At 38.9% G+C, this 57,088-nt stretch carries 61 protein-coding genes, 2 pseudogenes and 3 riboswitches (2 of these 66 only partly in view); of the genes and pseudogenes, 45 read left to right on the top strand and 18 right to left on the bottom strand.

The window, feature by feature from the left end; all coding sequences use genetic code 11:
- Window positions 1–503, top strand: the 3' portion of a protein-coding gene (locus AC1TO4_RS09745; RefSeq protein WP_482105146.1) for a PP2C family serine/threonine-protein phosphatase. Its footprint begins 331 nt before the window's first position; only the last 503 of its 834 coding nucleotides appear in the window; its start codon lies off the left edge, out of view; its stop codon occupies window positions 501–503.
- Between the two features lie 60 nt (window positions 504–563).
- On the opposite strand, the gene AC1TO4_RS09740 is transcribed toward AC1TO4_RS09745, so the two are convergent.
- Entirely contained in the window at window positions 564–743 is a 180-nt protein-coding gene (locus AC1TO4_RS09740) for a hypothetical protein (RefSeq protein ID WP_482099939.1), read from the bottom strand.
- A gap of 138 nt (window positions 744–881) precedes the next feature.
- Window positions 882–988: riboswitch (SAM riboswitch) on the top strand.
- A gap of 169 nt (window positions 989–1,157) precedes the next feature.
- Here AC1TO4_RS09740 and metA point away from each other — a divergent pair.
- The 3 genes and pseudogenes from metA (at window position 1,158) to AC1TO4_RS09725 (ending at window position 3,773) form a co-directional block, all read left to right on the top strand.
- Window positions 1,158–2,066 carry a homoserine O-acetyltransferase MetA gene (gene metA, locus AC1TO4_RS09735; protein ID WP_482105145.1) on the top strand — a complete coding sequence of 303 codons (909 nt, stop codon included), beginning with the start codon at window positions 1,158–1,160 and terminating at the stop codon, window positions 2,064–2,066.
- Between the two features lie 60 nt (window positions 2,067–2,126).
- Complete coding sequence (locus tag AC1TO4_RS09730; RefSeq protein ID WP_482105144.1) at window positions 2,127–2,885, top strand: hypothetical protein; 759 nt, start codon at window positions 2,127–2,129, stop codon at window positions 2,883–2,885.
- Between the two features lie 179 nt (window positions 2,886–3,064).
- Window positions 3,065–3,773 (top strand): annotated as a pseudogene (locus tag AC1TO4_RS09725) (YetF domain-containing protein).
- Window positions 3,774–3,832: 59 nt separating this feature from the next.
- Here the strand turns inward: AC1TO4_RS09725 and AC1TO4_RS09720 are convergent.
- Entirely contained in the window at window positions 3,833–5,026 is a 1,194-nt protein-coding gene (locus AC1TO4_RS09720; protein WP_482105143.1) for an NAD(P)-dependent malic enzyme, read from the bottom strand.
- Window positions 5,027–5,286: 260 nt separating this feature from the next.
- On the opposite strand from AC1TO4_RS09720, the gene AC1TO4_RS09715 reads away from it, so the two are divergent.
- Entirely contained in the window at window positions 5,287–5,949 is a 663-nt protein-coding gene (locus tag AC1TO4_RS09715) for a YczE/YyaS/YitT family protein (protein ID WP_482099934.1), read from the top strand.
- Window positions 5,950–6,028: 79 nt separating this feature from the next.
- Here AC1TO4_RS09715 and AC1TO4_RS09710 read toward each other — a convergent pair whose 3' ends face one another.
- Window positions 6,029–6,688 carry an HAD family hydrolase gene (locus tag AC1TO4_RS09710; RefSeq protein WP_482099933.1) on the bottom strand — a complete coding sequence of 220 codons (660 nt, stop codon included), beginning with the start codon at window positions 6,686–6,688 and terminating at the stop codon, window positions 6,029–6,031.
- A 114-nt stretch (window positions 6,689–6,802) separates the two neighbouring features.
- Here AC1TO4_RS09710 and AC1TO4_RS09705 point away from each other — a divergent pair, with 114 nt between their 5' ends.
- Window positions 6,803–7,711, top strand: a complete 909-nt coding sequence (locus AC1TO4_RS09705) for an RluA family pseudouridine synthase (protein WP_482105142.1) — start codon at window positions 6,803–6,805, stop codon at window positions 7,709–7,711.
- Window positions 7,712–7,804: 93 nt separating this feature from the next.
- On the opposite strand, the gene AC1TO4_RS09700 is transcribed toward AC1TO4_RS09705, so the two are convergent.
- Entirely contained in the window at window positions 7,805–8,449 is a 645-nt protein-coding gene (locus AC1TO4_RS09700; RefSeq protein ID WP_482105141.1) for a spore coat protein, read from the bottom strand.
- Window positions 8,450–8,617: 168 nt separating this feature from the next.
- Here AC1TO4_RS09700 and AC1TO4_RS09695 point away from each other — a divergent pair, with 168 nt between their 5' ends.
- On the top strand, window positions 8,618–9,904 hold the full coding sequence (locus AC1TO4_RS09695; protein ID WP_482105140.1) for a LysM peptidoglycan-binding domain-containing protein: 1,287 nt from the start codon (window positions 8,618–8,620) through the stop codon (window positions 9,902–9,904).
- 78 nt (window positions 9,905–9,982) lie between these two features.
- Here the strand turns inward: AC1TO4_RS09695 and AC1TO4_RS09690 are convergent, their stop codons facing one another.
- Complete coding sequence (locus AC1TO4_RS09690) at window positions 9,983–10,123, bottom strand: hypothetical protein (RefSeq protein WP_482099930.1); 141 nt, start codon at window positions 10,121–10,123, stop codon at window positions 9,983–9,985.
- A gap of 323 nt (window positions 10,124–10,446) precedes the next feature.
- On the opposite strand from AC1TO4_RS09690, the gene gdhA reads away from it, so the two are divergent.
- The 3 genes from gdhA (at window position 10,447) to AC1TO4_RS09675 (ending at window position 15,153) form a co-directional block, all read left to right on the top strand.
- Window positions 10,447–11,829, top strand: a complete 1,383-nt coding sequence (gene gdhA / locus AC1TO4_RS09685; RefSeq protein WP_482105139.1) for an NADP-specific glutamate dehydrogenase — start codon at window positions 10,447–10,449, stop codon at window positions 11,827–11,829.
- Between the two features lie 165 nt (window positions 11,830–11,994).
- Entirely contained in the window at window positions 11,995–13,203 is a 1,209-nt protein-coding gene (locus AC1TO4_RS09680) for an argininosuccinate synthase (protein ID WP_482105138.1), read from the top strand.
- Between the two features lie 294 nt (window positions 13,204–13,497).
- Window positions 13,498–15,153 carry an S-layer homology domain-containing protein gene (locus AC1TO4_RS09675; protein ID WP_482105137.1) on the top strand — a complete coding sequence of 552 codons (1,656 nt, stop codon included), beginning with the start codon at window positions 13,498–13,500 and terminating at the stop codon, window positions 15,151–15,153.
- Between the two features lie 60 nt (window positions 15,154–15,213).
- Here the strand turns inward: AC1TO4_RS09675 and AC1TO4_RS09670 are convergent, their stop codons facing one another.
- Complete coding sequence (locus AC1TO4_RS09670) at window positions 15,214–16,011, bottom strand: histidinol-phosphatase HisJ family protein (RefSeq protein WP_482105136.1); 798 nt, start codon at window positions 16,009–16,011, stop codon at window positions 15,214–15,216.
- Window positions 16,012–16,106: 95 nt separating this feature from the next.
- Between AC1TO4_RS09670 and hisZ the strand changes: the two genes are divergently transcribed.
- The 11 genes from hisZ (at window position 16,107) to rlmN (ending at window position 25,658) form a co-directional block, all read left to right on the top strand.
- The gene (hisZ, locus tag AC1TO4_RS09665) at window positions 16,107–17,339 is read left to right on the top strand and encodes an ATP phosphoribosyltransferase regulatory subunit (RefSeq protein WP_482099925.1); all 1,233 of its coding nucleotides are present in this window, start codon (window positions 16,107–16,109) and stop codon (window positions 17,337–17,339) included.
- A gap of 1 nt (window position 17,340) precedes the next feature.
- Window positions 17,341–17,967, top strand: a complete 627-nt coding sequence (gene hisG, locus AC1TO4_RS09660) for an ATP phosphoribosyltransferase (protein WP_482105135.1) — start codon at window positions 17,341–17,343, stop codon at window positions 17,965–17,967.
- A gap of 6 nt (window positions 17,968–17,973) precedes the next feature.
- Window positions 17,974–19,260, top strand: a complete 1,287-nt coding sequence (hisD, locus tag AC1TO4_RS09655; RefSeq protein ID WP_482105134.1) for a histidinol dehydrogenase — start codon at window positions 17,974–17,976, stop codon at window positions 19,258–19,260.
- Entirely contained in the window at window positions 19,253–19,837 is a 585-nt protein-coding gene (gene hisB, locus AC1TO4_RS09650) for an imidazoleglycerol-phosphate dehydratase HisB (RefSeq protein ID WP_482099922.1), read from the top strand. The genes hisD and hisB overlap by 8 nt, the downstream gene beginning before the upstream one ends.
- A gap of 53 nt (window positions 19,838–19,890) precedes the next feature.
- Complete coding sequence (gene hisA / locus AC1TO4_RS09645; RefSeq protein ID WP_482105133.1) at window positions 19,891–20,607, top strand: 1-(5-phosphoribosyl)-5-[(5-phosphoribosylamino)methylideneamino]imidazole-4-carboxamide isomerase; 717 nt, start codon at window positions 19,891–19,893, stop codon at window positions 20,605–20,607.
- Window positions 20,604–21,365, top strand: coding sequence for an imidazole glycerol phosphate synthase subunit HisF (gene hisF, locus AC1TO4_RS09640; RefSeq protein ID WP_482105132.1), 762 nt, complete (start codon window positions 20,604–20,606; stop codon window positions 21,363–21,365). Before hisA ends, hisF begins: the two co-directional genes overlap by 4 nt.
- 2 nt (window positions 21,366–21,367) lie before the next feature.
- The gene (hisIE, locus tag AC1TO4_RS09635) at window positions 21,368–22,009 is read left to right on the top strand and encodes a bifunctional phosphoribosyl-AMP cyclohydrolase/phosphoribosyl-ATP diphosphatase HisIE (protein ID WP_482105131.1); all 642 of its coding nucleotides are present in this window, start codon (window positions 21,368–21,370) and stop codon (window positions 22,007–22,009) included.
- Window positions 22,002–23,066 (top strand): histidinol-phosphate transaminase, encoded by a 1,065-nt coding sequence (hisC, locus tag AC1TO4_RS09630; RefSeq protein WP_482105130.1) that lies wholly within the window; start codon window positions 22,002–22,004, stop codon window positions 23,064–23,066. Before hisIE ends, hisC begins: the two co-directional genes overlap by 8 nt.
- An 81-nt stretch (window positions 23,067–23,147) precedes the next feature.
- Complete coding sequence (locus tag AC1TO4_RS09625; protein ID WP_482105129.1) at window positions 23,148–23,327, top strand: hypothetical protein; 180 nt, start codon at window positions 23,148–23,150, stop codon at window positions 23,325–23,327.
- Between the two features lie 733 nt (window positions 23,328–24,060).
- On the top strand, window positions 24,061–24,438 hold the full coding sequence (locus tag AC1TO4_RS09620) for a cytochrome-c oxidase (RefSeq protein ID WP_482105128.1): 378 nt from the start codon (window positions 24,061–24,063) through the stop codon (window positions 24,436–24,438).
- A gap of 155 nt (window positions 24,439–24,593) precedes the next feature.
- Entirely contained in the window at window positions 24,594–25,658 is a 1,065-nt protein-coding gene (gene rlmN / locus AC1TO4_RS09615) for a dual-specificity RNA methyltransferase RlmN (protein ID WP_482105127.1), read from the top strand.
- Window positions 25,659–25,749: 91 nt separating this feature from the next.
- Here rlmN and AC1TO4_RS09610 read toward each other — a convergent pair whose 3' ends face one another.
- The 3 genes from AC1TO4_RS09610 to AC1TO4_RS09600 form a co-directional block, all read right to left on the bottom strand.
- Entirely contained in the window at window positions 25,750–26,118 is a 369-nt protein-coding gene (locus AC1TO4_RS09610; RefSeq protein WP_482099914.1) for a hypothetical protein, read from the bottom strand.
- Between the two features lie 143 nt (window positions 26,119–26,261).
- Complete coding sequence (locus AC1TO4_RS09605) at window positions 26,262–26,582, bottom strand: YflT domain-containing protein (protein ID WP_482105126.1); 321 nt, start codon at window positions 26,580–26,582, stop codon at window positions 26,262–26,264.
- 84 nt (window positions 26,583–26,666) lie between these two features.
- A complete protein-coding gene (locus AC1TO4_RS09600; protein WP_482099912.1) occupies window positions 26,667–26,963 on the bottom strand; it encodes a hypothetical protein in 297 nt (98 codons plus the stop codon).
- A 229-nt stretch (window positions 26,964–27,192) separates the two neighbouring features.
- Here AC1TO4_RS09600 and AC1TO4_RS09595 point away from each other — a divergent pair, with 229 nt between their 5' ends.
- From AC1TO4_RS09595 to AC1TO4_RS09540, 12 genes are all read left to right on the top strand, one after another.
- Window positions 27,193–27,840: a DedA family protein gene (locus tag AC1TO4_RS09595; RefSeq protein ID WP_482105125.1), complete on the top strand. Its 648-nt coding sequence runs from the start codon at window positions 27,193–27,195 to the stop codon at window positions 27,838–27,840.
- Window positions 27,841–28,213: 373 nt separating this feature from the next.
- Window positions 28,214–28,960, top strand: coding sequence for a FixH family protein (locus AC1TO4_RS09590; protein WP_482105124.1), 747 nt, complete (start codon window positions 28,214–28,216; stop codon window positions 28,958–28,960).
- A 223-nt stretch (window positions 28,961–29,183) separates the two neighbouring features.
- A complete protein-coding gene (locus AC1TO4_RS09585; protein ID WP_482105123.1) occupies window positions 29,184–29,645 on the top strand; it encodes an S-ribosylhomocysteine lyase in 462 nt (153 codons plus the stop codon).
- Window positions 29,646–30,536: 891 nt separating this feature from the next.
- A complete protein-coding gene (locus tag AC1TO4_RS09580) occupies window positions 30,537–32,300 on the top strand; it encodes a methyl-accepting chemotaxis protein (protein WP_482105122.1) in 1,764 nt (587 codons plus the stop codon).
- A gap of 65 nt (window positions 32,301–32,365) precedes the next feature.
- Window positions 32,366–32,809 carry an OsmC family protein gene (locus AC1TO4_RS09575; protein ID WP_482105121.1) on the top strand — a complete coding sequence of 148 codons (444 nt, stop codon included), beginning with the start codon at window positions 32,366–32,368 and terminating at the stop codon, window positions 32,807–32,809.
- 297 nt (window positions 32,810–33,106) lie between these two features.
- Window positions 33,107–33,254, top strand: a riboswitch (FMN riboswitch).
- A gap of 59 nt (window positions 33,255–33,313) precedes the next feature.
- Entirely contained in the window at window positions 33,314–33,859 is a 546-nt protein-coding gene (gene ribD / locus AC1TO4_RS09570) for a bifunctional diaminohydroxyphosphoribosylaminopyrimidine deaminase/5-amino-6-(5-phosphoribosylamino)uracil reductase RibD (protein ID WP_482105120.1), read from the top strand.
- A complete protein-coding gene (locus AC1TO4_RS09565) occupies window positions 33,807–34,082 on the top strand; it encodes a RibD family protein (RefSeq protein WP_482105119.1) in 276 nt (91 codons plus the stop codon). The genes ribD and AC1TO4_RS09565 overlap by 53 nt, the downstream gene beginning before the upstream one ends.
- 297 nt (window positions 34,083–34,379) lie before the next feature.
- A complete protein-coding gene (ribE, locus tag AC1TO4_RS09560; RefSeq protein WP_482099905.1) occupies window positions 34,380–35,033 on the top strand; it encodes a riboflavin synthase in 654 nt (217 codons plus the stop codon).
- Between the two features lie 12 nt (window positions 35,034–35,045).
- Complete coding sequence (locus AC1TO4_RS09555; protein WP_482105118.1) at window positions 35,046–36,239, top strand: bifunctional 3,4-dihydroxy-2-butanone-4-phosphate synthase/GTP cyclohydrolase II; 1,194 nt, start codon at window positions 35,046–35,048, stop codon at window positions 36,237–36,239.
- 13 nt (window positions 36,240–36,252) lie between these two features.
- Window positions 36,253–36,717, top strand: coding sequence for a 6,7-dimethyl-8-ribityllumazine synthase (ribH, locus tag AC1TO4_RS09550; protein WP_482099903.1), 465 nt, complete (start codon window positions 36,253–36,255; stop codon window positions 36,715–36,717).
- Window positions 36,718–36,867: 150 nt separating this feature from the next.
- Window positions 36,868–37,215 (top strand): ASCH domain-containing protein, encoded by a 348-nt coding sequence (locus AC1TO4_RS09545; RefSeq protein ID WP_482099902.1) that lies wholly within the window; start codon window positions 36,868–36,870, stop codon window positions 37,213–37,215.
- A gap of 8 nt (window positions 37,216–37,223) precedes the next feature.
- Window positions 37,224–37,667, top strand: coding sequence for a hypothetical protein (locus AC1TO4_RS09540; RefSeq protein WP_482105117.1), 444 nt, complete (start codon window positions 37,224–37,226; stop codon window positions 37,665–37,667).
- A 116-nt stretch (window positions 37,668–37,783) separates the two neighbouring features.
- Here the strand turns inward: AC1TO4_RS09540 and AC1TO4_RS09535 are convergent, their stop codons facing one another.
- Complete coding sequence (locus AC1TO4_RS09535; protein WP_482105116.1) at window positions 37,784–38,371, bottom strand: uracil-DNA glycosylase; 588 nt, start codon at window positions 38,369–38,371, stop codon at window positions 37,784–37,786.
- A 142-nt stretch (window positions 38,372–38,513) separates the two neighbouring features.
- Between AC1TO4_RS09535 and AC1TO4_RS09530 the strand changes: the two genes are divergently transcribed.
- From AC1TO4_RS09530 to AC1TO4_RS09520, 3 genes and pseudogenes are all read left to right on the top strand, one after another.
- A complete protein-coding gene (locus AC1TO4_RS09530; protein ID WP_482105115.1) occupies window positions 38,514–39,365 on the top strand; it encodes a GNAT family N-acetyltransferase in 852 nt (283 codons plus the stop codon).
- A 183-nt stretch (window positions 39,366–39,548) separates the two neighbouring features.
- Window positions 39,549–40,311: pseudogene (locus tag AC1TO4_RS09525) on the top strand (class I SAM-dependent methyltransferase).
- Window positions 40,312–40,363: 52 nt separating this feature from the next.
- A complete protein-coding gene (locus AC1TO4_RS09520; protein WP_482105114.1) occupies window positions 40,364–40,960 on the top strand; it encodes a hypothetical protein in 597 nt (198 codons plus the stop codon).
- A gap of 118 nt (window positions 40,961–41,078) precedes the next feature.
- On the opposite strand, the gene AC1TO4_RS09515 is transcribed toward AC1TO4_RS09520, so the two are convergent.
- Window positions 41,079–41,450, bottom strand: coding sequence for a winged helix-turn-helix transcriptional regulator (locus AC1TO4_RS09515; protein WP_482105113.1), 372 nt, complete (start codon window positions 41,448–41,450; stop codon window positions 41,079–41,081).
- 189 nt (window positions 41,451–41,639) lie between these two features.
- On the opposite strand from AC1TO4_RS09515, the gene AC1TO4_RS09510 reads away from it, so the two are divergent.
- Both AC1TO4_RS09510 and AC1TO4_RS09505 read left to right on the top strand, forming a co-directional pair.
- Complete coding sequence (locus AC1TO4_RS09510; RefSeq protein WP_482105112.1) at window positions 41,640–42,839, top strand: MFS transporter; 1,200 nt, start codon at window positions 41,640–41,642, stop codon at window positions 42,837–42,839.
- Window positions 42,840–42,907: 68 nt separating this feature from the next.
- Window positions 42,908–43,750, top strand: coding sequence for an aldo/keto reductase (locus AC1TO4_RS09505; RefSeq protein WP_482105172.1), 843 nt, complete (start codon window positions 42,908–42,910; stop codon window positions 43,748–43,750).
- Window positions 43,751–43,934: 184 nt separating this feature from the next.
- Here AC1TO4_RS09505 and AC1TO4_RS09500 read toward each other — a convergent pair whose 3' ends face one another.
- A complete protein-coding gene (locus tag AC1TO4_RS09500; RefSeq protein WP_482105111.1) occupies window positions 43,935–45,101 on the bottom strand; it encodes an aminotransferase class I/II-fold pyridoxal phosphate-dependent enzyme in 1,167 nt (388 codons plus the stop codon).
- Between the two features lie 169 nt (window positions 45,102–45,270).
- Window positions 45,271–45,381: riboswitch (SAM riboswitch) on the top strand.
- A gap of 102 nt (window positions 45,382–45,483) precedes the next feature.
- Between AC1TO4_RS09500 and AC1TO4_RS09495 the strand changes: the two genes are divergently transcribed.
- The 3 genes from AC1TO4_RS09495 to AC1TO4_RS09485 are packed head-to-tail and all read left to right on the top strand — an operon-like array spanning window position 45,484 to window position 47,988.
- Entirely contained in the window at window positions 45,484–46,497 is a 1,014-nt protein-coding gene (locus AC1TO4_RS09495) for a methionine ABC transporter ATP-binding protein (RefSeq protein ID WP_482099894.1), read from the top strand.
- Window positions 46,487–47,158, top strand: a complete 672-nt coding sequence (locus tag AC1TO4_RS09490) for a methionine ABC transporter permease (RefSeq protein WP_482099893.1) — start codon at window positions 46,487–46,489, stop codon at window positions 47,156–47,158. The genes AC1TO4_RS09495 and AC1TO4_RS09490 overlap by 11 nt, the downstream gene beginning before the upstream one ends.
- A gap of 17 nt (window positions 47,159–47,175) precedes the next feature.
- The gene (locus AC1TO4_RS09485; RefSeq protein WP_482105110.1) at window positions 47,176–47,988 is read left to right on the top strand and encodes a MetQ/NlpA family ABC transporter substrate-binding protein; all 813 of its coding nucleotides are present in this window, start codon (window positions 47,176–47,178) and stop codon (window positions 47,986–47,988) included.
- Between the two features lie 64 nt (window positions 47,989–48,052).
- Here AC1TO4_RS09485 and pepF read toward each other — a convergent pair whose 3' ends face one another.
- From pepF to AC1TO4_RS09470, 3 genes are all read right to left on the bottom strand, one after another.
- Window positions 48,053–49,873 (bottom strand): oligoendopeptidase F, encoded by a 1,821-nt coding sequence (gene pepF, locus AC1TO4_RS09480; RefSeq protein ID WP_482105171.1) that lies wholly within the window; start codon window positions 49,871–49,873, stop codon window positions 48,053–48,055.
- Between the two features lie 124 nt (window positions 49,874–49,997).
- Window positions 49,998–50,294 (bottom strand): hypothetical protein, encoded by a 297-nt coding sequence (locus tag AC1TO4_RS09475; RefSeq protein ID WP_482105170.1) that lies wholly within the window; start codon window positions 50,292–50,294, stop codon window positions 49,998–50,000.
- 151 nt (window positions 50,295–50,445) lie between these two features.
- Window positions 50,446–50,874: a hypothetical protein gene (locus tag AC1TO4_RS09470; RefSeq protein WP_482105109.1), complete on the bottom strand. Its 429-nt coding sequence runs from the start codon at window positions 50,872–50,874 to the stop codon at window positions 50,446–50,448.
- A 122-nt stretch (window positions 50,875–50,996) separates the two neighbouring features.
- On the opposite strand from AC1TO4_RS09470, the gene AC1TO4_RS09465 reads away from it, so the two are divergent.
- Window positions 50,997–51,716 (top strand): AAA family ATPase, encoded by a 720-nt coding sequence (locus AC1TO4_RS09465; RefSeq protein ID WP_482099890.1) that lies wholly within the window; start codon window positions 50,997–50,999, stop codon window positions 51,714–51,716.
- Between the two features lie 49 nt (window positions 51,717–51,765).
- Window positions 51,766–52,251: a PaaI family thioesterase gene (locus AC1TO4_RS09460; protein WP_482099889.1), complete on the top strand. Its 486-nt coding sequence runs from the start codon at window positions 51,766–51,768 to the stop codon at window positions 52,249–52,251.
- A gap of 361 nt (window positions 52,252–52,612) precedes the next feature.
- Here AC1TO4_RS09460 and AC1TO4_RS09455 read toward each other — a convergent pair whose 3' ends face one another.
- Complete coding sequence (locus AC1TO4_RS09455; protein WP_482105108.1) at window positions 52,613–53,875, bottom strand: erythromycin esterase family protein; 1,263 nt, start codon at window positions 53,873–53,875, stop codon at window positions 52,613–52,615.
- 151 nt (window positions 53,876–54,026) lie between these two features.
- Between AC1TO4_RS09455 and AC1TO4_RS09450 the strand changes: the two genes are divergently transcribed.
- A complete protein-coding gene (locus AC1TO4_RS09450) occupies window positions 54,027–54,266 on the top strand; it encodes a hypothetical protein (protein ID WP_482105107.1) in 240 nt (79 codons plus the stop codon).
- Window positions 54,267–54,590: 324 nt separating this feature from the next.
- Window positions 54,591–54,896 (top strand): magnetosome magnetite crystal formation protein family, encoded by a 306-nt coding sequence (locus AC1TO4_RS09445; RefSeq protein ID WP_482099886.1) that lies wholly within the window; start codon window positions 54,591–54,593, stop codon window positions 54,894–54,896.
- Between the two features lie 85 nt (window positions 54,897–54,981).
- Here AC1TO4_RS09445 and AC1TO4_RS09440 read toward each other — a convergent pair whose 3' ends face one another.
- Window positions 54,982–56,775, bottom strand: a complete 1,794-nt coding sequence (locus AC1TO4_RS09440) for an LTA synthase family protein (protein ID WP_482105106.1) — start codon at window positions 56,773–56,775, stop codon at window positions 54,982–54,984.
- Window positions 56,776–57,078: 303 nt separating this feature from the next.
- Window positions 57,079–57,088 carry the end of a catalase gene (locus AC1TO4_RS09435; RefSeq protein ID WP_482105105.1) on the bottom strand. 1,586 nt of this gene lie beyond the right edge of the window, so 10 of the gene's 1,596 nt are visible here — the last part of the coding sequence; its start codon lies off the right edge, out of view; the stop codon is at window positions 57,079–57,081.

The following is a 57,088-nucleotide window of genomic DNA, read 5'->3' as shown; positions in this document are numbered from 1 at the left end:
TGGACAAATGCAGGTGTGTCACAGGAGAAACGGCTTGTCTTATCGTAGTGAGGAAAGCTAATTATGTATGGTGGTTTTCCGTTGGAGATTGCCTAGTATACGTATTACATCCGGATCTGATTGCGCTGAACCAATTTCAACTCAACCAAAGGCAATTCTTCGAGTGGATTGGTCAGGTGAATACGTTTGAGCAAGCAGTACCATGCTATACGTCAGGAACAAGGGAATTGAGAAAAGGGAACAACCTTATTTTTTTGACGACTGACGGTTTGGTGGAATGCCCAGGCGAACCTTTTTCAAATCCGTCAAATCTTGTTGCTGAGCTGAATGGAAAAAGACTTGATGAAAGCATTTCACAGTTGTTGATGGAAATTGAAAGACAAAATGTACGAGACAGTACAACAATTGTTGCCTGGAGTGTGGAAGTAGAAAAGGAAGGCAGCATCCCGAGCGATTATAGGGGGATGACGGAAGAGATAAAGCAAACGCAGAACGTAGATTGAAAATAGATAAACTCCCGCGTCAGCATGATTGCTAACGCGAGGGTTCATCGTTTTACTTACTCATTTTCTTTTTCTTGCATTTGGGTTCATGCGTTCACGCTTTGGTTTCAGGGAACTCAGTTCAGCAAACTCGCGAGCAATTTCTTCACTCATGTCACCAGGTTTTATTTTTTGGTTTTTCGGTGTCTGCGGTAACGAACGCGCGTTGTTCCCGCCAGTTTTGTTGTCATCTCTCCCCAATTATAACAGCTCCTTTCAATCAGTAAGTACTTTGTTAAGGTGGCTTTATAAGAGGGATTTATCCAATGAAAATTTTTGCAATAGAAAAAGACCTTTTACAATAGGAAGTTAAGTAGTATAATGGAAGTTAATTAAATATTCTTATCAAGAGAAGCAGAGGGAATTGGCCCTGTGATGCTTCAGCAACCTCTGACCTGATCAGGAAGGTGCTACCTCCAACAAGATTAATTCTTGAGAGATAAGAGCTTAGAGCCCAAAAAGAACCCTCTTTTCTTATCATACAGAAAAAAGGGTTTTTTATATTTTAAAAAGGTAGGAAATTATAAGGTTTTACGATGGATTGCCTCGAGTTGCAGGTGCCTACCGCTTTTTTAAAAAATCATACATATAAAATCGAAAAGGGAGAGACGAAAAATGCCAATCAATATACCGAAACAATTACCGGCAGTAGAACTTTTAAAGAAGGAAAAGATATTCGTGATGGATGAAGAACGTGCAACATCCCAAGATATACGTCCTATGACTATTGCAATTCTGAATTTAATGCCTGAGAAAGAAAGAACTGAGTTACAGCTTCTACGATTGCTGGGAAATACACCTTTGCAAGTAAATGTTACATTTTTGAATACAGCAACACATGATTCGAAAAATGTTAGTAAAACACATCTAGATGCATACTATGCGACATTTGAACAAGTAAAACATCGCCGTTTCGATGGCTTGATCATTACCGGTGCACCCATTGAGCATTTGGAATTTGAAGATGTTAACTACTGGAAAGAATTAACGGCAATTATGGAGTGGTCAAAATTAAATGTAACATCAGTTTTACATATTTGTTGGGGAGCTCAAGCAGCTCTTTATCATCATTATGGAATTGGAAAATTTGAATTGCCTAAAAAATGCTCAGGCGTTTTTACACATCGTTTATCCGATCCTACCATCAATCTTTCACGAGGCTTTAATGATGAATTCAGAGCGCCGCATTCACGCTATACGTCTGTCTCAATAGAAGAAATTGAAAATGATCCTCGTTTACTTCTACTCGCCAAGTCTGAAGATGCAGGAGCTTTCATAGTCCTTTCCAAAGACAACAAACATATTATGGTTACAGGTCATTTGGAATATGACGCGGATACACTTGCGGAGGAATATGCACGTGACCTTAAAAGAGGGGTAGACATTGAGATACCACAAAACTATTTTCCGAATGATGATCCCACTAAAGAACCTTTGAACACATGGCGCTCACATACTCATTTGCTTTTCTCAAATTGGCTTAATTATTATGTCTATCAAGAAACGCCTTATGTGTGGGAATAACTGTTTAATGACCTTTTTATCGTATAGTGCATAAGATAATACGACAAAGGGGGAAAAAGTGTGGGGTTGTTTATCAATGAAAAAGGGCATCCGAATGTCTTTAAAAATAATGAGGACATTAAAAATCAAAATCAAGAACACTTCAAAATAGACCCTTTAGCGGAATGGATGAAAGAACAGAAGGAAGCGACCGAAACAACCAACCGCCGGTTTAATATGATGGAGAACTTACTCAAACGACAAAGTAAAGCACAATCAAATCGAATGACATCAATCCATGAACAACTATCGGGATTAAAAGAAAATGATATCCGTCGTGAAAGTTTTGAGAAGGAAGCACAAAATTCGTTTTCGAAATTAGAAGATAAGAATCAAGTGCTTCTTGAGAGGTTTTGGAACCTGAGAAATTTGAATCAGGATTGTAATGTGCAAGTAAAGGGTATAAGTCAATCAAATCAAGAAATTATAAAGCGCATTGAAATAATTACATCTGCAAACGAGGAAGTACTCTTTAAAATAAATGAGCAGATGAATCAGCAACAGCAATTATCTAACCAATTTTCGCAGCATAAGAACGTTCAAAAGGATGTAATCATAAGGTTGGACAACCAAGAGGGATTGTTGGAGAAGGTAGTAAGACAACTGGATAATCTCCGCTCTGCCCTTTACGAGCGAACATCCTTTTTAACAAGAAAAATAGAAGGCAGCTATAATACGACAACTTCGCGCGTTCCTAAAGTACTGAGCGGACAGGAACAAAATTCGACACGTTTCATGTTGAATCACAAGCAGGAAGAAAAAGAGGGAAATACTGAATGAACAGGTGACGCTCACTTGATTTGAATCCAAACATGGTAATTGATACAGAGAGAGCTTTCCAACAGTCATTTCACATGGCTATTGGATGTGCTCTCTTTTTAATAATTAAACTTCAAGATACTAACATGTATAGGCGATAGGTAATAATGGAACACTTCCTCTATAGTGGAGGTGTGGTTTTGGATAAATTTTTAGAAGTGGATTTTTGGGAAATGATCATTAGGACAACGTCTGCATTTCTAGTCCTTCTTATACTTGCCCGGTTTTTAGGGAAAAAGCAAATTTCTCAGCTAACTTTTCAATTATGTTACCGGTATTACAATTGGGTCAATTGCAGCAGATATAGCAGGAGAATCTAGAACGCCATTTTTAAATGGGGTGATCTCAATGATCTGGTGGGTATTTTTGACAATGCTAATGAGTTATATTGCATTTAAATCTAAGAAAGTACGAATAATACTAGATGATCAGCCGACTATTGTCATATATGAAGGAAAACTCGTTGAAGAGTCAATGAAGAAATTACGTCTGCATTTAAATGATTTAACGATGATGTTGCGTGAACAAAGTATTTTTTCATATACAGACGTCCATTATGCGCTTCTTGAAACAAATGGACAGTTAAGTGTCTTAAAGAAAGTGGAATTAAAAGGGGCTACAAAAAAAGACGTAAATGCTAGCGCTCCTGCTCCCAAATATATTCCGACTGAACTAATTGCAGAAGGGAAAATTGCCACAAGGAATTTAAGAGAGCTGAATCTGACGGAAGAGTGGTTGTACGAACAATTAAAAAAGCAGGGTGTTGGTAAAGTTGAACACGTATTCTTTGCTGAAGTACAAACGGACGGCAGTCTCCAAATTGAAATGAAGAAAAATGCGGAAAGTTGAAAAAAACGTCGAAAAAAGGGAGGTATCCCTTTTTTACGACGTTTTTATACTGGTTCTATTTAATGGACAGCGAGCGAAAGGGCAGAAGCCCCTGATTCTATTGCCGCTTTACTCACAGCTTCTGTGACCGCTTTTACAACGCGTTCATCAAAAGGATCAGGAACAATATAGTCTTCATGCAAATCGGAATCGTCAATGACAGAAGCAATGGCAAAAGTAGCTGCAAGCTTCATGCTTTCGTTGATTTCAGTTGCACGCACATCTAGAGCGCCTCGGAAAATACCTGGAAATGCAAGCACATTATTCACTTGATTTGCAAAATCGGATCTACCTGTTGCCATAATACGTACCCCTAATTCCTTCGCTAAAGCAGGTGCAATTTCAGGGTCGGGATTAGCTAAAGCAAAGATAATTGGATCTGTATTCATGCAGTCGATATCATCTTTTGATAAAATATTAGCAGCAGAAACGCCAATAAAGACATCAGCACCTGTCATAGCGGTTTGTAAAGACCCCTGTAGACCGTCTGGGTTTGTAATTTGTGCAATTTCGTCTTTAGTCGGATTCATGCCTTCAGGACGGCCGGTGTAAATAATGCCTTTTGAATCACAGATGACAATTTGTTCAAAACCAATGTTCAGCAGGTGTTTTACAATTGCAATCCCGGCGGCACCAGCTCCATTTACAGCTATTCTAAGGGTTGCCATATTTTTTTTGACGACTTTCATAGCATTAATTAATCCTGCGGCGACGACGATAGCAGTACCATGCTGATCATCGTGGAATACCGGGATATTGCATTCCTCGCGTAATCTCTTTTCAATTTCAAAACAGCGCGGGGCTGAAATGTCCTCCAAATTAATTCCGCCAAATGTCGGGCTTATAGCTTTGATTGTTTGGACGATGGTGTCCACATCTTTTGTACCTAAACAGATTGGGAACGAATCAATATTGGCGTATCTCTTTAACAATAGAGCTTTACCTTCCATTACAGGAAGTGCCGCTTCTGGTCCAATATCACCCAAACCTAACACAGCAGATCCATCTGTAATCACTGCTACTAAATTCCCTTTGATTGTGTAGTCATATACTGCGTTGGGGTTTTTGGCAATCTCTATACACGGTTCTGCAACTCCTGGTGAATAAGCTAGGCTAAGATCCCTACTATTTTCAAGTGGAACCTTTGAAATAACTTCCATTTTGCCCTTGTGAATTTGATGCATTTCTAAAGATGACCGGTAAGAACTCGTCATTTAACATACCCCATTCCATTGTAGTGTTTTTATCTGTTGTTATAAATTATTAACATGAAGCAGATAATAATGCAAGAGTGAAAATTCTGCACAATTAGAAAATTTAGCGAATGGAGCGCTTACATTGCTTTTATATCAGTGTTTGCTTAAAATCAAAAAAAATTCGAAAAAAAGCTCATTTAATAAAATTATCGGAAATAATGAATCTTCAAGAAAAAAATATGGTACATTAAAAGGGGCAGGCAACTAAGATTAGAAATGTGAAAGTAGATGCTGACTTTATGAAAAATATAGTAATTATTGGTTTGTTTTATTTAATAGGACTTGCATTATTGTCTTTAGGGATTTGTTTAATGATTCTTTCTGATTTGGGTGCGGGACCTTGGGATGCTTTGTATGTGGGGCTTTCAGATATTATTGGATTCACGGTAGGAAGTTGGGTCTTTATTGTTGGCGTGCTATTGATCATTATAAATAGTGTCCTACTAAAAAAAGTACCGGATTTCTCAGCGATTATAACAATATTAATCATTGGTTCTTTTATCGACTTTTGGTTGCTAATCGTATTTTCTACGTACTCGGTAACCGGAATGGCTATGCGAATCTTCTTATTAACAGCAGGAATTGTTATTATTGGAATAGGTATTTGCTTTAAACTTCAATCAAGTTTTGCTAGAAATCCTGTGGATAACTTGATGATGGCCTTACAATCACTTTCAGGAAAAAGTTTGGCTGTAACAAAAACAGTGATGGAAGTATTTATCCTAGTTTTGGCATTTTTTATTGGAGGACCTATTGGCATTGGAACAATCATTGTTACCTTTGCTATTGGACCACTTATTCATATCATCTATCCGCCAGTAACGAAATTTAGAAACCGAATTTGTATGACAGAAATAAACAAAAAACCAACATCCTTTTGAGTGGATGTTGGTTTTTGTAGTTTGGACGTAGGGTACGCTTAAAATCTGTCATACTGGCTAATTTCAATATATTTTTCGTTTAAACTATTTCCCATTTCCGTTCAGTAGCAATTGCATGTAACCTTGGTTCAGGTCTAACAGCCACGGGGTTACCAACGAGTTCCAAGACGGATAAATCGGACAGGCTGTCACCGTATGCAAAACTATTTTGCCAATCGATATCATAGCCATCTAAAACTTCCTTGATTTTTTCGTTTTTACGTAGTCCTTGTATATGATAAATAGGTGTTTTATAATCGATGATTTCTCCCTTCAATGGAATCTCGGTGCCGATAATTGTGTCAAATTGCAATTCTTTGGTTACCGATGTTAAAAGAGAAGTATACGCTCCCGAAACAAGCATTATATGTACATTGTCATTCGCATGCTTCTTTAGCCGTGCAATGACTTCAGGATTAAAACCTTCACGTACTTTCTCAGTTAGTTCACCAAAATAGGTATTCATCTCCGCAATGGATGCAATTTGGAGTGCGTTTAAATAGACTTGCATGGATCGTTCTTTCATCTTAGCCTCTGGAACCAACTTTAACTTATGACCGATAAATGGAGGTAAGATAGCACGGTAAAAACGCTTATAATTTGATTTGTAAACGGGGTGGTATCTTAAATGGTTCATGAGCAGTTGGAAAGTCTCATCCGAATACAGTGTTCCATCAAAATCGAATATTGCAACTCGCATAAAAATCCCCTTTTTCTTGCTATTTGTAATTAATTCTTATGTTTAATCATACAGCGTTTGTATTGTTGTAGCAATTTGAGGATAATAAGAGATGAGAGTGAGGCGTATTATATTATGAAAAAAAATCATAAGAATTCTTCTAGCAGAAAAGACGACACAGCAATTTATCTGGTTAAAGAACCTACAGAACTATTATCTTTTTTACTGGAGTCGATGTCTAAGAGCAGTAGGAATTCAGTGAAATCGATACTGACGCGCGGGCAGGTTACAGTTGATGGAAAGGGAATCACGCAACATAATCATCCCCTCAGACCGGGACAGCGTGTTGAAATCCTTAAAAATCAAGCAGCATTGAAAGAGGAAACGCTGGTTGGTGTTACGATTTTACATGAGGATGACGATATTATTGTTATTAATAAAGAGGCTGGACTTCTATCTGTCGCATCGAAAAACCCGGAAGATATGACGGCTATCAGACAGTTAATGGACTATGTAAAAGAATCCAATTCCAGAAACCGTGTTTATATTGTTCACCGCCTTGACCGGGATACTTCGGGTGTGATGTTATTTGCAAAGAACGAAGAAGTGAAGAACGGTTTACAAGCTGCTTGGAATGAGGTCGTGAAGGAACGTACGTACACTGCACTTGTTGAAGGTAAAGTTAGAAAGAAAGAGGGTACAATTTCATCATGGTTAAAAGAAAGTAAAACATATAAAATGTATTCTAATCCTACTGACAACGGTGGACAACATGCTATTACCCATTATAAAACACTGCAGTCAAATGCAAATTACACGTTACTTGAAGTTCAACTTGAGACAGGTCGTAAAAACCAAATTCGCGTGCACATGGAAGATATCGGTCATCCGATAGTCGGCGATAAAAAGTATGGATCTTCTGTAAATCCAATCAAACGTATTGGACTTCATGCAACTGCGTTAGCAATTATACATCCTCGGACTGGAGAACTTGTCCGCTTTACGGCAGACGTACCATCATCTCTTGTTGCCAAATCAAAATAATTGGTTGGAATACACATGAAGACCTAGTCATTAAACAAAAATCAGGTGCCCACTTTAAATTGAGTAGGCACCTGATTTTTGTTTAAAGTTATTTTACTGAAGTTTGTTATTCGGCATACCCGGTTGACCAGTCGATGATGCAAATGCATTTAGTATTTGCTGCATATCTTGCTCTGCCAATTGTGGAATTTGGTAATAATGATGCTTATTTTGATAAATTGACAGTTCATAAGCCATTTCGATACAGTTTGGAACGGAGTCGGCCAACACACGGCGAAGTACAGGGTTACAGGTTTCCGTAGCTACCATCGTTTTCATCGATGATGCTGCTTTGGCTGACCCTAGTAGAAAACCTGAAATGATCTCGTCCGAAATTTCTGAAACAGATTGCATAGGCTTCTTTGGTTGCGAGGGTTTCATGCCATAGACAAAATCATTTCCTTGTTTCATTTTGTAGCTACCGGTCGGATGTGAAGGATCCTGTCCCGTTTTGAAGGTTTCAACAGTAATATTATATTCGTCTAATGTGAAACGGTATTGGCGATCCAAAATATCAAGTAACTCAGGATCCTGAACGTGTGGACGAAGCAGCATTGCTTGATTCAGGGCTGCCACTGTACCAGATAGTGCCTCATGAACATCGAATAATTCATGACCACCGTGATTCATTTGTTGAGGAACCGTACCCGTATGCATGTTCTCATGAGTTTGATTTTGACCGAATGGATTTTGCGTCACTTAAATAATTCCTCCTAATAATAAAGTTTTTCATCAACAGTAGTATGGTTTGTCATGTAATAGTTATACGCAAAGATCTTCAATTAAAAAAAATGATGCATAACTTCTTCCTAACAAAAATAGTCTAAGGTAGAGGACATTTTTGTCAATGAAAGGCAGATGATGAGTATGCAGATTCATGTGGTTCAAAAAGGGCAAAGTTTGTATAGGATTGCTCAGGCTTATGGAATTAATTACACGGAAATTGCACAAGCTAATGAATTGCCGGACCCATCACGGCTCGTTGTTGGTCAAGCCTTAGTCATTCCGACAACTGGTAGCTTCCACTGGGTTCAGCCAGGTCAATCACTGTATGTCATTGCAGGATTGTATGGTATGACAGTCAATGAGCTAGCAACAATCAACGGGCTTTCACCAACACAAACTCTTCAAATCGGCCAGCGACTATACATCCCGCCAAAACCGAAAAAGCCGGCTGAATCATTACTTTACGTCGAACCCCGGACCCCGGTAACTCAAACGATGATTGATGAAGTGAGAAATCGGGTCGGTGCACTGACGTATCTCGCTATGTTCAGCTATGAAGCACAGCGGGACGGTTCATTAAAAGCGCCTCCGCTGGATGATATTCCGAATATCGCCCAATCTGCGGGTGCGGCAAATGCGCTAGTCGTAACGAACCTGGAAGAGTTCACATTCAATCCGGATCTTGCACATGTATTATTTACAGACGAAGAGGCTCAAAACCGTCTGTTCGGAAATCTCATCCAAGTTGCCAATGATGTCGGATATAAGGACATCCATTTTGACTTTGAACTATTACATCCGGAGGATCGCGAACTGTACAATAGTTTCCTTCGAAAAGCGAGAGATCTTATCCATCAAGCCGGATTCACAATTTCCACCGCGCTTGCGCCTATGACAAGCGACGTCCGGACAGGGATTTATGGCGCCCATGACTATCGTACCCACGGAGAAATCGCGGATTTCGTTTCTTTAATGACATATGAATGGGGATATACGTATAGTGATCCGCAAGCGGTCAGTCCAATCGGTCCTGTACGGAATGTAGTTGAGTATGCTGTCACTCAAATCCCGAGTGAAAAAATATTCTTGGGCCAAAATCTTTATGGCTATGACTGGTCGTCTCCTTACCCTAGTCAAGGCGGATCTGCAGCTAAGGCAATTAGCCCACAACAGGCGATAGAACTTGCAGTAGAGGAAGAGGTTGACATTCAGTACGATTATGTCGCGCAGGCACCGCATTTCAACTACACAGACGACACAGGCGTTCAACATGAAGTATGGTTTGAAGATGCTCGTAGCATTCAAGCAAAATTTGACTTAATTAAACAGTTTAATTTACGAGGAATTATGTATTGGAAGTTAGGGTTGGCGTTCCCACAAAATTGGTTGCTTTTGGAGGATAACTTTACTATACGCAAAATAGAATAAATAAAAAGAACCGCGGTGCTTTAAGCACTCGCGGTTCATTTTTTCATCATCTACACTATAATATTTTGGATAAATAGGTTAGTCTCTATTAAGATAGTTGTTAAAAGCTGACAATAATTCTAAATCTGGATTAAAAATTAATGCAGGTAGGAAAACGAAAGTCATAATCAACATTATATTAGCTCCTACAAATGCACGTATCATTTTTTTGATTTTCATAATCGTTCTCCCTCTTTCTCCTGATTGTCATTTTCTAATAGCATTTAACAGCAATACGGTTTAATATATGCAAAGTCAATTGATACTAGAATAATTAGATAATACACCATTTTCAGAAATATGTAAATGTCTTTTTTTCGTATACATAAAAATAACAAAATGATGTATAATTACTTATTCAGAATCAAAAAAATGTTGAATAATATCATGATTTCAGAGATACTATTAAAACTAACGGTTTAATTCTGAAATGTTATTTGTCTTTGAGAGTGGGGATTCAGCAGTTCCCGCAGTTAATTATATAAGAAAGGGATGAGTGACCCATGACGAAGTTGAATGAAATGCACGCAGAAAATAAAAAAAGAGCAAATGATTATGTTCATGAAGTCTATGAGCTAATTAAAAAGAGAAATCCAGATGAAAAGGAATTCTTACAAGCGACAAGAGAGATTTTCGATTCGCTTCGACCTGTCTTTTCCATGCACCCCGACTATATTACAAATGGTATTTTAGAACGAATTACAGAACCTGAAAGAATCATCATTTTTCGTGTTGCATGGGAGGATGACAAAGGAAAAGTCCATGTAAATCGTGGTTTCCGCGTTCAATTCAACAGCGATCTCGGCCCTTACAAAGGCGGAATCCGATTTCATCCTTCCGTAAATAGTAGTATCATGAAATTCCTCGCATTCGAACAGATTTTTAAAAATGCCTTAACAGGTCAGCCGATTGGCGCGGGAAAAGGTGGATCTGATTTTGATCCAAAAGGAAAGTCGGATCGTGAAGTTATGCGTTTCACCCAAAGTTTCATTACAGAGTTAAGTAAGTATATCGGTCCTGATACAGACGTGCCAGCTGGCGATATTGGCGTTGGGAAAAGAGAAATCGGTTATATGTTCGGACAGTATAATCGCTTGAAAGGTGGATATGAAGCAGGTGTATTCACCGGGAAAGATCCGAAACACGGCGGTAGTCTTGGGCGTAAAGAAGCGACTGGATATGGAACTGTCTATTTTGTTGAAGAGATGTTGAAAGAAGCAGGTTTAAGTTTTGAAGGACAAAAAGTTATTGTTTCTGGGTCAGGAAATGTGTCGACATATGCAATTGAAAAAGCGATTCAATTAGGAGCGACGGTTCTGGCTTGTAGTGATTCAAGCGGTTATATTTACGATGAAAATGGCATTAATCTAGAGACCATCAAGCGTTTAAAAGAAGTTGAGAACAAACGGATTTCTGAATATATTAAAGAACATCCACATGCGGTGTATCATGATGATTGTTCCAATATCTGGACAATTCCATGTGATATTGCGCTACCTTGTGCAACTCAAAATGAAATCGATGAGATAGCTGCACGTATACTGATTGCAAATGGTGTGATAGCGATTGGGGAAGGTGCGAATATGCCTTGTACGTTGGAAGCAATGTCCGTTTTCCATGAAAACAATGTATTATTTGCTCCAGCTAAAGCGGCAAATGCAGGTGGTGTTGCAGTATCGGCAATGGAAATGTCACAAAATAGCATGCGTTTATCCTGGACGGTTGAAGAAGTTGATGAAAGACTTCAAAACGTTATGAAAAATATATACGCGAGCTGTTTAGATGCTGCAGAGACATATGGCCATCCGGGAAATCTGGTAGTTGGAGCCAACATTGCAGGATTTTTAAAAGTAGCAGATGCAATGGTAGCCCATGGTCTTAGTTAAGGTTATGACAGTCCCCTAAAAAGAGTACACAAAATAGCATTTGTGTACTCTTTTTTTTTATGAAAAATTTATTCAGACCTATTGTATTAATTTTAAAATGTGTTATTATAAAAATACAAAATGATGCATAAAGATACAAGCGGATGAATGGGAGGGAAATTTATTATGATTAAGAAAAAAGTAGTATTGGCATATTCCGGTGGACTGGATACTTCTGTAGCAGTTCAGTGGCTAACAGAACAGGGGTACGAAGTTGTTGCAGTTTGTTTGGATGTTGGAGAGGGAAAGGATTTGGACTTCATCCAAGCGAAAGCATTGCAAGTTGGAGCAGTTAACAGTTATGTAATTGATGCGAAAGAGGAATTTGCTCAAGAGTATGCATTACTATCTCTTCAAGCTCAAACATATTATGAAAACAAATATCCACTTGTTTCAGCTCTTTCACGTCCACTCATCTCAAAAAAACTTGTAGAAGTTGCACATAAAGAAAACGCTACGGCTGTTGCACATGGCTGCACCGGAAAAGGTAACGACCAAGTTCGTTTTGAAGTTGCTATTAAAGCACTTGATCCCTCACTTGAAGTAATTGCTCCTGTTCGTGAATGGAGCTGGTCACGAGAAGAAGAAATCGCTTATGCGAAAGAGAAAAATATTCCGATACCAATCGACCTTGGTAGTCCGTATTCAGTTGACCAAAACTTATGGGGACGTGCTAATGAATGTGGAGTTTTGGAAGATCCGTGGGCAGCACCACCTGAAGACGCTTTTGGACTAACGGTTTCAATTGAAAATGCACCGGATACGCCGGACGTCATTGAAATTGAGTTTGTAAGAGGTGTACCGGTAAGTATTGATGGTCAACAATATCCGCTTAGTGAATTAATCCAAAAGTTAAATGATATCGGCGGGAAACATGGTGTGGGGAGAATTGACCATGTGGAAAATCGTCTGGTCGGTATCAAATCACGTGAAGTGTACGAGTGCCCGGGTGCTATTACATTATTGAAAGCACACAAGGAACTAGAGGATTTAACACTCGTCAAAGAACTGGCTCATTTTAAACCAATTATTTCACAAAAACTGAGTGAATTGATTTATAATGGTCTCTGGTTTTCGCCGCTTAAAGAGGCGTTGCATGCATTCATTAAAGAAACACAGCAATATGTCAATGGTACAGTCCGAGTGAAACTCTTCAAAGGACATGCAATTGTTGAAGGTAGGAAGTCAGCAAATTCGCTTTATGATATGAACTTGGCAACATATACTTCTGATGACTCATTTGACCAGTCTGCGGCTGTTGGTTTCATAAAACTATGGGGCTTACCGACGGAAGTTCATAGCATGGTAAATAACAAACAAGCAGTGAAAAATTAAATTACTTCATATTTAGAACCTTCTACTAAGGATAGTAGAAGGTTTTTTTGACTTATTATTGTATAAAGTTCCCACTAAAAGAATTATGTGCAAAAGATTTGTACTACAAGTAAATGGGTATTTACCGATGTCTTTAGCTGATGCACGCTCTTCTTTTGTCTGAGTGAAATTGAAGGGATTAGATGCTATTTGGCGAATTAATTAAAAGTGTTAGTAATTTAAATAAAGAGGTTGGACAGTATAATTGTACTAACAAGGAAAGTAGCTGAACAAAATTAGAATGGGGGGAAGTACATGATTAAAAATAGGTTTAAACTACCTTTACTTTTCGTAGTTGCACTTATGTTCCAGATGGTTGCAGGCCCATTACATTTCTCTGCTGAAGAAGCGAGCGCACTTGATACAAATGCACCGTCTTGGGTAGTACCAGTCGATTATGTGGCACTCGGTGATTCTTTGGCGGCAGGAGTAACTCCAAACGATGAATTAGGGGAAGGCTATACGGATTACCTTGCACAATCAATGCATTCGATTGGTGCATTAAAGTCCTTTAATAAAGGTTTCTCATTTCCAGGGTATACATCAGGAGATATAGTGAAAGACCTTCAGGAGGATGTGACTAAAGCTGTTTTCGGTATTGGCTATAATGTGGAGAAGGTTCAACTTCACCAGTCAATAGCAGACGCAGAAGTGATTACAATTAGTGCTGGGGCTAATGATGTATTACCACTTGTTAAAATAGACTCAGCCACTGGTGTTGCAACTGTCGATCAGCAAGCGATGGCAACAGCAATCCAACAAGTAGCACTGAACTATAAACTGATTTTGAAGCAAATTAATAACCTCAATCCAGATGCACAAGTTTATGTAATGGGCTATTACAATCCTTATCCCTATATGTCCGCTGAAATACAACCATTTCTTGAACAACTTCTTAACTCATTGAATAAAGGTATTGAACTGGGGCTCACGGGATCGACAGCAAAATTTGTACCAACCGGCGAAGTAATTGCTACTGATCACTTGGCTCACGTCCCAAACCCTCACAATATCCACTTGAGTGAACTTGGTTATCAAAAGGTGCAAGATCAATTTTGGAAACAGATGCTTACTGCGAATCCATGGATACCCGCTAATAGTCTGGTCGCTGAATCGAGTGAAATTGATTCAGTTAACTTAAAGTGGCAGCCTGCTACAGATAACCTAGCAGTGACGAGTTATGAAATTTATAATGGGACAGAACATATTGCCGCAGTAAATGGAGATGTTACGGCTTATAAAATAGAAAAATTAGATAAAAATACAGCGTATTTCTTTTCTGTTGTAGCTGTCGATCAAGCTGGAAATAAAAGTATCTATAATCCGATAGTAACAGTAACGACTAAGGATAGAGAACAGTTGCTATTCACAGATATAAAAAACAATGGATTGAAAACGTACATTGAACAGGCAGCAGTGAATGGGATTATTGGCGGTTATCCAGATGGTACATTTAAACCCAATCAAAATTTGACTAGAGTACAAGCAGCGGCAATCCTTGTACGTGCACTTAAACTAGAAACAAACGAAGCTGCTCCATTTGGTGATATTAACGGTTATGCTGCACAAACCAAGGCGGAAATTAATGCTGCATATAAATATGGAATTATTAAAGGTGACAAAGGAAACTTTAAACCAAGTGCAGAAGTAACGCGAGTTCAACTTGCATTAATGATTGAACGTGCATCTAAAGTTGTGACGGGTAAGGCATATACAGCTACTAAAAAAGCTCCTTATACTGATTTAGGAAATTATAATGCGGAAGCAGTTAATGCCATTTCCATGCTCCATGAATTAAACATTGCAACAGGATTTCAGGGGAAATTCATGCCTAGCAGTTCCACTACACGTGCACAAGCTGCAAAAATAGTTGTGAATTTCACAACTATATTAAAGCCTGTACAGCAATAGAACAGAAAAATAGTCCGTCCCATCTTTAGAAATCAGGATGTGACGGACCGTTTTGTGATTTTATATCAAATTGCTAATGGAATGGAAGGTTGGTTTTTGATCGGTAAACGTAGTGATATACTTGAATCCAGTGGCCTGTAGCAATTCGAGTGATTCACTGAATTGAAATGCAATATCTTCGGGCTTATGTGCATCAGAACCAAGCGTAATTATTTCGCCTCCACATTTTTTATAAAGCTTTAATATATCATCACTTGGCATGCCATTCGCTAATCCATAGCGTACACCAGATGTATTTAGCTCAATACCTTTACCTTCAGGAATGATTATATTGAAAATCTCGGTTATTTCATCATGGAATGGATTATCGCAGGACTTTTGTGTATATCTTTTTACGAGGTCAATATGACCAAGAATATTAAAACGTTTAAAGTTTTTTACACAGTCCAGCAACTCAGCATAATAAATGCCATATGCTTCCTCTATCGTTTTATTCTCAAAAAACTCTCCGTAATGCATTCCCTTTCTCTCGACCGTATGCATAGAACAGATGACAAAATCGAAAGTTTCGTTATCCATTAAATCTTCATATTTGTTTAATAAATGGGGTTGTACACCAATTTCGACGCCTTTCTTAATTTCAATAAGTCCCTTATATTTTTTCTGCATTTCTAATAATTTATTTGTGTAATCCAATTTATCAAAATCAAAGACGATTGAATCATCGGGGTATTGATAGTCGATATGCTCAGTAAAACAAATCTCTTTCAATCCTTTTTGAATGGCTCCATCAATCATATCTTCCATTGGAATTGAGCAGTCTCCTGAGAACGAGCTGTGCATGTGATAATCAAACATTAATAATCATTCCTCCTGTTGACAAATCGTAGTTATACCTTTATAGTACTAAATAACTTTAGTCTAGTAAAGCAATAAAGTAAGGGGTGCTAAATTTGGTTAGAAATGAAGTGTATCCAGACAGGATGCTTAGTGAGAACGAGAGATTTGAAAGAATCATTAAAACGATAAATAAGCGTTTTACAACATACGGCTATAAACGCCTTAAGACATCTGCATTTGAGCAATATGACTTGTATTCAAAAGTGAAGAGTTCAATCAATCAAAATGAAATGATAAAAGTAATCGATCATACTGGACAAGTCTTAGTATTGAGACCCGATGTTACGATTCCGATAACAAAAGAACTTGTACAAAACTTCCCGGGAATTTCGAGTGAGCTTCGCTATTTCTATGTTCAAGAAGTATTTCGCCAGCCATTAGATAATAATGAAAGCATAGAACGGACACAGGCGGGTATTGAATACTTTTGTGAAAGCTCTCCCGAAGCAGATGCAGAAGTAATCGCACTTGCGTGTCACTTAATGAAAGATTTAGGTTTCAACGATATTAAAATTGAACTAGGTCACGCGGGTTTTTTTAACGAAATTATTCAGAGTCTTCCGCTATCTACACCGCAAATTAATCAATTAAAGTCATTGATACAAGCGAAAAACGTTGTGGAAATTGGACCCTTTCTCAAAAAAATGGAAATCGATGACGATGTGAGAGAATTAATCGAACGTATCCCATTTTTATATGGAAATCCTAAGGATGTAAGCGAACGTACTAAAGGAATTGCCTTGACGGATAAAATGCAGGAAACGCTCGATTATTTAATGGATGTCTATAGTATATTGGAAATGTATGGACTGGAACAGTATATCGTCATGGATTTAGGCTTAATTAATCATATGGGCTATTATACAGGCGTTATATTCCAAGGTTATGTCGAGAAATTTGGCAAGCCTGTATTAATGGGCGGACGTTACGATGAATTAGGAAACGAGTTTGGCGCTTCCCTCCCGGCGATCGGATTTGCTTGCGAAATTGAGTCATTGGTTAAAGCGACTGATAGCAGGGAAGCTGTATCCCCTTATCCGATTGATATTAAAATCATCTACGAAGATAACGAATTGGAGCAGGCCATAGTTATTGCAAATGACTTAAGGGAACGTAAGTATAGCGTTCTATCATTTTCTGAACAGAAAGAGCTGGCAGATTTACGGCAAAGCGAATACTTGATTCGTTTGGGGCAAGGTCTCAATTCACTTTTATATAAAGATAAAACAACGACATTTTCAGATTTGAATGAGTTACTGGATTTACTTGCAGGAGGATTGAATTAAAATGAACCAATTGACGATTGCGTTGGCAAAGGGACGAACTGCTGACAAAGCATTACTATTTTTTGGAAAAGCGGGAATTCATTTTTCAGACTTTCATGAAAAAAGTAGGAAACTCGTAATCTACAATGACAAAAATACAGTTAAACTCATTTTTGTGAAAGCGGTGGATGTACCGACTTATGTTGAAAAAGGTGCAGCAGACATTGGAATTGTCGGAAAAGATACGATAATGGAGGATCCGGTTGATGTCTATGAATTGCTTGATTTGGGAATAGGAAAATGTCAGTTGGCGGTTGCTGGATTCCCAGATAAACAACTGGAGAGTAGTTCACTATTGACTGTTGCTTCAAAGTATCCGGCCGTAACAAAAGCATATTTTGACAGCAAAGGCATTCGCATTGAAACAATCAAGTTGAATGGTTCGATTGAATTGGCCCCTCTCATCGGTATGGCAGATGTCATTGTTGATATTGTTGAATCAGGTAAGACGCTTAAAGAAAATGGATTGGTCGTATTAGAAGAAATTGCAGATATCAGTGCACGATTAATTGTTAATAAAGCAAGTTACGCTACAAAAACGAGTCAAATCCAGCAATTCATTTCGGACTTAAAAGCCGTATTGGAGTGATAATTCATGAAGATTGTATCATTGAAGCAATATACAGAAGAGAAAGCGCTACACACAACAGGACTAGCATTTGACCTTGAATTTGATCGAACTGTGTTAGGAATTATCGAAGCGGTTCGCAAAGAGGGAGATCAAGCCTTATTAAGTTATACGGCTCAGTTTGACGGTGTCCAACTGGATAACCTGATTGTGACAGCTGAAGAGTTCGCAGAAGCGCAGACATTGGTTAAAGAGTCGTTCATGAGTGCACTCAAAAAAGCAAAACAAAATATTACCGCATTCCATGAAATACAAAAAGAACAATCATGGTTTATCAATCAAGAACAAGGGATTATGTTAGGCCAGAAAGTGACGCCTTTAAAAAGTGTAGGAATATATGTACCTGGAGGGAAAGCAGCTTATCCATCTACTGTTTTGATGAATGCCATACCGGCAAAAATTGCTGGGGTCGGAAAGATTTCAATGGTTACACCGCCTCAGGCAGATGGCAAAGTAAATCCACATGTACTCGTAGCAGCACAAGAAGCTGGAGTTGATGTAGTTTATAAAGTCGGTGGGGCACAGGCGATTGCAGCACTAGCGTATGGAACGGAAACGGTAGAAAAAGTCGTAAAAATAACGGGGCCAGGAAATGCATACGTAGCACGGGCTAAAAAATGGGTGTTCGGAGACGTCGCCATCGACATGATTGCAGGTCCGAGTGAAATTTGTGTCGTGGCAGATGATAGTGCAATACCGGAATTTGTCGCAGCCGATTTGCTATCACAAGCGGAGCATGATGAAAATGCAACAGCGCTATGTGTGACAACGAGCAGGGGATTTGCTGAGGCACTTCAAAAAGAAGTTTTACGACAAACCGAAATCGCAGAACGCAAGAGAATCATCGACGTTTCTATTAAGAGAAATGGAAGAATTATTTTGGTTGAATCAATAGAAGAAGCTTTTGATTTTGTAAACGAGATCGCCCCGGAACATCTGCAGTTAATGGTTGAAAATCCGTTAGAGCAATTACCCTTCATACACAATGCAGGGGCAATCTTTTTAGGAAACTATTCCCCTGAGGCTTTGGGCGATTATATGGCTGGTCCAAATCATACATTACCGACAAGTGGGACATCCGCATTTTCTTCTCCATTAGGTGTCTATGACTTTATGAAGAAATCAAGTATCATTCATTATACAAAGCAGGCACTACAAGATGTTTCAGATGACATTATAGCACTTGCAAATGCAGAAGGTTTAACAGCCCATGCAAATTCAATTCAAGTTAGGAAGGCGGATAAGAATGCGTAGAAAATTGATTTCAAGACAGACTGCTGAAACCAAGATTAATTTGGATTTTGCGATTGATGGAACTGGTAAAGGGAACATTAATACAGGGGTTGGCTTTTTCGATCATATGCTGACACTGTTTACGAATCATGGACGATTTGATTTGACAGTTGATTGTGATGGTGACATTGAAGTTGACCAGCATCACTCGGTCGAAGATATTGGTATCGTTTTGGGACAGGCATTTTACGAGAGTATCGGATCGAAGGAAGGCATCGAACGCTATGCAACGGTGTCAACCCCGATGGACGAAGCGTTGTCCACGGTATCCATTGATATTAGTGGTCGTCCGTTTTTCGTGTATAACGTAGAAGGATTGAAAGACAAAGTGGGAGAATTCGATACGGAGCTTGTAGAAGAGTTTTTCCATGCATTTACAAGTCATGCCAAAGTGACATTGCATATTAATTTACAGTACGGGAAAAACAGTCACCATATTATCGAATCCATATTTAAAGGATTTGGACGTGCTTTGCGTGTAGCGAGTACGATCAACCCGGATGTAAAAGGAGTTCCATCAACAAAGGGAATGCTGTAAAAACAGTACCGTACTTCATATAGACATATCTACTACAAATAGGAGGAGAAGGCATGATTTTATTTCCTGCAATTGATATTCGTAATGGTAAGTGTGTTCGGTTAATTCAAGGTGATTATGATCAGGAGATTATCTATAATGATTCACCTACAGAGATGGCAAAGGAATGGGAAAGACAAGGTGCCGAGTACATACACGTTGTAGATTTAGATGGAGCTAAAACAGGAAATTCTTTAAATCTGGAAGCAATCCAGGCGATTGCTAAAAGTGTAGCGATACCAGTTCAAGTAGGTGGCGGTATACGGAACATGGAAATCATTGACGCACATATTGCGGCAGGCGTAAGTCGAGTAATAATTGGAACTGCTGCAATTCAGGACAAACCATTTTTAAATCAAGCTGTAGAAAAGTATGGAGACAAAATTGCAGTTTCCATCGATGCTAGATTAGGAATGGTAGCAACTGACGGTTGGACGGAAACAAGTGATGTGTCGGCTGTTGACTTGTTACATGAATTGGAGCTAATTGGCATTAAAACAGTCATTTACACAGATATTATGAAAGATGGCATGATGCAAGGCCCTAACTTTCAAGAACTAGAATTAATGGACAAAGCGTCTTCCATTAACATTGTGGCGTCAGGCGGCGTTTCTACAGAGACTGACATCGCTCAGTTAGAGGACCTCGATTTATATGGTGCAATTATTGGTAAAGCGTTATATGAAGGTAAAATCTCTTTAGAAAAAGTATTAGGGGGTAGTAGAGGATGACAAACAATCGAATTATACCATGCCTCGATTTTGATAACGGTAAAGTTGTTAAGGGTAAAAAGTTTTTAGAAGTTCAAGAAGTTGCGGATCCACTAACATTAGCGAAGAAATATGTGGCTGATGGCGCCGATGAACTTGTGTTTTATGACATAGCCGCTTCAACAAAAAACCGTCCAATGTTCCTAGACCTAATTGCACAAATTGCAAAAGAAGTACCAGTGCCATTTATTGTAGGAGGCGGCATCAGGACAATTGAAGATATCCAGAAGGTATTTAATGCAGGTGGGGATAAAGTATCCATCAATAGTGCAGCGCTAATCGATTCAACTTTAATAGAAGAGGCAGCAAAAAGATTCGGTTCTGAACGAATTATTTTATCGATGGATGTGAATGAAGTGGGACCTTCTAAATGGTCTGTCTTCTCAAATGGTGGCATGAAAGACACAGGTATAGATGCTATTGAATGGGCAAAGCAAGCTGAAAAGTGGGGCGCAGGTGAACTGGTAGTTAATAGTATCGGTGAAGACGGCGTGAAAGACGGATATAATCTCGAATTGACAAGAACAATTGCTGAGGCAGTTAGTATCCCTGTCATTGCAAGTGGTGGGGCGGGAACACCTGAACACTTCCACACTGTTTTAACAGAAGGAAAAGCCAACGCTGCACTTGCCGCATCTGTATTTCATTTCGAAGACATTAATATTGGTGAATTAAAAACATATTTAACTAACAAAAATACCTCCGTTGGGAATGAGTAACTATGACAATACAAATCGACACGATTTCGTTTGACGAAAATGGATTGATTCCTGCCGTTGTTCAAGATGACCGCACTGGAAATGTACTAATGCTCGCATATATGAATAAGGAAGCGTTGCAAAAGACCATTGAAACGAAGGAGACGTGGTTTTACAGCAGGTCTAGAAAAGAGCTTTGGAACAAAGGGGCTACTTCCGGCAATCGTCAACTAGTGAAAAGTCTCGCATTGGATTGTGATAGTGATTCCATATTGGTTCAAGTTGCACCTATGGGTCCGGCTTGTCATACGGGGGAAGTTACTTGTTTCCATAAACCTGTATTCGAAGAGAAATTATCGAACCGATCCATTGTTCATGAAATAATAGATGAAATAAAAGATCGCCATGCCAATCCCGTAGAAGGTTCATACACAACTTACCTATTCCGCGAAGGATTAGATAAGATTTTGAAGAAAGTCGGGGAAGAAACAACTGAAGTTGTCATTGGTGCAAAAAACCGTGATAAAGCTGAAGTGACGAGTGAACTTGCTGATTTGACGTACCACTCACTTGTGCTCATGGAAGAGTTAGGCGTAACTGTTGAAGACGTCAAAAAAGTATTGACAAATAGAAGACCTAAAAGTGAAGTACTTCGGGATGAGTAAGTTTTGGAGCACAATGGCGAAAAGAACAGAACCCTATATTCCCGGGGAGCAGGTAGAACAACCCAATATCGTTAAATTGAATACAAATGAAAATCCGTATCCTCCAAGTCCAAATGTATCGATTGCTATCCAGGAGGAGATGGTGCGCAACCTTCAATTGTATCCATCACCTACAGCGACGGAACTCTGTGAAACGATAGGACGGCACTATAATCTTTCTGCTGATGATATATTTGTAGGCAATGGCTCTGACGAAGTATTAGCATTCTCTTTTATGGCATTTTTCGAACCAGGTAAGCTGATTCGCTTTCCTGACGTAACCTATAGTTTTTATCCTGTGTATGCAAAGTTATTTGATATTCCCTATGAAGAAATTCCATTGAATAAAGATTTTACATTGTCTGCAAAAGATTATTTTGACTCGGAGGGCGGCGTCATTTTACCGAACCCGAATGCACCTACCAGTATTTATGCTGAGCTTGAAGTGATTGAAGAAATTATCCGAAAAAACCCGAATCAAGTAGTTATCATTGATGAAGCGTATATTGATTTTGCTTCAACATCAGCAACCGAGTTGATTCGGAAATATGATAATGTACTCGTCATTCAAACAACATCAAAATCGCGTTCACTTGCTGGTTTACGTGTCGGTTTTGCGATGGGTTCACCTTCTTTGATCGAGGCACTGATACGAATTAAAGACTCATTCAATTCCTATACCTTGGATCGGCTCGCATTAGTCGGTGCAAAGGCGGCATTTGAGGATGTATCTTATTTTACTGAAACAGTGGAAAAAATAATTGTTACGCGGGAAAAAACGATAGAGCTATTGAATCAGCTTAACTTCAAGACATTGCCTTCACAAGCGAACTTTGTTTTCACAACTCATAAAACGGTGCATGCAGAAATTCTTTATAACGAATTGAAAAAAGAAAATGTGCTAGTCAGGTATTTTAATAAACCTGGAATTGATAATTATTTACGCATTACAATTGGTACAGATGAGCAGATGGAACAATTAGTTGATAAATTGGTCAAAATTATCAACTCATATTGAACTACTTGATGCGAAAACAAAATAATTTGGTGTAGTGTGTATTGAAACTGATATAGTTGTGTTAACAAAGGAGTGTCTTACATGGGATCTAAATACATTGATATTGCACTTATCGCATTTATGGGCTATTTTGCATTTACGCGATTTTCAAGTGGACAAACCGGCTTCGGCATTTTTTTCACGGTTCTTGCGCTATTGAACATTTTAACACTTGTTATGAAAATCAATAAAGAAAAAGAAACAAATAATGATGTTCGATGAATAGGAAATAAGCAACGAAGATTGACTAGTCTCCCTCCAAAGAATATGGAGGGGCTAGTCTTTTTAACTTTATATAATAGGCATCATTTAGGAGTGTAGATTACTAAACCGCTTGTCGCTTTGGGGATGCCTCTGGCCCTGAGCCTGGATTGGCGCTTCGCATCCAGGCTCAGGGCTTCGGCTACCCCTTTGCCGCGCCTGCGCTGGTGTGTACATTATCGGGAGAGTTGTAATTCAGAAAGTGGATTGAAGAACGCTTGGCGCTTTGGGGATGCCTCTGGCCCTGAGCCTGGATTAACGCTTCGCATCCAGTCTCAGGGCTTCGGCGACCCCTTTGCCGCGCCTGCGCTGGAGTTTCCCATTATTGAATTTGATTTTGAGATTTATGGACTGAGATTATAATGTGATTACTATTTGATACTAATATCATTGAAGAAAGAAGCACTACAGGCTACAGGTCTTGTCCCTGATAACGAAATGTGCTTCCAGAGACCATCCACAAAGCGCAGAAGTGGTATTAGCAGGATTTCTGGTTAAGTATTATGTAACGAGAGTTTTTCATTGGCCTCGCGTCCTCTGGGATCAAGCTCAATTCAAAATCTGGACGCAATCACACCAAAGCGTGGCGGAAAGTATAGTGAAAAATGATGAATCATAGACTATTTGAATTCAAAGCTTCATAGAATAGGCTAGTAGTGTTAGCTATATAAAAAAGAAGGAAGGGAAGGGGAATTTGAGTAAAAAGTTCCTTAAGATTTCTGTTGTCTATTTCATGATTGGAATTTCATTTGGGCTCTACATGTCTCTCACACACGTCTTTACATTGACGTCTGTACATGTTCACATCAATTTATTGGGGTGGATGTCATTAGCTCTCATTGGGATATTTTATCATCTATATCCGAATCTGGAGAAAACAGGTTTAGCTAAAGCACATTTTTGGCTTCATAACATCGGACTTCCAGTTATGATGATTGCGATTGCTTTGGCGATTCTAGGAGTTGGTAATGTATTTTTCCCGATTGCGACAGCAGGCGGAGCTGCTACACTGATTGGTATATTCTGTTTTGGTTTCAACGTCCTTATGAATATCGATAAACGCATAGCTTGAAAGTAAACAAACCGCTTAAATTTGCCGCTAGATAAATGCGGAAAACAGGCGGTTTTTTTATTACTAAAAAACTCAGTAAATTAAATTAGTTGTTCCAATTTCTAATTTCATGTAGTATAATGTTAAGATTGCATTTTTTGAAATGAGGATAATTAATGAAAAACTCGATATATGGTCTTACGATTGATCAACTAACAGAATGGTTACTGGAACAAGGACAGAAAAAATTCCGTGCCGCACAAATTTGGGACTGGTTATATAAAAAACGAGTAACAAATTTTGCAGACATGAAAAATATTAATACAGAATGTATCGAACTGCTTGAAGCAAATTACTACATCCAATCATTGGAACAGACTGTTAAGCAGGAATCAGAAGATGGGACAATCAAATTTCTATTCAAAATGCAAGATGGCAACTTGATTGAAACTGTTTTGATGAAATTCCCTTACGGCCAATCGGTTTGTGTAACGACACAAGTCGGCTGTAATATCGGTTGTAGCTTCTGTGCAAGCGGATTGCTGAAAAAGAGCCGTGATTTAAGCGCAGGGGAAATTGTTGAGCAAATCATGGAAGTGCAGCATCACCTCGATGCCAAAGCTGAAGAGGAGCGTGTAAGTCATATTGTTGTAATGGGAATCGGCGAACCATTTGATAATTACTCAAATCTGATGGATTTCCTACGTGTTGTCAACGACCAAAAAGGTCTTTCAATTGGTGCGCGTCATATTACCGTTTCAACAAGTGGAAATCCTCAAAAAATCAGAGAATTTGCGAATGAAAATATTCAGATTAACTTAGCAGTTTCACTGCACGCACCAAACAATGAACTTCGAACACGTGTTATGAAAATTAACAAAGCGTTCCCGCTTGAAAAATTGATGGATTCTGTTGATTATTATTTGGAAACAACAAACCGCAGAATTACGTTTGAATATATTATGTTATCAGACGTGAATGATCACATTGCGGAAGCACAACAATTAGCAAAACTGCTTGAAGATAAACGTCACCTGTCATATGTTAACTTGATTCCCTACAACCCGGTTGACGAACATGACCAGTATCGCCGTAGCACACCAGAGGCGATAAAAGCATTTTATGAAACGCTTAAGAGAAAAGGTATAAATTGCGGTGTCCGTCTTGAACAGGGTACAGACATTGATGCGGCATGTGGTCAGTTAAGAAGTAAGCAGATTAAGAAAGAAAAAACTGTCTAATATAGGTAAAAAAAGACACATCCATAAAATTGGATATGTCTTTTTGATTCCGAAATGGAAAATTCGATGAATCTCGTATTTATGAAATTGATTATTTATTTTTCCGCATTAAAATCACGATGAACTGCACGATAAAGGCTAGTCCCAAACCGAAGGAAGAAATGATGAATAAGGACAGCATTCCAAGTGCGTCGCCCATATTATTGGGGTTTATTAGTAAACTACGGAAAAACTCTACAAAACCGATTACAACAGCAACCATAAATATCCTAAAAGCTATCTTCAAATGGTAAAATAATAGTAAAAAAGAAAATGTACCAATGATTAACCCAAAAATACCGAACGTTAAGTAGTTCGTAAAGAGAAGTGTTTGGCCTAGGATAGTACGTACACCTAATATAAGAAGGACAAAACTCGTAAGTCCAGTAAAAAAACCAATCTTCCACAACTTATTCAACATAAACCGCACCCGCTTTCATTATACATCATATCGAATAATGGGGCTCAAATGCCAATAAAAGCATTGTAAGGCTTAATCATTTTCTAAGCTATGAAAAAATCTCAATCCCCAACGAAGGGAATTGAGATTGGATATTTCTTTAATTATTTCTTTGCAATAAGGATTAGTTTACCTTGATCAAGTTCTTCTTCGGCAGAAGCAGCTTGTTCTTTTGTTAGACCTGCACCTTCCATTTTGCTGCGAAGTTCATCACCACGGGAAGAGAACATATTCTTCATGCTATCCAAGAAACCTTGTTCTTTCATACCGACGGTTTCTGTATCGAGTGCATCAGTAATGTGGTCGCTTCTTTTTTTGTCATGTGCGAAAATATAAATATCATCATGTGTATATCCTTGTGTAACCAACTCATCGATTTCTTTCTTTGCCTGAATGGCGTTTTCAACAGTTTTTTTAATAGTCATTATAAAATCCCTCCATTTTTTTATCTCTATCTTTATATACCTTCAACAAGGGGAAACTAAACAAAATTTTTAAAAAGGGAATGATTACCTCCGTAAATTTTTATACGTCAGAATGAAGTGAGTCGGATTTGTATCGACTTCATAGGAAAAGACACCTTGTGTTGTGTGTAAATAGAAAAAACCGTTTCCACTGGAAAAGGGTTTGTATGACATGTCATGTACATGGTCTAATTTAAAAGTGTGTTGTGCTGTTGAAATCGTATCATTATATAAATGGATTTGGTGAACAGTACGACTTGTTTTTTGGTCGTACCAACCCATAATACGTTCGACTATAATATATGTAAGAGTTGAAACGCTTTGTGTGTCTTTGTCATTCATTGTGATACCTCCAAGCTTTAGTTTGAACATAATATGTAATATCTAAGCATATTGTAACAGAATTGTATTCAAATGATGATAAAAGTAAATTGGGTTATTGTTTAAATTAGCTTGTACCATAACATCTAATTCTATTACACTTAGTGACAATTTCAGTTGAAAGAAGTATGATGAATGAGGTTGTGCCCATCAGTTTATCTGATAAATAAATTTGAAAGCGAGTTTGTGAATGACTATAATTCAAAATCTAATCAACTTCATATTGCATATAGATCAGCACTTGGTTGAAATTATTCAGAACTTCGGTATTTGGTCTTATGCAATTGTATTTTTAATCGTGTTTGTTGAAACAGGTCTTGTGATTTTTCCTTTTTTGCCAGGTGATTCATTATTGTTTGCAAGCGGTGCGCTTGCAGCGATGGACGCATTCAATATCGTCGTTCTACTCAGTGGCTTCTTTATAGCGGCAGTCATTGGCGACACAGTGAATTATCACATAGGTATGAAAGTTGGAATGACAATTAAGCCGGGCAGTTTTATGGGGAAATTAATTAATCAGGATAAGATGAATAAAGCTGAGAATTTCTTTAATAGGCACGGTGGGAAAACAATTGTAATCGCACGTTTTATGCCTTTTGTTCGTACGTTCGTTCCTTTTGTAGCAGGTGCTAGCAGGATGAACTACCGTTATTTCTTAATTTACAATATTATAGGCGCAGCGTTATGGGTAGGGATATGTACAATGGCAGGCTACTTCTTCGGTAATATACCCATTATTAAAGAAAACTTTTCTACTGTTATATTATTAATTATTTTTATATCAGTTTTGCCTGCTATTATTAGTATTGTAAAGAGTCGCTCTCGAAAAAAATACTAACAACGAAACACCTCCTGATTGTAATTTCAGGAGGTGTTTTGGAAATTCAATTTAACAAAAAAAGTTGGACCCGTGCGAAAAGATCACCAGGTAAGAAGTGCTTTGCGATAGAGTTGCTCTGCCAAATTTAAGTCCTTGAAATTTACCCCATTCATCTTCTTTTCTATAAACATGCGAATCAGTTCCCTCATTTGCTGTTCATCGCTATAATCATAATGGTGGGTGAATTCGAGATAGGAACTTATTTCAATATAATCATTATTTCCAATAAATATGAAAAACCTGTGAAACGTATTATCTCACAATAAGTTCTAACTTATCATTTACTAACATAGCGAACTACGTTCAGTAAAAAGACAACGGGGGGATTTCAATGAAGAGAAAAATTGGAGTGGTATTGGCTGTACTTGTGTTACTAACAATGGCAGCATGCGGTAAAGAGGATGCTGTGAAAAAAGACGCAGCAGGAATAGCACTACCACTTAAAGTAGACCTAACTGTTACAGAAGAGGTTGAAGTGAATGGAACTGTAGAAATGTCTGCTGTCGTTACACAGGGTGAAGACAAAATAGATGATGCAGATGAAGTTGTATTCGAAATCTGGGAAGAAGGTAAAAAAGACGCTAGTGAAAAAGTTGAATCAACTAACGACGACAATGGAATATACTCAGCTGAAAAAACATTTAATCATGATGGACTGTTCCATATTCAAGTCCATGTAACAGCGAGAGGCTTGCACACAATGCCCGTGAAAGAAGTTACAGTTGGTGACGGCGGGCATTATGAAAAGGCAGCTGAAGGAGAAGTTGAAAATCACCACGCAGACGGATTTTCGATGGACTTTATGGAACGTGAAAATATAAAGTCGGGCGAGGATAATGAATTCATCGTGAACTTGCAATTTGATGGAGAGCCATTTGAAAAAGCGCGTGTACGTTTTGAAATCTGGGATGACGCTAATCCCGACAAACATGATTGGATAGATGCGGAAGAAAAAGTTGCCGGCGAGTATTCAATAGCTTACAAATTCACAGAATCAGGCTCACATAAAATACAAATTCATGTAGAAGACGATAATGAATTACATGAGCACGAAGAACATTCAATTGAAGTTATGTAATAAGTAAGAGTAGGCCTCCCTGACGATGTTAAGGGGGCTTGTTTTTATTTGTAAATTAATTAAGGGGGAAATGACTTTGCATAATTTATTTCCCCCAAGAAGTATTGTGTTATTTCAACTATTCTGATAGCTAATAAATCCTTTTTATGATATAAATAGTAATAACATTTATATTATGTGGTAAACAGATAGGAATTCAATAGATAATGAGAGGGAGATAAAAATGAAAATGAATGTTGAAAGTTTTAACTTAGATCATACAAAAGTTAGGGCACCGTACGTGCGATTAGCAGGTGTTAAGCAAGGGACCCATGGTGATGAAGTGTATAAATACGATATTCGTTTCAAACAACCGAACAAAGAGCATATGAAAATGGATGCCCTTCATTCTATTGAACATATAATGGCTGAAAATATTCGAAACCATTCGGATAATGTTGTCGACCTAAGTCCTATGGGTTGCCAAACAGGTTTTTACTTATCCGTTATCAATCATGATGATTTTGATGACATTTTAATTGTGTTAGAAAAGACATTGGAAGATGTACTCACAGCAACAGAGGTTCCAGCTTGCAATGAAGTGCAGTGTGGTTGGGCTGCAAGCCATAGCCTGGAAGGGGCAAAAGGATTGGCGAAAGAAATGCTTAAGAAAAAAGATGAGTGGCGTCAAGTGTTCGCTGAATAAAGGGTTTTTTTAATATGTAAAAATACGCATCTGACGATTAACTAATAATAATCAGTAAATAACTTGATCACACACTGGGCACAACGTGTGGATTTGCTTTTGGTTCGCTTTGAATTGAACAACTTCTATACCATTATCGAGATGTCTTAATAAGTAGGGATGCGACGAAGTCGCATCCCTACTTATTTTTTCGATAATCGTAGAGTGGTTGTTCATTCGTCGCACTCCAAAGACATAGATACAAGAAGTGCAGAATCTTTTCGGGACGAAGGAATAGACCGCTTCTCACCTGGAGAGAAGCGGTCAAAGATACAATTTTGACCGCTCAAACCTTCTACTATCGCATTCTTAATGTTAGTTTAAAAAGTGTCGATTTATTATAGAGCATCATTTAACTTTTTCTAAGAGTAAGCAGAGAATACGATGTACAACGTGCAAGAGTGCCCGAAATTGGATCTTCGGGCACTTACACTACCTATAGAAAATCATCTATTCTATTCTTTTAATGAAACCGCATTTTTCAAGTGAATATTGTAGGAACGCGGCAGGCAATTATTCACAACAGGATGTCTGAAAAGAGTGTGGCTTAGAAGTGACGGAGTCACTTCTAGCCACACTCGCCCCTCAGTAAAGGAGTTGTGATAAATTAGCCGTAAGCGGGCCGAAAATAGTCCAGTGAAAATGGTGGTTTTCAAGCCCCGGTATTATGCAAGTAATCGATTAATCAACAGATAAATCTTCAATACGTAAATCTTTCAGTGACCTTTTTATCATCACTAACATAAATCTTATAAAAATTACAGAAACTTTACACAACTTTTACAGGGTTTTTACATGCTTGTGAGAAAATTGAGTATAAATTCCTGTGAGGTGCTTGTTGAGATGAGGCGAATGGTACAAGAAAAGGCTGTTTGGAGTAAAAGGATTAAATTTTTAAAAATGGGCTCGTCCCTTTTTAAAAAAGTGAAAAGGAAAGTCTTTTCATTAAGGCTAACAACCATCTCATTTAAATTGCGACTTCTAGGTGTAATTTTAGCTATCTTACTAGTATCTACCATTACGATAGGGTTGACAGCATATGAAAAAATGAAAACCAGCACGATAAATCTTGTATCTTCACACTTGGAACGAGAAGTGACAATTGTCAACGATATGGCGAAAACATTGATGTTAGTGCATGTAGGTAATCAAGAAAACTTTATGAAAGAGCTTGAGGGAGTCATAAAAAGGCAACATGTTTCACTAACGCAAGATGGTTATAATCCAACTATATTTTACGGTAAGGATGATCAACTGATCCCTTTTGCTGTTAATGGAAATTCAACTCTGAAGTTGTCTAATCAAATCGCAGAAAAAATTAGTAAAGAAGGAAAAGGTATTTTACATGAAACGATTCAGGGGAATCCATATACCATTAGCTTTTTCCGTATTCAAGAATTAGGCGGAGAATATGTTATTGTCGTTCCAGACAGCGATTACTTATCTGATACGAGAGAAATGAGTAAGGTAATTTATGTGTCAATCCTACTTGCATTAATCATTGCATTACTAGTCATTACACCAACGATTCACCGAATGACGAAACCAATAACTGTATTACAACAAAAAATGCAAATGGTCAGGGAGGGAGACTTAAGTGTCAACCTATCGATTCAATCAACTACACCCGAATTTCATTCCCTTATAAAAAGTTTCCAGAAGATGATCAACAATATGTCTCAGATGCTAGTGGAAATTAAAAACACCAGTACACAATTAGCGCAGAACGGAAGTCACTTAAATGAGAATTCAAATACACTTCTAACGAAAAACGATTATTTAAAAGTTCAAGTTTCTGAGTTAGAGAAGATTGCATCGGAGACAGTTTCAGTTTCAGTATCTCAGCAACAAGCTTTTCAGCATATGAAAATGCAAATGGGTGTTATGTTCAATAAAATGGACGAAGTATTTCAAGTGGCAACAGTTACGGAGCAAGTCGTAAAAGCTGGAGAGGATTCGACAATCGAAACTGCTAATAGTATGCATACCTTCTTTGATAGTATGAAAAGCGTCATTCAAACGATTGATGCTTTACAAAAAAAGTTCTTGTCTGTATCACAAGTTGTTACGACAATTGACAAAATTACGAACCAAACACGCATGCTTGCATTAAATGCGAAAATTGAAGCATCAAGAGCTGGAAATGCAGGAGCGGGTTTCATAGTAGTAGCGAACGAGGTACAACGTTTAGCGGAGCAATCTGCCAATGCAACAGAATTAATAAAAGGAACGATTTCTGAAATGGAACAATCTGTTGGTAATTCTACTGCTTACATAGAAAAAATGAAACAGAATGCGACGGCTTTTGAGAGCATGACTTATGAAAATAGTAAGAATTTTAAAGAAGCTACAAATCATATTCGACTATTGGATCAAAAGTTGTTCATTATGAAAGAACAATTAGACTTATTGGAAAGCGGCCTACCCTTGTTGGAACAATCTACGCAACAAGTGGGAAATGTTTCAAAGAAAAATAAGAGTAATGCAATGCTAATGATACAGGCATTTCAGGAGCAAGTCGAAGCGATGCAAGAAGTTGAGAAAACGGGAGGAGAGCTATCCTTACTTTCAGATAAGCTATTGGAAAATGCCAATCAATTTAATACTACGAATTGAGACTGAAGTGTAAAATAGAATTGTACAGATGATTACAGCAACAAAATATAAGGGGGGCATACACGATGGCAGAACATCACTTTTATTTGAAAGCGGATTGGCCAGGTTTACGAAATGATATCGGAACGATTGATGCTGGGAATTTGAAGACAACAGTGTCAATACCTCCTGAAATGGATGGGCCAGGAGTAGGTACAAACCCTGATGAAATGTTATTAGGAGCAGCCGCCACATGCTATATTATTACGCTCGCTGCGATGATGGAACGCAGTAAGCTTGAAAAGGAAGCGTTGACAATGGAGTCTGTAGGGATTGTCGATGTAACAAACGGTGTCATTACATACAAAAAAATTATACATAAACCCCAAATCGTTTTGAAACTGGATGCGACTGAAGAGGATGTAGCACTTGCTTATAAACTTGCGGAAAAGGCAGAAACATCCTGTATGATTAGCCGGGCGATAAAAGGAAATGTTGAAATTGAATTGAAAGCGAAAGTGGTAAAATAAAATCTCCATTCACAACAGGGGGTGCTGACTTTGGTCCAGAGGCACCGCTCGAAGCTTGGATAGCATTAACGTTCAACGCATATCCTGGAAATCCGTTGGTAAATTTGAAGAACTTGGCGTAAGTATGGAAGGTGTCAAAATTTGGTCTAGTTGTTCCGTAATACATTGATATCGATTCGATTGGAGACTTAAAAGAATAAGGACAATGATGACTGAGACTCAGTTCCGTTTCGAAACGAACTGAGTTTTTTTGTTTTTTTTATAAAAGTATGGTAAATTTAAATCGGTACGTATAAACAAACTCTTCGGGGCAAGGTGAAATTCCTTACCGACGGTGATCGAGCATAGCTCGTAAGTCCGTGACCCGTCCTTCTTCGTTTGGAAGGCGGTGGAGCTGGTGAAATTCCGGCACCGACAGTTACAGTCTGGATGGGAGAAGTGTTTTGGCTATACGTACTATGCTTGCAAGCTCTGCCCTTTCAAATAGTGAAAGGGGGAATGCAAATGGAACCTCAACATTATATGAGAGTTGCTCTTGAACTGGTGCGGACTGCACAGGGACAAGCCTCGCCGAATCTACTCGTCGGTGCTGTTTGCGCGAAAGACGGTCTGATATTAGGGACCGGTGCACATTTGCGAGCTAGAACACCTCATACAGAAGTGCAGGCACTGACGATGACAGGTTTGAATTCTGTTGGTGCAGATCTATATTTGGCACTAGAACAGTTTTTCCATAGAGGGAAAACACTTTCGTGTACAGATCTACTTAGATCGTCAGGAATTCAACGTTTCTTTGTTGCGTCTTTCCATCCGAATCCTTCCGTAAAAGGAACAGGAGTCGGGCTTCTTAAAGTAGCGGGAATCGAAGTCATCTCCGGCATTTTACAACAAGAGGCAGAGCAGTCAAACCAAGCATTTTTGTATTTCAGTAAATACGGGACACCATACGACACCTTGAAAGCCGCCGCAACTCTTGACGGTAGACTTTCAGCGCAGAATGGGGACAGCAAATGGATTACTTATTATCCATCACCTCCGCAATATCCATGATGCTATTTTGGTTGGCGTACAAACCGTACTTCACAATAACCCTTTCCTCACCACCCGTTTGCCCCATGGTGGAAAGAATCCAATTCGAACTATTTTAGAAAGGCATCTCAGGACGCCCAAAACAGCTAATGTCATAACTGACTGCGCTACAGAAACAATTTTTTTACACTCGATACACCAGAGTTGGAACCTGCTTTTTCGAATATCCTCTCGTTTTAATTGAAAGGATCTCAGAAAATGTACCTTTTTTGAATGTAATTTTAAATCGTCTTGTAAAGATTAGAAGCATGAAGATGTTAGTCGAAGGCGACAGCCGTTTCCTTTGCAGTTTCATCACTGAAGGCTTGGCGGATGAACTGTATTTGTAAATCACTGAGATTGACTGGCAATAGGCATCTATCTATGTGGACGACACGCAGAACAGGATGGCGGATGAGAATCACTCCGTTTTTTTAATGTGCAACAAATCGGGGACGATATTCGATTGCGTGCCAAGTTCCTGAAGGAGGATTGACTATAATTGTTTACTGGAATTATCGAAGAAATAGGAACAGTTTCAGCGGTCAGACCAGGATCGAATTCAATGCAACTATCAATTCGTTGCGCTAAAGTGCTGAGCGATGTTAAAAAAGGCGACAGTTTGTCAGTGAACGGTGTCTGTTTGACGGTATCGGACTTCTCAAGTAATCATTTTTCTGCCGACGTCATGCCTGAAACAGTCAAGGCGACAACGCTTCATGCATTGCGAACGGGAAGTCCCGTCAATCTTGAGCGTGCAATGGCGGCAGATGGTCGATTCGGTGGTCATATCGTCAGCGGACATGTTGATGGCACCGGAGAAGTCGTGTCAGTGAGACAAAAAGAAAATGCCATTTATGTTGAAATCAGTGTCGAGCCTCAATTGTTGAAGTATTTCATCCCGAAAGGTTCAGTAACAGTGGATGGGACTTCGCTTACTGTCTTTGGTGTGACAGAAGAAAGTTTTATCATCTCACTAATTCCGGTTACACAAGATGACTCAATCATCGGTCGGAAAAGACCAGGGGATAAAGTGAACGTAGAATGCGACATGCTTGCAAAATATATTGAACGGCTTATGACTACTACTAACAAAGAGAAATCAACTGGCGGTTTAACAATGGATACACTTGTCGCAAGCGGATTCCTCAGTTAAGGAGGAAAAAAGATGTACACTACCGTAGAAAAAGCAATCGAAGATCTGAAAAAAGGAAAAGCGATAATTGTTGTTGACGACGAGGATCGCGAAAATGAAGGGGACTTTGTTGCGCTTGGTGAATTTGCAACGCCGGAAATGATTAATTTCATGGCGACTGAAGGTCGTGGATTGATTTGCGTGCCGATAGATGAAGAGAAATCCCAACAGCTTGATCTTGGACTTATGACAAATAATAATACCGATGTAAACGGAACAGCTTTCACGATAAGCATCGATCACGCGCAGTGTCACACTGGTATTTCTGCATTTGAACGATCAGAAACCGTGTTGAAGATGCTGGGGAGTGAAGCCAGACCGACTGATTTCACAAGACCCGGTCATATTTTCCCATTGATTGCCAAGGCTGGCGGTGTCTTAAAAAGGTCAGGTCATACAGAAGCTGCGGTCGACCTTGCGAAGCTTGCTGGGTCAGAGCCGGTGGGCGTGATAGTTGAAATTATGAATGTCGATGGAACGATGGCTAGAGGACCACAGCTAAAAGAAATCGCGGATAAATATGACCTTGTAATTTTAACGATTCAGGAACTGATTGCTTATCGCCGAAAAACTGAAAAACTTGTCGAGCGTATCGTGGATATTGATTTGCCGACGGATTATGGTGATTTCAAAGCAGTCGCTTTTAAAGAAACAGAAACCGGGCATGAACATATTGCTTTGATAAAGGGTGATATTGAAAATGCTGAAAATGTACTAGTCCGCGTTCATTCGGAATGTTTGACAGGCGATGTCTTTGGCTCATGCCGATGTGATTGCGGCCCTCAACTTCAGGCAGCACTCACGCAGATTGAAAAAACCGGAAGAGGCGTCCTGCTGTATATGCGTCAGGAAGGGCGGGGCATCAGTCTTGTCAATAAAATGAAAGCATACAAGCTACAAGAAGAAGGATACGACACGGTTGAGGCTAATGAAAAATTAGGATTCCCGGATGACCTCCGAGATTACGGAATCGGCGCACAAATCCTAAGGGAACTCGGTTTAACAACCATTCATCTTTTGACGAACAACCCGCGTAAAATCGCCGGTCTGGGTGGACATGGCTTGGAAGTAACGGAGCGTATTCAAATCGAAATGCCAGTAAAAGAATCAAATAAAGCGTATATGGACACAAAGAAAAGTAAAATGGGCCATATACTAAATAGTTGAGGGGGAAATAATAATGGGAACAATTTATGAAGGACATTTAATTGGAACAGGGCTTAAAATCGGTATCGTCGTTGCTAGATTCAATGATTTCATCACTGGTAAATTATTGAGCGGAGCGGAAGATGCATTGCATCGTCACGGAGTGGATGAAAGTGATATTGCTGTTGCGTGGGTACCGGGTGCTTATGAAATCCCGCTAATCGCGAAGAAAATGGCTGCTTCCGGCAAGTACGATGCTGTTATCACACTTGGCACAGTCATACGCGGATCAACACCGCATTTCGACTTTGTTTGTAATGAAGTTGCTAAAGGAGTCGCAGCCATCAATCTGCAGGAAGGCATCCCAGTCATCTTCGGTGTCTTGACGACGGATACAATTGAACAAGCAATTGAACGGGCAGGAACGAAAGCTGGAAATAAAGGATGGGATTCAGGGAATTCTGCAATTGAGATGGCGAATTTGTTGAAACAGATTTAATTACTGATAAGTGAAGGCTCAGTATCTGGTTACCTGGATACTGAGCCTATTTTGTCTTTATTTTAGTATTGGTGACCAGAAGTCTCGCTAATTTCGTTTGGAATAGTTATGATAGAGGGAGTTGTTATTTTATGAAATGAGGCGATTTACATGAGTGAACAATCAAATGTTAGACTTCCTGAAAAAACATGTTCGATTGAGAGGCTTGTTACGATTCCAAAAGATGTTGAGAAAGTGATAAATGGCGAAAAAACGGCTACACGTCGTAATGGTGTTTATGCAGATCTTGGTGAAATAATGGTACTCGAAGGTAAAGAGTTCAAAGTAGATGCAATATATTCACAGACGCTTGGTGAAATGACGGACGAAAATGCAAAGCAAGAAGGCTACACATCGATGGAGGAATATAAACAATCCATTCTTGCGATGCATGATAAAATGCCATGGATCCCAACGATGAGCGTATGGGTGCATGAATATAGCCCCGTGGCGAAATGACGTTCTGAATGAATTCGGGAATCTATGGTGCGATTGTCTTTCTGCACGTTATCAGTGCTGTCCTCGCCATAGGTCCATTATTTATATTAATGCCGATTATTAAGCGATTGCGTGACGTTGAAACTGTAATAGAGGAAACTTATTTATCCGTTATCAACGTCATCATCCGTATCGTCATGCATGCAGGACATTCTCTCGTCTACACTGGTGCCCTCTTATTAATATTTGGACCTTGGCCATGGTATACATCATGGGTAATTTTGACGCTTGCAGTAATGCTTTTATCTGGAGTTTTTCTGGCCAAAGGATTTACAATTGTCTTACGGAAATTTAAAAATCCGGATACTGATAAAAATAAAATACTTAATCGTTTGAATACAACTTCTTGGATATATATTGGTCTTATGCTGATTATGCTTTGGCTCATGGTTCAAAAACCGATGCTTTGGTGAATATGAATGAGAAGTACTCATCATACATAGAAAAGGACATGCATCTTAACCGGTGCATGTCTTTTTTGTATTAATAATGAGTAGCCTGAACAGTTTCTAATTTGAAAACGTGCCTGTCACCGATTCAAATCACCATACCGTTCTGCAACGAACTTCAAGTCCTGTAAAAATAATGAACGTAAGTTAGGTCGACGTCTAACAGCAAGTGGATGGTAAGCGACGGCCGTCTGAAATCCTCGTACATCATGCCAACTACCCCGTAATGACTTCACATCAGCTTCGGTATTTTGAAAAAAAGATTGGACCGCCACATTTCCCAAGCAAAGAATTAGACTGGGTTTCTTTTCTGTAAGCTGTTGATCTAAATGTTGCATACAGATTTGACGGGTTACCTCTTTTTCATAGGCGCGCACGGGTTTTCTTTTCAAGATAAAAGTGACATACAAATCATCTAATTTTAAGCCTGCCTCGCTGGCAACTTCTTGTAGAGTTTGCCGCGTCCCGCAAAGAAATTCCTCACCTTCACGGTCCTCACGTGCTCCGGGATTATCGAGAATAATCATAATGGGCGCATTCGGATTACCTTCACCCCAGACCATCCGTGTTCCGTGTTCATATAAACCGCATAACTTACAATCTACAAGCTGATTAGGGGTTGGCTCCTCCGTCAATGCTTTTGGACAAAAGTCAGATATGGTTTTCATCTCCCTTTACTGGTCAGACTCAATCTTTAAAGCTTTCCTCTAATCAATGGATTTCAAACTACGCTACAGTGTACTGGTCGTTTATGGTAAAATTGGCATAAGATTTCGAAGAAACTAATTACTGTGAATGGAGTTGGTGGGAATGGAATTGAAGCAATTTGCAGACGTGAATGAATTCGGATTAAAAGCGGAACCGACTTTATTTAAAGGGGAAGATGTCTACAGTCTTTTTCTAGGGGTGTTGCATGCTATCAAAGCAGGAAGGTATGAAAACCCCTTCATGGCAATAATTGAAGAGGATGGGGAAGTGCTAGCACTATTTCAAATGACACCTCCACATCCTTTAAACCTTGTTTTTACCGATGAAGACAGGTTGGAAGAATGTATGGATTTGTTAATTAGAGAATTAATGGAACTTGGAATCGAAATTAGTTCTATCATTAGTTTGAAACCATGGGCATACTTTTTTGCAAAGAAATGGGAAGCGAAAATAGGTATGACTCATAAGTTGTTGATGGATCAAGGAATATACCGACTGGATAACGTAAATGAGTCATTAACGCACAGCCCGGGTTCCTGGCGTTTTGCAGATAAAGATGACTGTCCGCTAATTGAAAAGTGGTACAACTTGTTTGAAGAAGATGCAGAATTACCATCTTCAGCTGAAGCAGATGTAAAAAAACGAGTTGCATCATTTGTAGAAGAACAGGAAGTATTTTTGTGGGAGGATGGCGGGAAAGTCGTATCAATGATGAAAAAAGCGCGCCCGACAAATCATGGCGTTACAGTGTCTCTCGTATTTACACCTCGGGAAGAGAGGAAAAAAGGCTATGCCCGGACGATGGTTGCTACTGGAACACAAGAACTTCTTAAAGAATATAAGTTCTGCGTTCTTTATACAGATTTATTGAATCAGACATCGAACAAAATCTACCAGGAAATTGGTTATCAACAAATTGCAAATTCTGTACAGCTTGGTTTTGTAGGGGAATAAATGTGAAATTTAGCACTGCCGTACGAAAGTATCTTATTAAGTTAAAATAAAAATCACCATTTTAATGTGCTATAGGCGATTGGTTCTTCAATATACCGTCATCTATACATTTTAATAGTTGGAGTATTTAAAAATAATTGTATTTGATGGTAAATAAGTGTGGAAGTTGAAAGGAGAAGTAAATTGTTAAGTTATTATAGTAAGTTATCCTCTGAAGTCTATGATTTAGACAAACCTGTAGGGCATTCATTCGGGGATGTGGAATATTATTTAAATAGATTAGATTCTTGCACAGGGCGTATTCTCGAACCCGCCAGCGGTACAGGTCGAATCTTGATACCACTTATGGAAAAAGGATTTAAGGTTGATGGATTTGACAGTTCGGCTGATATGTTAACTATCTGTCGTACCAACTGCGAAAAAAGGGGGTTTAACTCCTAACCTTTTCGAAGGAGATATGGAGTCATTTTCATTAAGTCAGAAATATGATGCCATAATTATCCCTGCGGGTACATTTTTGTTACTGCATAAGAGAGAGGAGTCTATTGAAGCGTTGAAAAACTTTTTCCATCATCTTATAGATGGTGGAAGGTTAATTGTTGATTTATTTATGCAGTCCGATGTCACGATAGGCAAAGTCTCGACTAGAACTTGGGAATGTGCAAACGGTGATAGTATCACATTGGAAAATAAAACTGTTGAAATTGACTATATCCATCAGTACTCAATAGCGCATGGGCGATATGAGAAATGGCGTAACGGTACGCTTTTACAAACCGAACTTGAACGATTCCCTTTACGTTGGTATGGAATAGAAGAATTCAAGCTAATCTTAGAAGACATAGGGTTTGAAAATATTACAATTTCTTCGGACTATAATTTTGGGGAGTATCCGGTGAACCCAAAACAGGCAATAACGTTTGAAGCTGTGGCTAATAAAGAGTAGATACTATCTTTGTGAAATAAATTGACCATACATTATACGGGGAGTTGACTTTATGTATCGTAAATTCTTTAGGAAGGATCCATCTACCACTCAAAGGGGAAACAAACATCGAGATATCGGATTATTGCTTTCCCTCGCACTTTTTTCATTGCTGATTGCAGCATGTTCGGTAACGGAACCAGAAGACAAAAATAAGGTTGCCATTCAAACTGTACTTGAACATGAATTTACTGCTCCCGACAAGGAATTTACTAGAATTTTTAACGATTTGATAAAACAACAACGCAACAATCCGGATACACCGCCGGATGATACAGAGTTCACCAACTATCTGGAGAAGATATACGGACCGCATTTCACCGAATTAGGATATGACAGACACATTCTAATTTACCCTTTGAATTATCAAGTTGCAGCTGATAACTCAGGCTATCAAATTACTGTCGACAAGATTGACGTGGAACAAAGCGAGGATCGGCCCAGTGATTACGGCTTTACGGTTCATGTAAAGTATAAAAAAGAGGGCGGCAACAAAAAGAAAGCCGAGATAACGGGCCTTGCAGTATTACCCGAGGAAGGTAAAATAGAAGAGATTCGCTATAATCAGGATTATGGTGAGCTTGAAAAAATCATAAAGGGTGATTTTTAACGCACCACAAAGAGGGCAGAGATGTTATGACAATGAAAATAATGCAGTTGAAAATAACCTCCCCGCAAAGTGGAAAAAGAGATTCCGTGTGAATGGAATCTCTTTTTTATGCAGTTAGTTATCTCAGCTTATCGTTCAAAACGCTATCGCCTAGGACAGAAAATTTATCTCCATATACCATCGTGATATGAACATCTCCCCATGCACATAGCGCATCCAAAATGCTCCCTAAACTTAAACCATATTCACTTAGCTCATACTCCACTTTCGGGGGAACCTGGTTGTAGGCAATCCGGTTAATAACGCCATCCGCTTCCAGTTCACGCAATTGTTGCGTTAACATTTTTTGCGTAATATCAGGCATGAGTCGTTTCAATTCATTGGTTCGTTTTTTACCATGAGTTAAATGGCAGAGGATCACACATTTCCACTTTCCGCCAATCACTTCTAATGTCGCTTCGACAGATATATTATACTTCTTTTTTGTCATTATAATCCTCCTCTATAGGAACCTAAAAGTACCTATATCACTAATTGGTACCTACAGCACTTTAAAGTGCGTACTTTTCTTTATGACCCTTGTGAATCATACTAACATAAGCGGTGGGTTACACGATATAAATTTTAGCTCTTCGTCGATTTAATCATATAACGTGGGAATAGAAAGGAAAGGAAAAGAATGACTTTAGATAAAAAGAGAAGTATGTTTGCACTGCTTGCCTTAGCTGTCAGTGCATTTGCAATTGGAACAACGGAGTTTATCAGTGTGGGGCTATTGCCGCTGATTTCTCAAGATCTCGATATATCGGTTACAACAGCTGGGCTGACTGTTTCGCTCTATGCACTAGGCGTAATGGTTGGTGCGCCAATTTTAACGTCACTCACTTCTAGAATGCCGCGGAAATCATTACTGCTGTGGATTATGGTAGTCTTTATTATAGGGAACGGCATCGCGGCAAGTGCAACAAGTGTTTCGGTCTTACTGCTTGCCCGTGTCATTTCTGCATTTTCACACGGTGTATTTATGTCGATTGGATCGACGATTGCCGCTGACGTCGTTCCCGAAAATCGCAGAGCAAGCGCAATTTCAATCATGTTTACAGGACTCACAGTTGCTACGATTACAGGAGTTCCATTCGGTACATTTATTGGACAGCAATTTGGTTGGCGCTTTGCCTTTGTGGCAATCGTAATTATAGGGATTATAGGGTTAATTGCGAATAGTATTCTTGTACCATCCGATTTACGTCAAAGTAAACCCACATCTATTCGGAATCAAGTCAAGCTCGTGACAAATAGTCGGATATTGCTAGTCTTGACGATTACAGCACTTGGGTACGGAGGAACATTTGTCGTATTCACGTACTTATCACCGATGCTTCAAACGATAACAGGATTTAAACAAGGAACAATCGTGATGATTTTACTTGTTTATGGAATCGCGATTGCAATCGGTAATATGATAGGCGGAAAACTATCAAATAAAAACCCGATCGGCTCGCTATTCTATATGTTTATCGCCCAGGCAATTGTGCTTATTGTTTTGACGTTTACGGTACCATTTAAGATCGCAGGTCTTATCACAATAATTTTCATGGGCTTGTTTGCATTTATGAACGTTTCGGGACTTCAAGTGTATGTCGTCATGTTAGCCGAACGTTTTGTGCCAGGTGCAGTAGACATAGCCTCCGCAATGAACATAGCTGCATTTAATGCGGGAATTGCAATAGGTGCCTACGCAGGCGGAGTAGTAACAGATTCAATCGGGCTTATTCATACAGCATGGATTGGAGGGACAATGGTACTGATTGCCGCACTATTAACAGGAATCAGCGGAGCACTGGAAAGGAAAGATCAGCAAAAACTAGGCACATCCTGAATAAGGGAGCAATTTTAGACGAGAAATGATTGCAATATAGTGGTAATTACAACATTGGAGGGAATTGAATTATGAACAACTTACAATCAACAACAACATTGCAAAATGGCGTGAAAATGCCTTGGTTGGGTCTTGGGGTATTTAAAGTTAAAGAGGGACAAGAACTGGTGAATGCAGTGAAAACTGCAATTACACATGGCTATCGCAGTATCGATACAGCCGCGATTTATGGCAATGAAGTTGGCGTGGGACAAGGTGTTCGTCAAGCAATGGCGGAATCTGGAGTTGCAAGAGAAGATCTATTCATCACATCAAAAGTCTGGAATTCAGAGTTGGGGTACGAAACGACAATCGCAGCTTATGAAGAAAGCTTAACTAAACTAGGTGTAGAATATTTGGATTTATACCTAATTCATTGGCCTGTAGCTGGTAAATATAAAGAAGCATGGCGCGCAATGGAAACCCTTTATAAGGAAGGTCGGGTTAAAGCAATCGGTGTAAGTAATTTCCAGATTCATCACCTGGAAGATTTGATGAAAGATGCGGAAATTAAACCGATGCTAAACCAAGTGGAATATCATCCACGTTTGACACAAAAAGAACTGCATGCATTTTGCCGACAACATGATATTCAATTGGAAGCATGGTCTCCGCTTATGCAGGGAGGGTTGCTCGATAATACGGAACTTCAAGAAATTGCCGATAAATATGGTAAATCCATAGCCCAAGTCATTTTACGCTGGGACTTACAAAATGGCGTTATCACAATTCCGAAATCGACGAAAGAACATCGCATCGCCGAAAACGCTACCGTGTTCGATTTCAAGTTAACAGCAGAAGATATGGCACGCATCGATAGTTTGAATAAGAATCATCGAGTTGGTCCAGACCCGGATAACATTAAATTTTAATATGAATTAACATAAAAGTAAGGGATCAAAACTATACAAGTTTTGATCCCTTACTTTGGTAATTAGATGAGTGGAAATAGTCAGTGTATAAACTGTGCATAGGCTCCATTCAAGGGCAGCCAGAGCCATTCCTTAGCGCAAGCGAAGTTAAAATGATTCTATATTTCAACAGACACAATAATCATTAAGAAAATAGACCGAGTTTTTCAATCCTTGCAATCGCTTCAATTATACGATCTTCTTCTACTAATAAGCCTACGCGTACATAACCTTCGCCATGTTTTCCGAAGGCGTGCCCGGGTGCAACGGCAATGTCCGCTTTATCCAATAGTAAATTGGTTAAAGACTCACTTGTATATCCTATTGGAACAGGCAACCAAGCGAAGAAAGAAGCTGTTGGGGCAACGACGTCCCAACCGATTCGTCTACATTCGGAAATTAGGACATTTCTGCGACCTTCGTAGAGGGATACGAGTTCATCTACACAATCTTGGCTTCCTGTTAACGCAGCCGCAGCCGCGCGCTGAACAGCCGGGAAAATATCAATGAATAGATGGTCTTGTAATAAGTTGATTGCTTCTATGATATCAGCATTACCGATAGCGAAGCCGACCCGCCAACCGGCCATGTTATAGGTCTTTGACAACGTGTACGTTTCAATGCCAACGTCTTTAGCGCCTTCCGCCTGTAGGAAACTGACAGGCTTAACGCCGTCAAAACCGATTCCACCGTAAGCGAAGTCGTGAAGGATGGCAATATCATTGGCTTTTGCCAATGCAACCGTTTCTTCGAAGAAAGGTATATTGGCAGTTGCGCTGGTTGGATTGTTCGGGTAGTTCAGATACATTAATTTTGCTTGTTTTTTTTGTTCTTCCGTTAAGGCATTATAATCAGGTAAAAAATCATTCTCAGCTACCAATGGCATTAAATCATATTTAATGTTTGCCAAGCTTACACTTGATAAATAATCGGGATATCCAGGATCCGGAAGCAAAAGTAATTCACCTTCGTTCATTATGGCAAGCGGTAACTCAACCAAGCCGGGTTTTGTACCAAATAGAATTGCGACTTCTGTTGTCGGGTCAATTTGAACATCGTATTCTCGCTTATAAAAGTCGGCAACCGCCTGTTTTAATTCGGGCGTTCCTCTGAACGGGGAGTACCCGTGTGTTGCTGGATCTTCAACCGCTTCTTGAAGTGCTTTTACAATGTGAGGTGGAGTAGGTTGATCGGGGTTACCACGCCCCAAGTTAATAACGTCTCGACCTTCCGAAAGAGCTTCTTCAACATTTCGTACAAGTGATGCGAAAAAGTGCGGCGGTAAGTTTTTTAATCGATTTGATAGTGCCATTTAATAACCCCGTTTTCTATATAGTAAAAAACTATTATTTTAAGGTTAGTATACATGGAATGCAACTTAATTGACAATACTTCCGAAAAGGATAGCATGATGATAGGTTGACAAATTAATTAGAAATGACTACTATTAATGGTATATCATCAAAACAATAATATAATGGTACTTATCAAGAGAGACTGAGGGATAGGCCCGATGACGTCCAGCAACCCCTTGTGTAAAGCAAGGAAGGTGCTAACTCCTACAGAGTGAACTTCATTCTGAAAGATGAGCTGAAACCTTTTTCGGTGCTTCTTTCTTATTATGAAAGAAGCATTTTTATATGGTCAGGCATCCAGAGATTTCATACTTCCATTTAAAGAAAGAGGAGATTTATATGATACAAATACAAAACGTGTCGAAAGTATATACAACAAAAGAGAGAGTTGTTACCGGCGTTGATAATGTGTCGTTAGACATAAACACAGGAGAGATTTTCGGAATCGTCGGTTACTCGGGCGCAGGGAAAAGCTCACTTATCAGATGCCTCAACTTATTGGAGAAACCAACGAGTGGAACGATTTTAGTCGACGGTTTAAATCTGATGAATCTAAAAGGAAATAAACTTCGTCTGGCGCGTTTGAAAATCGGAATGATTTTTCAGCACTTTTATTTAATCAGCCAAAAGACTGTATTTGAAAATATTGCATTTGCATTACGAGCTGCAAAAACATCTCCCGATAAAATAAATACACGGGTGACAGAGTTGCTTGAAATGGTCGGCCTTTCTGATAAGCGTGACGTCTATCCTGCACAGTTAAGTGGTGGCCAAAAGCAGAGAGTGGGCATTGCTCGTGCGCTCGCGAATAACCCATCCGTTTTGCTTTGTGATGAAGCAACTTCCGCACTCGATCCGAATACAACGCTATCAATCTTACGGCTTTTGAAAAAAATCAATAAGGAATTGCGTATTACAATTGTTCTTATTACGCATGAGATGAATGTAGTGAAGGAAATTTGCGATCGAATGGCGATTATGCAAAATGGCAAAGTGATTGAAGAAGGACAAGTATATGATATCTTTTCAAACCCTCAAGAAACATTAACCAAGGAGTTTATCAGTAGTGTCGTATCGTTTGATGTTCCATCAGCAATATTGAGTAGGTGTACGGGACAACTCGTTAAAGTTATGTTTAAAGGGGATGTGGCGGGCGAGGGAATTATCTCAGATATGGTCCAGCAATTTAGGGTACAAGGTAATTTCCTTCATGGCTCGATTGAATATATTCAAGAAATGCCTCTAGGTACTTTTTTAATGGAACTTAAAGGGGAAGATGACGAAATAGAAAAGGCCATTGCCTATATGTCATCGCGGGCTGCCCAAGTGGAGGTTATTGAATATGGGAATTGATATTCAACATGTTATGGAGCTTATGCCTGATATTACGAAAGCATTTGGTGAGACGCTTTATATGATAGGTATTTCTCTTGTCATCGCGCTAGTTATTGGACTGCCATTAGGAATCCTATTGTTCACCACGGAAAAAGGACTGTTTTTAGAGAACAGGGTATTGAATTCAGTTCTCGGTTTTATCGTCAATATGGTCCGTTCTGTTCCGTTCATTATTTTACTAGTCGCGCTGATCCCGTTGACTATTTTAATAGTAGGAACTCCGATTGGTCCTGGCGCAGCGAGCGTTTCGTTATCTGCTGCTGCGATTCCATTTTTTGCTAGAATCGTGCAGACTTCGCTACGTGAAATTGATAAAGGTGTCATTGAAGCTGCAATCGCGGTAGGTGCGACGCCATGGATGATTATCAAAGATGTGCTACTGCCGGAAGCAAAAACAAGTATTATTCAAGGTGTGACAATGACAGTCATTAGTTTAGTCGCCTATTCGGCGATGGCAGGCGTTGTCGGCGGTGGAGGAATCGGCGATTTAGCAATCCGGTTTGGTTATTATCGTTACGACAATACGATTATGGTTGTCACTGTCGTGATATTAATAATTTTTGTACAACTAATTCAATTTGCAGGAGATCGTATTTCAAAAGTTGTTGATAAAAGATGATAGGGAGAGAAAAAATTATGAAAAAGTTTCTATTTGTTGTAGTAGTCCTTATACTTGGAACAGTGCTTGCCGCTTGTGGTGGTAAAGAAGAAGCATCTGATGATAAATCCTTGAAGCTTGGTTCGACTGCAGGACCGTACAGCGATATGTTAAAAAAGGCGATTATTCCCGGACTTGAAGAAAAAGGATATAAAGTGGAACTAGTCGAGTTCAGCGATTATATTCAGCCGAACAACTCCTTAGCAAGTGGTGATATTGATGCAAACTTGTTCCAGAACACGACTTACTTGGAGAATGTTGTGAAAGAAACTAAAGCGGAATTGTCACCACTGATTATCGTTCCAACAGCTCCAATGGGGATATTCTCCAATAAATTCAAGTCTATCGAAGAAATTGAGGAAGGCGCAAAAATTGCCATTCCAAACGATCCTGTCAATGGGGCTCGTGCTCTATTAGTGTTACAAGACGTGGGTCTGATTGAATTCGATCCTAATGCAGAAGTATTAAAAGTATCCGAAAAGGATATCACAATGAACAAGAAGAACTTAGTATTTCAACCTATCGAAGCGGGACAGCTTCCACGCTCCCTTGATGGCACTGATTTAGCAGCCGTTCCTGGAAACTTCGCACTTGCCGCAAGCATGAATTTATTGGATGCGTTGGTTCTGGAAGATATGCTCGATATTTACAGAAATGTTGTTGCAGTAAAAACGGAAAATACCGATAAACAATTTGCTAAAGATATTATTGAAATCGTAGAGTCAGCAGAATTTGAAAAAGTGATTGATTCGGATTTTGAAGGTTTTGGTAAACCCGAATGGATGAAATAAGAATTTCAAAATAGATAGCAAAAAGCTGGCGAGACCATTACGGTTTCGTCAGCTTTTTTTGAATTTATTGTGAGACATTCGCCTTTTCATTTGCTTCGATATCTTGCGTCAAAACGATGAGTTCATCAATCAAATCCCCGATGTAAGCAATTGTGTCACGTAATGGTTGTTCTGTTGTAATATCCACACCTGCCATTTTTGAGAGTTCAGCAGGTGATTTTGTACCGCCCGCTTTGAGGACATCCAGCCATTCATCGACAGCAGGTAGACCTTCTTTCAAAATACGTTTAGACACTTGTGTGGAAATCGTAAGTCCAGCACTATATGTGTATGGATACAAGCCCATGTAATAGTGGGGCTGGCGCATCCATGTTAGCTCGGCACCTTCATTAATCTCTACAGTGTCCCCCCAGAACTCTTCAAGGACTCCGCGTTTAAAGTTATTTAAGACACCCGCATTGACACTACCACCTGAATCGATGCGTTCATACACTTTTCTCTGATATGCAGCTTCCAACAAATGTGTCACGAAATTGTGATAATACGTGCGTGCAACGATGGATGAAATGACCCAACGTTTGAATTTGAGATCATCCGAGTTTTTTAACAAATGGTTTGCAACAAGCATTTCATTCATCGTTGAAGGGGCCTCGATGAAGTACATGGATGGACGTGCATTGAATACATTCTGCTCACGATTCGCATTATAGAAATGACCTGCATGACCAAGTTCGTGAGCAAGTACAAATACGTCTTCCATGCTACCGGTCCATGAAATGAGAATATATGGGTGGTTACCGTAGGGGCTCGAACAAAAAGCACCCGTCGATTTACCTTTGTTCTGAGCAAAATCTATCCATCGTTCATTATACGAACGATCCACCATGTTAACATAGTCTTCGCCCATGATTGCAAGAGCGTCATCTATATACTTCTTCGATTCCTGAATTGTGATCTTCGGCTCATAAGTCGGATCAAGTGGAACTTTCAGATCGGCAAAAGTCATTTTATCAAGTCCATGGACTTTTTTTAGAAGGTTTGCATATTTACGCATATGAGGTGCAAGTTCGTTCGTGATCAAGTCAATTTGACGGTCATACATGGATTTATCAACTTCTTGATTGAATAATAAGTAGTCAAAAATCGTGTCATATCCACGTAAATCGGATGTTGTTTTTTCTGTTTGAAGATGCATATCGTACGTTTTTGCTGTTGTATGCTGGTAGTCTTTTAATTTTGCAGAAAATGCGTCAAACGCAGCGCGGCGCTTGTCCGTGTCTGCTTCCGATTCCCAGTCACCTTCGAACGATACATAGCTTAATGGATACATTTTTCCATCGACTTCAAAATCATCAAACGACATGTCGACCATTTTCGTCGTATTATACAAGCCGTAAGGAGCGTTGAATGTTGATGAATACGCAGCCAATGTTTTTTCAACCTCAGGATGCAATTGGTACTTCTTTTTACGGATTAATTTCTCCAAATAATTTTTGAACACATCAGATTGTTTCATTGCATTTTCTAATACATCGACAGGTAAGAGGGAAAGTTCGCTGTCAATGAAGGAAAGTTTACTGTTCATTCTTGCCGCAGTAGAACCGAATTTACTTGAACGCATTTGTGCTTCATCATCTGTCTGATCCGTACTGAACGATAAACTTGTATACGTACCGACAGGAACAATTTGTTCGTAAATTGCTGCAAAGCCTTTGAGTGCGTCATTTACAGAAGCGGCGTCCTTAATATTTCCTTTGAATTGTTCAACGTATACTTCAACGTCCTTTTCTAGCTCGATTATTGCATTGTTATATGCTTCTTCAGTTTTGAAAAGATCCTGTAAATTCCACGTTTCTTCTAGCTGTACTTCTGAACGCAGTGGCATACTTTTAACCAATCGAATCACTCCTTTTTATTACGGATGTCGAACTAAATATTAGTATATAGGAGAATTGATAATAATAAAAGATTGAGTCTATCTTTTCTTAACCTTCAGAAAGATAAAAGCGTTACTTTGAAAGCCTTTGAATTTCATCGGTTACGACAAAAGCAAGTTCATCATTGCCGAAAAGCTGCAATACATCGAGCATTGTTTCATTGTCAATGTCTATTTCTTCTTCAAATTTTGCTTCTTCTATTATTTTTTTCATCGTTTCGTTTTCTTGTTGCTCTGGATAAGCTTTGCCATACAGTACATGTGGATTTAAGTCGTTATTTGAACACCATTGCACAAATAACCTGATCATCAGCTGTTCATCCTGCTGATATTTCTGAATGACTTGATCATCGATACTTTTAAATTCCATCACGGAAATACACTCCTTTTTTAATGCCTATTAACAAGTATATACGATAGCTGAAACATTCAACGAGTAATATACAATTGTATTAAAAACGATAAGCAAGTCAACAAAAAAAGGACAAGAAAGTTTCAGGTTTCTTGTCCTTGCAAATTACCTATTTTATAAATAACTGAACTAACCAGTCAACATCTAGTGGTCCGTCAACGACTTCGTAATAGAGTAATGAGTTTTGGATGATTAAATTCTCATTTAGGATAATCGTAATTTCGTTTCCGTCTTCATCTTGTAACATAATGCTGTACTCTTCGATATTGTCCTCAAGTCTAATATCTTCCGGCTTCAATTTCCGGATTTTATAGTCTTGGAGAAAATTAAGCAAACTTTCAATTTTATCTTCATCCTTGGTATATTCGATATTGTAGCCGAGGGGGGAAGCTTTTGTTAGTATAAGTGAAGTGAAAGGGTTTTGAATAGCGTCGAGAAGTACTATAAACTCCTTGTCATCGTAATCGTGGAGGGACTGGACCATTGCGTAAGTTCCACCCATCATTATGGCAAGCAGTATAAGTCCTCTAATTATCATCTTCAATTCCTCCTGTAACTCGTTTATGTAGTATACGCAGACGATTGTGTTTTGAATAGTACTGTGACCAATACTATTATGCTTATTCATACAAAAAGGTTAATAGAAGGGAGTGTGAGCAATTGTTTTTGAAAAGAATTACGCTAATGCATGATGAAGGAAGTTCACTAGATGAGTATCCTTTTTCAATTCCATCTATTCAATCAATGTCAAAACTGGATTTAAAGAAAAGCGTTACGTTTTTTGTAGGAGAAAATGGGTCGGGTAAATCAACGTTACTTGAAGGGATTGCAGATTTATGCGGATTTAATTCAGCGGGTGGCGGAAGAAATAATAGTTACGATGTAGACGCATCTGAAAGTGCGATTAGTGAGTATCTACGCTTGTCGTGGATGCCTAAAGTGACAAAAGGGTTCTTTTTACGGGCCGAATCTTTTTATCATTTTGCTTCACATATTGACAGTTTAGGAGCAGCCGCGCTTGAGAGCTATGGCGGTAAGTCTCTACATGAACAGTCACATGGGGAATCCTTCCTGTCATTATTTTTAAATCGTTTCAATGGAAAAGCCGTTTATCTGTTGGATGAGCCCGAAGCCGCATTATCACCGCAAAGGCAGTTGGCATTTCTGCGTATCATGCATGATCTTGTCCAAGAAGAGGAATGTCAGTTTATCATTGCCACTCACTCACCAATCATTTTAGGCTATCCTGATGCAACCATTTTGAGTTTTGATGATGGAGTGATAAAAGAAACGGAATATGAAATGACAGAGCACTATCAGATTACAAAATACTTCCTTGATCATAGAGAAAAGTTTTTAAAAGATATTTTGAATGATTAATTACTTATCAGAATGTTATAATTAATATGGAATGGGGGAGGTTGGAATAATGGAGACGAAAAGAGAAGTAGTAAATGCAATACAAGATAACTATCCTGATGATTTTGCTTGGTGTTTTGGTTGCGGTAGATTAAATGAAGACGGTTACCACTTCCGTACAGGTTGGCTGGGGGAGGAGACGGTAACTTTTTACGAACCGTCACCAAAACATATTGCAATTCCAGGGTTTGTCTATGGGGGACTTATTGCTTCGCTTATTGACTGCCATGGGACGGGCTCGGCTGCGCTTGCCTTGCACCGGAAAAACGGTAATGAACCGGAGAGCGAAGTAGAACCACCACGTTTCGTCACTGCATCATTGAACGTGAATTACTTAAAACCTACTAAACAAGGAACATTATTAAAAGCGGTAGGTAAAGTAGAAGAAATCCATCCAAAGAAATTTAAGGTATCAGTTGAGGTTTTAGCGGACGAGTCACTTGTTGCAACAGGAGAAGTCGTTGCAGTTGTCATGCCAGCCACCTTTGCACAATAATCATTAAAACAATAATAGTACATGCTGATTGCCATTAGGCAGTCGGCTTTTTTTTCGTATTAGTATATAAATAATTAAAGAGTATTGAAAATGAATGCCAAATGAAACAGTTGGGTAGACTGATTTCAGCTCCTTATAATTATATAGAACAAGATAGGGGGCAAGGAGGGAAATGAAAATGAAGACAATAGTCGAAATCCTCGCAACCATCTTACTCGTTGTTATTGGAGGAAAACGCGAGAGCGACTTAATCACCATGAAACGTTGATAGAAATGCCGTTGTAATTGACGCTTTGCATATCTAAAGTAAGAAGCCAAAAGAACAAGCCAAATTGAGTATTCAAACTGGCTTGTTCTTTTTCTATGCTTCAACTATCGGGGTGAGTGCCTTGGTTTGATCTATAAATATAAATGCATCATATCGATTTCCCATTTGGGAAGGAACATAATTTCCGTATGCCTCATTCTCAGGGTTGTAAACGACTCCAATTGCTCGATGACCAATCCAGCTGATGAAGTGTTCCTTGTTTTCTTCGTCAAAGATAAATAACTTATCGAATGCTCCTGTTTGATGTAACAAAGCTTCCCAAGAATGTTTTCGTGCAGGAGGTACATTTATGATTCTATATGGGACACCCCACTCCTCGGCTGCAATGACAGTGCCCTGGTGTGTACCGAACCCCACCGCGTAGACTTCGTCATCTTTATACTGTTCGCGGAGCAATTGACCGACATTCAGCATTCCATCGTCTTGCATTGTTGTGGCACGTGCGTCTCCGATATGTGTATTATGCTCCCAAACGATTATTTTGGAATTTGTTCCGTAATAATTTTTCACTTCATTAATTACATTCACCATATGTTCGTCGCGGATATTCCAGGATCGTGTATTGTCTTTAATCATGGTGCGGTAATATTCCTCAGCTTTATCAACTATAATTGCGTTCACTTTTAAATTCAAATCGGCTTCATTGGTTTCATCGTAGTTTTTTATATTCGAACGAATTGACGATAGTAATTCGCTAACTTCATTAGTACAGACTTGTGAAAAATGTGCTGTGGAAATTGCATAATGATCCGGCATACCGTTAAAAGGTTCAAAACAGGAAAAAGCTTTCTTCGCAAGCTTAAGGTCCGCACCTTCAGGATTAGTCTCTGTTAGATAACGAATAATTTCTTCCATCGATTCCCATAGACTATATATATCAATGCCGTAAAAACCCACTTTTCTATCCGGGTTTTTATTGTTATTATGCGTTTTTAACCATTCAACAAAATCAGCTATATCTTCATTAGCCCACATCCAAGTTGGCCATCTTTTAAATGCTTTGACTATTTCTTGTGCACTTGCATCATTTTCGCTGTAACCCTTTATATATTGGTTGACTATTTGTGCAGAAGGCCAATCACCTTCTACAGCAATGGCCGTAAATCCTTTTTGCTCAATCAACTTCTTAGAAATTTCAGCACGTATTTTATAGAATTCAGAAGTACCGTGACTCGATTCACCCAATAGTACAATCGAAGCATCTCCAATTGCATCGATTAGTGTGGCAAATTCCGGATCCGAATCCATTGGAATTGCGTATTTTATCACTGCTTCTTCAAGTGTATATTTCAACATTTTGCCCACCTTTCTTGCAATGTATTATAAAAGTATGCCCCGAAATTTTTATAGTACCCTTATTTAAGTTGAATAAAATAATTAACTTTCTTGTGACTGACAATTCCGATAATGTACAATGGAACTAACAATATGGTAAAGGGGGATTTATATGCTAGAAGGAGTCATAATTGTTGGGCTTGTCATGTGTGTACCGATTATTGCTATTGTTACTGATCACCAGCGTCGTATTGTCAAAATAAAAGGGGAGTTTATGCGCGATGAAATTGAGTTGGAAAAACTGAAACAGCAAAACTATATCATGGAAACAGAAAAGATGAAGATAGAATTGGAACGGATGAAACTGGACTATACAACAGGGAGCAGTGAAATAATGAAAGTTTTAAAATAGTAGAAAAAGCGTCGTTAACGAGTATGAGCGAAGATAAGTTGAATCCTCCATACAATGATTTAATAGGTGATATTCTAAAGGAATATACAAAATGTGGCCGAATGGATAATTTGGCGGGACATGAAAAACCTTTATCGCAAGAGTATTTTGCTGGTGATACGTTTCTGCACTTTCAATGAATTGTAAAAGATGCAGGTTATAAACCGCATCGGTTAAATTTACAACATGAACAAAAGAGTGATAGTGAATCTTGAGATAAATGAAACTTCCCCTTCTTTCAACCGTATTATAAGCTAATGGAATAAATGGGGGAGGTTTTTGTATTTGGAAAAGACAGGTTTAAAAGTATTGGTTCATGCGAGTGCTTTTTTCGCTCCATTTTTGGTTCCATTCGTTATTTATCTTATTATTGATGATTTAGAAGTTAAAAGAGTGGCAATACAAGCAATCCTTTTTCAATTAGTGATGGGAGCATTGATTTTCGTATCTGCACTACTGATAGTCGTAATTATTGGTATTCCATTAATTCTTGGGTTTCTTTTAATGTGGCTTATCGTTCCAATCATTGGAATTATTAAGGCACTAAACGGGGAATCGTACGATTATCCGATTGTTGGTAGATGGATTTAATAGTGAAAACGAAAGACACGCTCCATATATTGGAACGTGTCTTTTAATCATTGTTAAGTTTTTTTAGCTCATCGCTTGGATTAAATCACTTACTACCAGACTTATTGTGATTGGCTTTTTTATTTCGAGTAGTATAGGAGTTTAAGATTTGATCTGATTGTTGCATGATTTGTAGCGTGTTATCGATAGATTGCTGAGTTTTATTGTTACGTGGTTTCTCTTTCATTGTTTTCAAGTTATAGAGGGTTGCGGGTAATCTAGCACTTGGTGCAACGTATAATGAGTCATTGTTTATGAAAGAACTGCCAGGCAAGTAATAACGCATACCAAGTAAATTATTTTCGTAGTGAAACAAATTGTGACCCATCATCTGCTCATGATGTTGGATACCGAGCAAATTCAATAAGGTCGGCATCAAGTCAACTTGCCCGCCCAAATGGTTAATCGTTTCACCGCTGAAAAGTCCACCTCCAGTAAAAATGACCGGGATGACAAAACGGTCAGACAAGTTATAGGGATGACCGAGCAAATCCAAAAGTATTGACTCGTCTTTATCTGTGACAGGAGCCCCATGAATTCCTGAATGATCCCCGTAAATAAGTATCAGCGACTCATCATACAGACCATCCTCTTTCAGTGTATCAACAAAATTCCCGATTTGTTCATCTGTATATCGGATGGATTGAAAATAATTGCCAACATACGTGTCGTCATAACTGCCTGGCAGTGTGAGATACTGAAGAGTTTCAGGCATTTCAAATGGAGTGTGGCTCGTCATCGTTATGATGTTAGAATACATTTTTTTGTTCTTTATTAATTGCGAAGGCAGTTGTTTTAAAACGAAATCAAACAGCACTTCATCTGCCGGTCCGAAGCCTATTTCTAGTTTTTCCGGAATTTCTTCATCTGTATAGATATAATCAAAACCGAGTGCAGGGTATAGTTTATCACGACTCCAATAGGTGATGGTATCTGCATGATACGTGGCCGTTCCATAACCCTTTTCCCCTAAAGTGTGTAGGAGGGAGGGAACGGGATCACCAGTTAAGACATTGACGGTCGGGTCCATGCCTTCGGGATAGATGGACGTATGCATAAGCCATTCAGTGTCGGATGTGTTGCCAGCACCGATTTGCTGATAGACATTATCAAAATAGACACTATCCTTCAATAAGGCATTTAGATTCGGTGTAATTTCTTGCCCGTTCACTTTCTTACCGATTACAAAGCCTTGCAGCGATTCAACTTGTATGACGAAAACATGTCGATTTTTTGCAATTCCATACGAGGCATGCTTATCCGCTGGGACATAATCATTTCCTTTTAGCTTTTCAATGTCAATTTCAGATAAATTAACATCAGAAGCAAGTGCAATTCCGAAGCCACGTGTGAAAACTTGGACGGCTTGTGATTGCAAATAGCCATTCTCTTTTGCAAAATATGAAACATCGATGAGTGGTTGCCGGAATGCCAATAACGTTGTAATGAGACTGATGCCGCCGAATAGTATGGTTAAACGCCTGCCGACTTTGAATGAGGGTTTAATATTTTTGTTAGTAAAGTAATAAGCGATGGGAAGTATCAGCACCATATCTAGGAAAAATAGAAAATCATATGGCTTGCTAAGAAGTCCGATAGTTCCTCCCACAGAATTTGACTGGTAAATCTGACGTAAGTCATAATAGGATGGAATCGTTGAAAAGTAACGTGTGTAGTAGATAATCGCTATGAATAAGACGGATAATGTAATGTTAAATAGAAGGATTCCCGTCCATACTCGTTTTCTTGCTAAGAAAATAACTAGAGACAGGAAGAATGCCCATAGAGGGAATTCAATGAGTGCAATATGTAAGATGGATTTATTATGAAAAACGACCAATCGGAAGCCGATTATTTTGATGAATAGGAATGTCAAAATGATTATATAAGGATTAGTTAGGATAGATTTAACAGTTTCGCTGAACTTCTTAACCTAAAACACCTCCGATAAAAAATCTATAAACTCAGTGTACCAAAAATAATTTTTGGTGTGAAATAAAGAGTGGAAAGAATAACCCTCAATGTACATTGGTAGAGAATTTCACAAAAGAAGTCATAGTAATGGAACTCTTTCTTTCATGCAAAAGCACCTGAAATAGAACAGCTCACTCAAATGGAATTACCCATTCGAGTGAGCTGTTTTTTAATAAGGA

The organism is Sporosarcina sp. Y838 (assembly GCF_056786515.1).
The sequence above is the reverse complement of the archived record's forward strand: the minus strand, read 5'-3'. Positions and strand labels throughout refer to the sequence as shown.

What these genes read in the sequence shown, in the direction of transcription:
- metA (WP_482105145.1), top strand. Translation starts at nt 1,158, where the DNA reads ATGCCAATCAATATACCGAAACAATTACCGGCAGTAGAACTTTTAAAG.
- AC1TO4_RS09720 (WP_482105143.1), bottom strand. Translation starts at nt 5,026, where the DNA reads ATGACGAGTTCTTACCGGTCATCTTTAGAAATGCATCAAATTCACAAG.
- AC1TO4_RS09710 (WP_482099933.1), bottom strand. Translation starts at nt 6,688, where the DNA reads ATGCGAGTTGCAATATTCGATTTTGATGGAACACTGTATTCGGATGAG.
- AC1TO4_RS09705 (WP_482105142.1), top strand. Translation starts at nt 6,803, where the DNA reads ATGAAAAAAAATCATAAGAATTCTTCTAGCAGAAAAGACGACACAGCA.
- AC1TO4_RS09695 (WP_482105140.1), top strand. Translation starts at nt 8,618, where the DNA reads ATGCAGATTCATGTGGTTCAAAAAGGGCAAAGTTTGTATAGGATTGCT.
- AC1TO4_RS09690 (WP_482099930.1), bottom strand. Translation starts at nt 10,123, where the DNA reads ATGAAAATCAAAAAAATGATACGTGCATTTGTAGGAGCTAATATAATG.
- gdhA (WP_482105139.1), top strand. Translation starts at nt 10,447, where the DNA reads ATGACGAAGTTGAATGAAATGCACGCAGAAAATAAAAAAAGAGCAAAT.
- AC1TO4_RS09680 (WP_482105138.1), top strand. Translation starts at nt 11,995, where the DNA reads ATGATTAAGAAAAAAGTAGTATTGGCATATTCCGGTGGACTGGATACT.
- AC1TO4_RS09675 (WP_482105137.1), top strand. Translation starts at nt 13,498, where the DNA reads ATGATTAAAAATAGGTTTAAACTACCTTTACTTTTCGTAGTTGCACTT.
- AC1TO4_RS09670 (WP_482105136.1), bottom strand. Translation starts at nt 16,011, where the DNA reads ATGTTTGATTATCACATGCACAGCTCGTTCTCAGGAGACTGCTCAATT.
- hisG (WP_482105135.1), top strand. Translation starts at nt 17,341, where the DNA reads ATGAACCAATTGACGATTGCGTTGGCAAAGGGACGAACTGCTGACAAA.
- hisD (WP_482105134.1), top strand. Translation starts at nt 17,974, where the DNA reads ATGAAGATTGTATCATTGAAGCAATATACAGAAGAGAAAGCGCTACAC.
- hisB (WP_482099922.1), top strand. Translation starts at nt 19,253, where the DNA reads ATGCGTAGAAAATTGATTTCAAGACAGACTGCTGAAACCAAGATTAAT.
- hisA (WP_482105133.1), top strand. Translation starts at nt 19,891, where the DNA reads ATGATTTTATTTCCTGCAATTGATATTCGTAATGGTAAGTGTGTTCGG.
- hisF (WP_482105132.1), top strand. Translation starts at nt 20,604, where the DNA reads ATGACAAACAATCGAATTATACCATGCCTCGATTTTGATAACGGTAAA.
- hisIE (WP_482105131.1), top strand. Translation starts at nt 21,368, where the DNA reads ATGACAATACAAATCGACACGATTTCGTTTGACGAAAATGGATTGATT.
- hisC (WP_482105130.1), top strand. Translation starts at nt 22,002, where the DNA reads ATGAGTAAGTTTTGGAGCACAATGGCGAAAAGAACAGAACCCTATATT.
- AC1TO4_RS09625 (WP_482105129.1), top strand. Translation starts at nt 23,148, where the DNA reads ATGGGATCTAAATACATTGATATTGCACTTATCGCATTTATGGGCTAT.
- rlmN (WP_482105127.1), top strand. Translation starts at nt 24,594, where the DNA reads ATGAAAAACTCGATATATGGTCTTACGATTGATCAACTAACAGAATGG.
- AC1TO4_RS09610 (WP_482099914.1), bottom strand. Translation starts at nt 26,118, where the DNA reads ATGTTGAATAAGTTGTGGAAGATTGGTTTTTTTACTGGACTTACGAGT.
- AC1TO4_RS09605 (WP_482105126.1), bottom strand. Translation starts at nt 26,582, where the DNA reads ATGACTATTAAAAAAACTGTTGAAAACGCCATTCAGGCAAAGAAAGAA.
- AC1TO4_RS09600 (WP_482099912.1), bottom strand. Translation starts at nt 26,963, where the DNA reads ATGAATGACAAAGACACACAAAGCGTTTCAACTCTTACATATATTATA.
- AC1TO4_RS09595 (WP_482105125.1), top strand. Translation starts at nt 27,193, where the DNA reads ATGACTATAATTCAAAATCTAATCAACTTCATATTGCATATAGATCAG.
- AC1TO4_RS09590 (WP_482105124.1), top strand. Translation starts at nt 28,214, where the DNA reads ATGAAGAGAAAAATTGGAGTGGTATTGGCTGTACTTGTGTTACTAACA.
- AC1TO4_RS09585 (WP_482105123.1), top strand. Translation starts at nt 29,184, where the DNA reads ATGAAAATGAATGTTGAAAGTTTTAACTTAGATCATACAAAAGTTAGG.
- AC1TO4_RS09580 (WP_482105122.1), top strand. Translation starts at nt 30,537, where the DNA reads ATGGTACAAGAAAAGGCTGTTTGGAGTAAAAGGATTAAATTTTTAAAA.
- AC1TO4_RS09575 (WP_482105121.1), top strand. Translation starts at nt 32,366, where the DNA reads ATGGCAGAACATCACTTTTATTTGAAAGCGGATTGGCCAGGTTTACGA.
- ribD (WP_482105120.1), top strand. Translation starts at nt 33,314, where the DNA reads ATGGAACCTCAACATTATATGAGAGTTGCTCTTGAACTGGTGCGGACT.
- AC1TO4_RS09565 (WP_482105119.1), top strand. Translation starts at nt 33,807, where the DNA reads ATGGGGACAGCAAATGGATTACTTATTATCCATCACCTCCGCAATATC.
- AC1TO4_RS09555 (WP_482105118.1), top strand. Translation starts at nt 35,046, where the DNA reads ATGTACACTACCGTAGAAAAAGCAATCGAAGATCTGAAAAAAGGAAAA.
- ribH (WP_482099903.1), top strand. Translation starts at nt 36,253, where the DNA reads ATGGGAACAATTTATGAAGGACATTTAATTGGAACAGGGCTTAAAATC.
- AC1TO4_RS09545 (WP_482099902.1), top strand. Translation starts at nt 36,868, where the DNA reads ATGAGTGAACAATCAAATGTTAGACTTCCTGAAAAAACATGTTCGATT.
- AC1TO4_RS09540 (WP_482105117.1), top strand. Translation starts at nt 37,224, where the DNA reads ATGAATTCGGGAATCTATGGTGCGATTGTCTTTCTGCACGTTATCAGT.
- AC1TO4_RS09535 (WP_482105116.1), bottom strand. Translation starts at nt 38,371, where the DNA reads ATGAAAACCATATCTGACTTTTGTCCAAAAGCATTGACGGAGGAGCCA.
- AC1TO4_RS09530 (WP_482105115.1), top strand. Translation starts at nt 38,514, where the DNA reads ATGGAATTGAAGCAATTTGCAGACGTGAATGAATTCGGATTAAAAGCG.
- AC1TO4_RS09520 (WP_482105114.1), top strand. Translation starts at nt 40,364, where the DNA reads ATGTATCGTAAATTCTTTAGGAAGGATCCATCTACCACTCAAAGGGGA.
- AC1TO4_RS09515 (WP_482105113.1), bottom strand. Translation starts at nt 41,450, where the DNA reads ATGACAAAAAAGAAGTATAATATATCTGTCGAAGCGACATTAGAAGTG.
- AC1TO4_RS09510 (WP_482105112.1), top strand. Translation starts at nt 41,640, where the DNA reads ATGACTTTAGATAAAAAGAGAAGTATGTTTGCACTGCTTGCCTTAGCT.
- AC1TO4_RS09500 (WP_482105111.1), bottom strand. Translation starts at nt 45,101, where the DNA reads ATGGCACTATCAAATCGATTAAAAAACTTACCGCCGCACTTTTTCGCA.
- AC1TO4_RS09495 (WP_482099894.1), top strand. Translation starts at nt 45,484, where the DNA reads ATGATACAAATACAAAACGTGTCGAAAGTATATACAACAAAAGAGAGA.
- AC1TO4_RS09490 (WP_482099893.1), top strand. Translation starts at nt 46,487, where the DNA reads ATGGGAATTGATATTCAACATGTTATGGAGCTTATGCCTGATATTACG.
- AC1TO4_RS09485 (WP_482105110.1), top strand. Translation starts at nt 47,176, where the DNA reads ATGAAAAAGTTTCTATTTGTTGTAGTAGTCCTTATACTTGGAACAGTG.
- pepF (WP_482105171.1), bottom strand. Translation starts at nt 49,873, where the DNA reads ATGCCACTGCGTTCAGAAGTACAGCTAGAAGAAACGTGGAATTTACAG.
- AC1TO4_RS09475 (WP_482105170.1), bottom strand. Translation starts at nt 50,294, where the DNA reads ATGGAATTTAAAAGTATCGATGATCAAGTCATTCAGAAATATCAGCAG.
- AC1TO4_RS09470 (WP_482105109.1), bottom strand. Translation starts at nt 50,874, where the DNA reads ATGATAATTAGAGGACTTATACTGCTTGCCATAATGATGGGTGGAACT.
- AC1TO4_RS09460 (WP_482099889.1), top strand. Translation starts at nt 51,766, where the DNA reads ATGGAGACGAAAAGAGAAGTAGTAAATGCAATACAAGATAACTATCCT.
- AC1TO4_RS09455 (WP_482105108.1), bottom strand. Translation starts at nt 53,875, where the DNA reads ATGTTGAAATATACACTTGAAGAAGCAGTGATAAAATACGCAATTCCA.
- AC1TO4_RS09450 (WP_482105107.1), top strand. Translation starts at nt 54,027, where the DNA reads ATGCTAGAAGGAGTCATAATTGTTGGGCTTGTCATGTGTGTACCGATT.